At 59.2% G+C, this 56,988-nt stretch carries 51 protein-coding genes and 9 pseudogenes (1 of these 60 only partly in view); 27 read left to right on the plus strand and 33 right to left on the minus strand.

Annotated features, from left to right (window positions below; all coding sequences use genetic code 11):
• Positions 1 to 243 precede the first annotated feature (243 nt).
• Positions 244 to 516, minus strand: coding sequence for a hypothetical protein (locus tag LB556_RS29295; RefSeq protein WP_199489650.1), 273 nt, complete (start codon positions 514 to 516; stop codon positions 244 to 246).
• Between the two features lie 1,173 nt (positions 517 to 1,689).
• Between LB556_RS29295 and LB556_RS29300 the strand changes: the two genes are divergently transcribed.
• Entirely contained in the window at positions 1,690 to 2,223 is a 534-nt protein-coding gene (locus LB556_RS29300; RefSeq protein WP_063169380.1) for a peroxiredoxin, read from the plus strand.
• 68 nt (positions 2,224 to 2,291) lie between these two features.
• Positions 2,292 to 3,725, plus strand: a complete 1,434-nt coding sequence (gene rpoN / locus LB556_RS29305) for an RNA polymerase factor sigma-54 (RefSeq protein ID WP_063169381.1) — start codon at positions 2,292 to 2,294, stop codon at positions 3,723 to 3,725.
• On the opposite strand, the gene LB556_RS29310 is transcribed toward rpoN, so the two are convergent.
• From LB556_RS29310 to LB556_RS29335, 6 genes and pseudogenes are all read right to left on the minus strand, one after another.
• Positions 3,722 to 4,348: a nitrogen fixation protein NifQ gene (locus LB556_RS29310; RefSeq protein ID WP_063169382.1), complete on the minus strand. Its 627-nt coding sequence runs from the start codon at positions 4,346 to 4,348 to the stop codon at positions 3,722 to 3,724. The genes rpoN and LB556_RS29310 overlap by 4 nt on opposite strands.
• On the minus strand, positions 4,335 to 5,387 hold the full coding sequence (locus LB556_RS29315; protein ID WP_063169383.1) for an LLM class flavin-dependent oxidoreductase: 1,053 nt from the start codon (positions 5,385 to 5,387) through the stop codon (positions 4,335 to 4,337). The genes LB556_RS29310 and LB556_RS29315 overlap by 14 nt, the downstream gene beginning before the upstream one ends.
• A gap of 138 nt (positions 5,388 to 5,525) precedes the next feature.
• Entirely contained in the window at positions 5,526 to 7,127 is a 1,602-nt protein-coding gene (locus LB556_RS29320; protein ID WP_063169384.1) for an SDR family oxidoreductase, read from the minus strand.
• Positions 7,128 to 7,275: 148 nt separating this feature from the next.
• Positions 7,276 to 7,863, minus strand: coding sequence for a nuclear transport factor 2 family protein (locus LB556_RS29325; RefSeq protein WP_050580531.1), 588 nt, complete (start codon positions 7,861 to 7,863; stop codon positions 7,276 to 7,278).
• Between the two features lie 138 nt (positions 7,864 to 8,001).
• Positions 8,002 to 8,163 (minus strand): annotated as a pseudogene (locus LB556_RS29330) (ferredoxin); the annotation flags it as partial.
• Positions 8,154 to 9,332 (minus strand): cytochrome P450, encoded by a 1,179-nt coding sequence (locus tag LB556_RS29335; RefSeq protein ID WP_063169385.1) that lies wholly within the window; start codon positions 9,330 to 9,332, stop codon positions 8,154 to 8,156. The gene LB556_RS29335 and the pseudogene LB556_RS29330, both read right to left, overlap by 10 nt.
• Before the next feature lie 1,487 nt (positions 9,333 to 10,819).
• Here LB556_RS29335 and LB556_RS29340 point away from each other — a divergent pair.
• The gene (locus LB556_RS29340) at positions 10,820 to 12,052 is read left to right on the plus strand and encodes an MFS transporter (protein ID WP_063169386.1); all 1,233 of its coding nucleotides are present in this window, start codon (positions 10,820 to 10,822) and stop codon (positions 12,050 to 12,052) included.
• A gap of 261 nt (positions 12,053 to 12,313) precedes the next feature.
• Here LB556_RS29340 and LB556_RS29345 read toward each other — a convergent pair.
• Together LB556_RS29345 and LB556_RS29350 are read right to left on the minus strand one after the other, a co-directional pair.
• Positions 12,314 to 13,345, minus strand: a pseudogene (locus LB556_RS29345) (hemin-degrading factor); the annotation flags it as partial.
• A 51-nt stretch (positions 13,346 to 13,396) separates the two neighbouring features.
• Positions 13,397 to 13,720, minus strand: coding sequence for a hypothetical protein (locus LB556_RS29350; RefSeq protein WP_126066777.1), 324 nt, complete (start codon positions 13,718 to 13,720; stop codon positions 13,397 to 13,399).
• Between the two features lie 210 nt (positions 13,721 to 13,930).
• On the opposite strand from LB556_RS29350, the gene LB556_RS29355 reads away from it, so the two are divergent.
• The 14 genes from LB556_RS29355 to LB556_RS29420 all read left to right on the plus strand — a co-directional run bounded on the left by LB556_RS29355 (position 13,931) and on the right by LB556_RS29420 (position 25,432).
• A complete protein-coding gene (locus tag LB556_RS29355) occupies positions 13,931 to 14,251 on the plus strand; it encodes a HesB/IscA family protein (protein WP_029356570.1) in 321 nt (106 codons plus the stop codon).
• 347 nt (positions 14,252 to 14,598) lie between these two features.
• Entirely contained in the window at positions 14,599 to 15,810 is a 1,212-nt protein-coding gene (gene nifS, locus LB556_RS29360) for a cysteine desulfurase NifS (RefSeq protein ID WP_063169388.1), read from the plus strand.
• Between the two features lie 179 nt (positions 15,811 to 15,989).
• A complete protein-coding gene (gene nifW / locus LB556_RS29365) occupies positions 15,990 to 16,367 on the plus strand; it encodes a nitrogenase stabilizing/protective protein NifW (protein WP_063169389.1) in 378 nt (125 codons plus the stop codon).
• A gap of 188 nt (positions 16,368 to 16,555) precedes the next feature.
• Positions 16,556 to 17,407: an electron transfer flavoprotein subunit beta/FixA family protein gene (locus LB556_RS29370; protein ID WP_063169390.1), complete on the plus strand. Its 852-nt coding sequence runs from the start codon at positions 16,556 to 16,558 to the stop codon at positions 17,405 to 17,407.
• A 16-nt stretch (positions 17,408 to 17,423) separates the two neighbouring features.
• Positions 17,424 to 18,533, plus strand: coding sequence for an electron transfer flavoprotein subunit alpha/FixB family protein (locus LB556_RS29375; protein ID WP_024505237.1), 1,110 nt, complete (start codon positions 17,424 to 17,426; stop codon positions 18,531 to 18,533).
• Positions 18,534 to 18,543: 10 nt separating this feature from the next.
• A complete protein-coding gene (locus LB556_RS29380; protein WP_063169391.1) occupies positions 18,544 to 19,848 on the plus strand; it encodes an FAD-binding protein in 1,305 nt (434 codons plus the stop codon).
• 12 nt (positions 19,849 to 19,860) lie between these two features.
• Positions 19,861 to 20,160: a ferredoxin family protein gene (locus tag LB556_RS29385; protein ID WP_024505235.1), complete on the plus strand. Its 300-nt coding sequence runs from the start codon at positions 19,861 to 19,863 to the stop codon at positions 20,158 to 20,160.
• 255 nt (positions 20,161 to 20,415) lie between these two features.
• Complete coding sequence (locus LB556_RS29390; protein ID WP_063169392.1) at positions 20,416 to 21,132, plus strand: alpha/beta fold hydrolase; 717 nt, start codon at positions 20,416 to 20,418, stop codon at positions 21,130 to 21,132.
• Between the two features lie 706 nt (positions 21,133 to 21,838).
• Entirely contained in the window at positions 21,839 to 21,910 is a 72-nt protein-coding gene (locus tag LB556_RS29395) for a helix-turn-helix domain-containing protein (protein WP_245467364.1), read from the plus strand.
• Positions 21,911 to 22,183: 273 nt separating this feature from the next.
• Positions 22,184 to 23,665 (plus strand): nitrogenase cofactor biosynthesis protein NifB, encoded by a 1,482-nt coding sequence (gene nifB, locus LB556_RS29400; RefSeq protein WP_063169393.1) that lies wholly within the window; start codon positions 22,184 to 22,186, stop codon positions 23,663 to 23,665.
• A gap of 29 nt (positions 23,666 to 23,694) precedes the next feature.
• Positions 23,695 to 23,889 carry a 4Fe-4S binding protein gene (locus tag LB556_RS29405; RefSeq protein ID WP_024505232.1) on the plus strand — a complete coding sequence of 65 codons (195 nt, stop codon included), beginning with the start codon at positions 23,695 to 23,697 and terminating at the stop codon, positions 23,887 to 23,889.
• Positions 23,890 to 23,974: 85 nt separating this feature from the next.
• Positions 23,975 to 24,295 carry a nitrogen fixation protein NifZ gene (locus tag LB556_RS29410; protein ID WP_024505231.1) on the plus strand — a complete coding sequence of 107 codons (321 nt, stop codon included), beginning with the start codon at positions 23,975 to 23,977 and terminating at the stop codon, positions 24,293 to 24,295.
• Positions 24,292 to 24,504, plus strand: coding sequence for a putative nitrogen fixation protein NifT (nifT, locus tag LB556_RS29415; RefSeq protein WP_024505230.1), 213 nt, complete (start codon positions 24,292 to 24,294; stop codon positions 24,502 to 24,504). The genes LB556_RS29410 and nifT overlap by 4 nt, the downstream gene beginning before the upstream one ends.
• 34 nt (positions 24,505 to 24,538) lie before the next feature.
• On the plus strand, positions 24,539 to 25,432 hold the full coding sequence (locus LB556_RS29420) for an SIR2 family NAD-dependent protein deacylase (protein WP_024505229.1): 894 nt from the start codon (positions 24,539 to 24,541) through the stop codon (positions 25,430 to 25,432).
• A 307-nt stretch (positions 25,433 to 25,739) separates the two neighbouring features.
• Here the strand turns inward: LB556_RS29420 and LB556_RS29425 are convergent, their stop codons facing one another.
• The 4 genes and pseudogenes from LB556_RS29425 to LB556_RS29440 all read right to left on the minus strand — a co-directional run bounded on the left by LB556_RS29425 (position 25,740) and on the right by LB556_RS29440 (position 30,077).
• Positions 25,740 to 26,306: a sugar O-acetyltransferase gene (locus tag LB556_RS29425; protein ID WP_024505228.1), complete on the minus strand. Its 567-nt coding sequence runs from the start codon at positions 26,304 to 26,306 to the stop codon at positions 25,740 to 25,742.
• Between the two features lie 464 nt (positions 26,307 to 26,770).
• Positions 26,771 to 27,814: pseudogene (nifA, locus tag LB556_RS29430) on the minus strand (nif-specific transcriptional activator NifA); the annotation flags it as partial.
• A gap of 772 nt (positions 27,815 to 28,586) precedes the next feature.
• Positions 28,587 to 29,795 (minus strand): beta-ketoacyl-[acyl-carrier-protein] synthase family protein, encoded by a 1,209-nt coding sequence (locus LB556_RS29435; RefSeq protein WP_063169394.1) that lies wholly within the window; start codon positions 29,793 to 29,795, stop codon positions 28,587 to 28,589.
• Positions 29,796 to 30,077, minus strand: a complete 282-nt coding sequence (locus tag LB556_RS29440; RefSeq protein WP_029356603.1) for an acyl carrier protein — start codon at positions 30,075 to 30,077, stop codon at positions 29,796 to 29,798.
• Between the two features lie 839 nt (positions 30,078 to 30,916).
• Here LB556_RS29440 and LB556_RS29445 point away from each other — a divergent pair.
• Positions 30,917 to 31,192 carry a hypothetical protein gene (locus LB556_RS29445; RefSeq protein ID WP_127262750.1) on the plus strand — a complete coding sequence of 92 codons (276 nt, stop codon included), beginning with the start codon at positions 30,917 to 30,919 and terminating at the stop codon, positions 31,190 to 31,192.
• Positions 31,193 to 31,221: 29 nt separating this feature from the next.
• On the opposite strand, the gene LB556_RS32110 is transcribed toward LB556_RS29445, so the two are convergent.
• Positions 31,222 to 31,884: a hypothetical protein gene (locus tag LB556_RS32110; RefSeq protein WP_365970300.1), complete on the minus strand. Its 663-nt coding sequence runs from the start codon at positions 31,882 to 31,884 to the stop codon at positions 31,222 to 31,224.
• Positions 31,885 to 32,024: 140 nt separating this feature from the next.
• Positions 32,025 to 32,519, minus strand: coding sequence for an IS110 family transposase (locus LB556_RS32115; protein ID WP_095769983.1), 495 nt, complete (start codon positions 32,517 to 32,519; stop codon positions 32,025 to 32,027).
• Between the two features lie 701 nt (positions 32,520 to 33,220).
• Here LB556_RS32115 and LB556_RS29465 point away from each other — a divergent pair.
• Positions 33,221 to 34,138 (plus strand): LysR family transcriptional regulator, encoded by a 918-nt coding sequence (locus LB556_RS29465; protein ID WP_063170390.1) that lies wholly within the window; start codon positions 33,221 to 33,223, stop codon positions 34,136 to 34,138.
• A 48-nt stretch (positions 34,139 to 34,186) separates the two neighbouring features.
• Here the strand turns inward: LB556_RS29465 and LB556_RS29470 are convergent, their stop codons facing one another.
• The 12 genes from LB556_RS29470 to LB556_RS29530 form a co-directional block, all read right to left on the minus strand.
• On the minus strand, positions 34,187 to 34,990 hold the full coding sequence (locus LB556_RS29470) for a TIM barrel protein (protein WP_063169395.1): 804 nt from the start codon (positions 34,988 to 34,990) through the stop codon (positions 34,187 to 34,189).
• A 164-nt stretch (positions 34,991 to 35,154) separates the two neighbouring features.
• On the minus strand, positions 35,155 to 36,216 hold the full coding sequence (locus LB556_RS29475) for a LacI family DNA-binding transcriptional regulator (protein ID WP_051695606.1): 1,062 nt from the start codon (positions 36,214 to 36,216) through the stop codon (positions 35,155 to 35,157).
• 275 nt (positions 36,217 to 36,491) lie between these two features.
• Complete coding sequence (locus tag LB556_RS29480) at positions 36,492 to 37,778, minus strand: dicarboxylate/amino acid:cation symporter (RefSeq protein WP_063169396.1); 1,287 nt, start codon at positions 37,776 to 37,778, stop codon at positions 36,492 to 36,494.
• Between the two features lie 389 nt (positions 37,779 to 38,167).
• Positions 38,168 to 38,929, minus strand: a complete 762-nt coding sequence (locus tag LB556_RS29485; protein WP_063169397.1) for a sulfotransferase domain-containing protein — start codon at positions 38,927 to 38,929, stop codon at positions 38,168 to 38,170.
• Positions 38,930 to 39,212: 283 nt separating this feature from the next.
• Positions 39,213 to 40,001, minus strand: coding sequence for an ABC transporter permease (locus LB556_RS29490; protein WP_063169398.1), 789 nt, complete (start codon positions 39,999 to 40,001; stop codon positions 39,213 to 39,215).
• A 3-nt stretch (positions 40,002 to 40,004) separates the two neighbouring features.
• Positions 40,005 to 40,919: a nodulation factor ABC transporter ATP-binding protein NodI gene (gene nodI, locus LB556_RS29495; protein WP_024505873.1), complete on the minus strand. Its 915-nt coding sequence runs from the start codon at positions 40,917 to 40,919 to the stop codon at positions 40,005 to 40,007.
• A gap of 261 nt (positions 40,920 to 41,180) precedes the next feature.
• Entirely contained in the window at positions 41,181 to 42,506 is a 1,326-nt protein-coding gene (nodC, locus tag LB556_RS29500) for a chitooligosaccharide synthase NodC (RefSeq protein ID WP_063169399.1), read from the minus strand.
• 15 nt (positions 42,507 to 42,521) lie between these two features.
• A complete protein-coding gene (gene nodB / locus LB556_RS29505) occupies positions 42,522 to 43,181 on the minus strand; it encodes a chitooligosaccharide deacetylase NodB (protein WP_063169400.1) in 660 nt (219 codons plus the stop codon).
• Positions 43,178 to 43,768: a NodA family N-acyltransferase gene (locus LB556_RS29510; protein WP_063169401.1), complete on the minus strand. Its 591-nt coding sequence runs from the start codon at positions 43,766 to 43,768 to the stop codon at positions 43,178 to 43,180. Before LB556_RS29510 ends, nodB begins: the two co-directional genes overlap by 4 nt.
• Positions 43,769 to 44,621: 853 nt before the next feature.
• Entirely contained in the window at positions 44,622 to 45,830 is a 1,209-nt protein-coding gene (locus LB556_RS29515; RefSeq protein WP_063169402.1) for a beta-ketoacyl-[acyl-carrier-protein] synthase family protein, read from the minus strand.
• On the minus strand, positions 45,831 to 46,112 hold the full coding sequence (locus tag LB556_RS29520; RefSeq protein WP_029356603.1) for an acyl carrier protein: 282 nt from the start codon (positions 46,110 to 46,112) through the stop codon (positions 45,831 to 45,833).
• A 785-nt stretch (positions 46,113 to 46,897) separates the two neighbouring features.
• A complete protein-coding gene (locus tag LB556_RS29530; protein WP_063169403.1) occupies positions 46,898 to 47,173 on the minus strand; it encodes a hypothetical protein in 276 nt (91 codons plus the stop codon).
• A 697-nt stretch (positions 47,174 to 47,870) separates the two neighbouring features.
• On the opposite strand from LB556_RS29530, the gene LB556_RS29535 reads away from it, so the two are divergent.
• Positions 47,871 to 48,287, plus strand: a complete 417-nt coding sequence (locus tag LB556_RS29535; protein ID WP_063169404.1) for a hypothetical protein — start codon at positions 47,871 to 47,873, stop codon at positions 48,285 to 48,287.
• A 238-nt stretch (positions 48,288 to 48,525) separates the two neighbouring features.
• Here the strand turns inward: LB556_RS29535 and LB556_RS31945 are convergent, their stop codons facing one another.
• From LB556_RS31945 to LB556_RS29555, 3 genes are read right to left on the minus strand one after another with little or no spacing between them, the layout of a single operon-like run.
• On the minus strand, positions 48,526 to 49,017 hold the full coding sequence (locus LB556_RS31945) for a c-type cytochrome (protein WP_244514239.1): 492 nt from the start codon (positions 49,015 to 49,017) through the stop codon (positions 48,526 to 48,528).
• Between the two features lie 41 nt (positions 49,018 to 49,058).
• A complete protein-coding gene (locus tag LB556_RS29550) occupies positions 49,059 to 49,292 on the minus strand; it encodes a hypothetical protein (protein WP_127312611.1) in 234 nt (77 codons plus the stop codon).
• A gap of 40 nt (positions 49,293 to 49,332) precedes the next feature.
• Positions 49,333 to 49,557 carry a DUF411 domain-containing protein gene (locus tag LB556_RS29555; RefSeq protein WP_372958899.1) on the minus strand — a complete coding sequence of 75 codons (225 nt, stop codon included), beginning with the start codon at positions 49,555 to 49,557 and terminating at the stop codon, positions 49,333 to 49,335.
• Between the two features lie 825 nt (positions 49,558 to 50,382).
• Here LB556_RS29555 and LB556_RS29560 point away from each other — a divergent pair.
• The 4 genes and pseudogenes from LB556_RS29560 to LB556_RS29575 form a co-directional block, all read left to right on the plus strand.
• Positions 50,383 to 50,587: pseudogene (locus LB556_RS29560) on the plus strand (isopenicillin N synthase family oxygenase); the annotation flags it as partial.
• Between the two features lie 8 nt (positions 50,588 to 50,595).
• Positions 50,596 to 50,865, plus strand: a pseudogene (locus LB556_RS29565) (pyridoxal-phosphate dependent enzyme); the annotation flags it as partial.
• A gap of 290 nt (positions 50,866 to 51,155) precedes the next feature.
• Positions 51,156 to 51,307: pseudogene (locus LB556_RS29570) on the plus strand (TlpA family protein disulfide reductase); the annotation flags it as partial.
• A gap of 41 nt (positions 51,308 to 51,348) precedes the next feature.
• Complete coding sequence (locus LB556_RS29575) at positions 51,349 to 52,803, plus strand: glutamate synthase subunit beta (protein WP_063169408.1); 1,455 nt, start codon at positions 51,349 to 51,351, stop codon at positions 52,801 to 52,803.
• Positions 52,804 to 52,872: 69 nt separating this feature from the next.
• On the opposite strand, the pseudogene LB556_RS29580 reads toward LB556_RS29575, so the two are convergent.
• The 3 genes and pseudogenes from LB556_RS29580 to LB556_RS29590 all read right to left on the minus strand — a co-directional run.
• Positions 52,873 to 53,067 (minus strand): annotated as a pseudogene (locus tag LB556_RS29580) (DUF459 domain-containing protein); the annotation flags it as partial.
• A gap of 1,143 nt (positions 53,068 to 54,210) precedes the next feature.
• A pseudogene (locus tag LB556_RS32120) lies at positions 54,211 to 54,431 on the minus strand (helix-turn-helix domain-containing protein); the annotation flags it as partial.
• Between the two features lie 188 nt (positions 54,432 to 54,619).
• Entirely contained in the window at positions 54,620 to 54,919 is a 300-nt protein-coding gene (locus LB556_RS29590) for a hypothetical protein (protein WP_224571022.1), read from the minus strand.
• A 3-nt stretch (positions 54,920 to 54,922) separates the two neighbouring features.
• On the opposite strand from LB556_RS29590, the gene LB556_RS29595 reads away from it, so the two are divergent.
• The 3 genes and pseudogenes from LB556_RS29595 to LB556_RS29605 all read left to right on the plus strand — a co-directional run.
• Positions 54,923 to 55,165, plus strand: coding sequence for a hypothetical protein (locus LB556_RS29595; RefSeq protein WP_224571023.1), 243 nt, complete (start codon positions 54,923 to 54,925; stop codon positions 55,163 to 55,165).
• 1,053 nt (positions 55,166 to 56,218) lie between these two features.
• Positions 56,219 to 56,440, plus strand: a pseudogene (locus LB556_RS29600) (insulinase family protein); the annotation flags it as partial.
• A gap of 57 nt (positions 56,441 to 56,497) precedes the next feature.
• Positions 56,498 to 56,988: the start of a class I SAM-dependent methyltransferase gene (locus tag LB556_RS29605; protein ID WP_024504268.1), read on the plus strand. It continues 568 nt past the right edge of the window; 491 of the gene's 1,059 nt are visible here — the first part of the coding sequence; its start codon is at positions 56,498 to 56,500; the stop codon falls past the right edge of the window.

Below are 56,988 nucleotides of genomic sequence, written 5' to 3' on the forward strand. Positions count from 1 at the left end.
TCCACATGGCAGCCTAAAGTCAAAAACGCCTATCAGTCGCCTCGCCCTGATCGAGGACAACCTGTTGAAGCTCCACAACTAGGTCGTCCAGCATCACAGTGAACCGCGTACGTAGTATTTTGTCGTAGGCGGCATTCTGGATAGCCGGATACGGGCTCTTCACCCGCTGCACCACCGATTGCGGGATGATGTCGCGAGAAACATTCACGGATTTCGTGAAAAAAGTGTACCCGCCGAAGAGCCCTACTCGCGGGGGCGGTGCAGCACCACCTCGGTGTCACTGCTCGTGTTCATGCGATGGACTAGGCCGGCCAGCTGTTGACGCAGCTCGCGGTAGTTGTAAGTCTCACCCGTGTAGACGAGCACCAAGTCAGGTCGGCCATCCCCCTGGAGCATCCTCGGCTGGCGGCCGCCCTGGATATCGATGATTGCCAGGCGGTGGTGTCCCAGCGCCGCAGGCCCGCCGATCCAAGTCCCCTCGTCGTCCGGACCGTGGTTCGCTATGGTGGCCGTCATATCGGCAAGCTCCCTTCGCGCATCGGGACCTCCGAGGTCTCGATTGAAGTCGATCCATTCACAGATGCCGCACAGGTTATGTCGCCGCATTTGGGCGAAGCAGATATAAGGCCAGTGGGAAACCATCGAGGCAAAGTGACGGATCTAGCCCAGCTACGATCCGCATCCGACATTGTCGGACATCGGACAGCACCGCGATTCGCTGCATAGGAAGCCTGGAGTCGCGATTTCCCCTGGGGGAATCAGCGCATGAAAGGAGAGCTGGGTCGTGTCTGCCGAAATGAGAAATTGCTCCCCCTTATTGCATCACCGAGGAATGTTACCCAGCGCGATAGACGGACATGCCCTATCTCCCCCCGTTGCAGCTGAGGGAGATAGGGGCCAGCTCTTCATTCAACCCTCATGGAGGATGATCAGCCCAGCCATTTCCATGCGCCGGCCTTCACAAGCCGTGCACCATTCAGGTTCTTTTCCTTGAAGCGCGACGATCCTTGTCAGACGTCGCAACACTTGCTGCCGAGAGCACGAGCTCTTCCTCGAGCATGCCTTGATCTGCGCCTCGAACGGCTCGCACATGCTGGGTTTCAACGACTTCGCAGAGGTTGATATTCTGCAGTGACTTCGTCTCGCTGCTGCACGGCATTGACGCTGGGAGCCATGCTCGCGTGGCGCAATTGTGCTGAAGCCGGTGCCCACGGCAACGTTTCTTAACCCGCCCCAGATCCTGGCGTTTGGCTATTTCCGACATTCGTGTCCGGCTTCGGACAAAGGCCGGGTTTGCCGAACGGAGTCGCACCCAATTTCCAGTGCTGCTTGAGCAATAATATCGACCGGCATTACTGCACAACACGAAAGTTGCTGCAAAAACCGAAGTGAACCCAAGGCATCGGGTCAATTGGCATGGCGCTTGCGACTCGGTCGATAGAACGCAGTCAAAATCACGGTTGCAGACCATGCCTACCTCTCAAAGCTCGATAAAGCACGCGAGCAAAATTCCCCGTCTCCGCGGAAGCTCGTCGCCGTTAAACGTGCCTGCTCGGGGGCGGTCTTGCACAAGACCGGTCCGAGGCAACCACGCCAAGGCGCGAGGCTGCCGGAACTGTCGACCGAAGTCGATGCCGCTTCAGTTTAACCGAAAAATGCACCGTACCACTTTGGCCTGGAAGCAAATCAATGACCTATAGAAAGAACGTTCCTCTCGTGACCTTTCGCACGCGTGTTCGCGATGAGTCGATCGGGGGGCCAAATCCTTATCAGTGGGAGAACAAGACCTCCGACGATTATTTCGGGGGCAAGCGCATCATCCTGTTCTCGCTGCCTGGCGCCTTCACCCCGACCTGCTCGACCTTCCAACTGCCCGATTTCGAAAAACTCTATGATCAATTTCTGGAACTGCGAATTGACGCGATCTACTGCGTCTCGGTCAACGATGCTTTCGTCATGAATGCGTGGGGAAAGTCCTTGGGGCTGCAGAAGATCGAGCTGATCCCAGACGGGTCGGGCGAGTTCACGCGCAAAATGGGCATGCTGGTCGCGAAGGACAATCTGGGCTTTGGCATGCGCTCCTGGCGATACGCCGCTCTGATCGACGATGGCGTGGTGGAGCAGTGGTTCGAGGAGGAAGGCTTCTGTGACAACTGCGAGACGGACCCCTATGGCGTTTCATCCCCGCAAAACGTTCTCGACAAATTGAAGGCGGCGGCATGACCCAGAAGTGGAAAGTCTCACACAACCCAAGCACACACTAGAGCCTCCTCGGCAGATCACGGTTCAACATGCATCTCTCAGCAAGCCTGCTTCAACGCCAGAAGCAACGTATGGTCTTATCGCCTCAAGCCATTGAAGCTATTCGCTTGCTGCGATTGACGCATACTGAACTCCATCAGCTCGTGCAGCAGGCACTCGAGAAGAACCCCGTTTTGAAGCCTGACCCGTTTGACGACGATTCGCCGCTGCCAGGGGTGGATCAGCGGAGCAGTCAAAGCAGAAGCGAAATCGGCGAATCGCCCATTGGCGGGCCGTCTGGCGGGCGCGGGCAATGGAAGTCGCAACGCAGTAGCGGCAACGATCGACCTGCCGTCGAGGAGTTTACCGCCCACACCGAAACATTGCACGACCATGTCGCCCGCCAGGTCGCCCTCAACCCGTTCACCCCCCAGGAGCGGCTGATTGCCGGACAGCTCGCCGCTCATCTGGAGGACACTGGCTATCTTCAGGTAAACCTTTTCGATCTGGCCAGGACGTTAAACGTTCGGCAAGCTGATGTGGAACGGGTCATCGGAATCTTGCAGCAATTTGATCCGCCGGGCATTTTTGCGCGAACTCTCAGCGAATGCCTGGAGATTCAGCTGCGCCAGCAAGACCGGTTCGACCCGGCTATGGCAGCTTTGGTCGCCAATCTCGAGATGCTTGCACGGGGGGATTTTCAGGGATTGAAGCAGCGTTGCGGAGTCGACGAGGAGGATCTCCTCGACATGAGGAACGAAATCCGCGCGCTCGATCCCAAGCCTGGAGACCGGTTCCAGTCCGGGACGCCGGAAACCATCGTACCGGACGTCTGGGTAATGCCCAAGTCCGAAGGTGGATGGCGGGTGGAGCTTGATCCGGCCACGCTGCCCAAAGTGTTGATCAACCACACCTATGTCGCCGAAATCTCGCAGCTGACCAAGCAAAATCCGGAAGGCAAAGCGTTTCTCGACAATTGCCAGGAAAAAGGGAACTGGCTGATCAGCAGTCTCAAGCAGCGCGCTAAGACGATCCTTAAGGTTGCGACCGAAATCGTGCGCCAGCAGGATGCCTTTTTTACACACGGCGCCGCCCATCTGCGGCCTCTCTGTCTCAAAAATGTCGCTGACGAGATCGGCATGCACGAGTCGACGGTAAGCCGGGTGACTTCGAACAGGTACATGTTGACTCCGCGCGGGGTGTTCGAGCTGAAGTATTTTTTCGCTGCGCCAATCGCATCCTGCGAGGGCGGCGATGCGCACTCCGCCAAAGCTGTCTGCCATCGGATCAAGGCAATCATAGCCGAAGAATCGCTCGACAAGGTACATTCCGACGAAGACATCGTTGCTCAACTCAAGGAGACCGGCATCGATGTCGCTCGCCGTACCGTCACCAAATATCGCGAGGCGATGAACATCCCTTCCTCCATACGACGGCGCCGCGATAAGCGTTTGTCCGCAGCTGCGATCAAGCGAAGTGACTAACCGACATTCGTGGTCGGCGAGAGGCGACTCTCAACTTCCTCCGGGCCGAAGCAGCTTTCGAAGTCATGGCATTCCCCGCAACTGGGTGCTGTGCATGACGAAAAGCCTTCGGCCTCACACAGCTTGCGGTAAAAGTACTTTTTCCATTTCATGTTTTCTGTGTTGCCTGCCGCCAGCGCGGGAAAATGTCTGGCAAGCAGGCGGCTGAGCTCAGCGCGATTTGAGAGGCCAAGATCCCGCCAAAGATGGTCCATGCGCATCGCACGCCGGGCGATGATCTTGGCCAAGCGGGCGCTCGCCGGGTCGGCCGGCGCAGCATGCGCTAGCAGCAGCCGGCGTAGCAGTTCCTCTTCCAGTTCCGGCTCGGGCTCGCTCAACTCCTCCAAAGCGAATACGCTGCTGGAGGTAGACGGGAAAGTTGCGGCCAAGACATCACGCAATTCGACAGACGAAAGGCCTGTCCCCTCCGTCGCCAACACCTCGCCCGCCTGGACCTCCTCAAGCGAACGTGAATGTACGCAGGGCAGCACATGCTGATCGAAGCTCCTCCCTAGCTCGGACCCACGCCATTGCGCGCTGGATAGGCAGCCATCATCGTAACGGCCGGCTTCAGCTTCCGGCATGACAAAGCGCCTTGTTGACCGCAGGGATGATCTTGTCGCCCCAGAGCTCGATCTGGCGCAGCATCGTCTTTTGGTCGAAGTCGCCCAATTGAGTCTGAACTGCGATCTGGTCCGGTTTCAAGATATCGATCTCTTCCAGCAGGCGATCAATCACGCGATTTACGCTGCCAATCGGCAAATTTTTGCGCATGGTCTCGAAGGACAGATCCTGCTGGGTCGGTGTCTCCTGCAGCAGGTAGCCATCGTGGCTCTGTTGGCGACGCTGATGCAGGGCTTCAGAAAGCCGGCGCTGGAAGCGGGCATTGTCGAGATAGCTGTTGATCTCCAACTCGTCGTGGCTGGCATAGCAGCAGCGCAGCAGCGATATCTTGACGTCGGTGACGTTCTTTTCCTCGGATGCCGCCGCCCTCTCGACTGATTCACGCAGTGTGGTCAAAGTCTCTAAGCCGTCGTGGAAGGCTGTGACAAAAAAATTGTGCCCCTCGCGGTAGGCCCGAGCCATCCGTGCGGCTCCGCCAGCGATCCAGATAGGCGGCGTCGGCTGCTGGACTGTGCGGACCGAAATCGCTGTTGGGGGGATCTTCTCATACTGGCCGTCGTGTTCGAAGACGTTTTGGTTGAGGCCCTTGAGAATGATGTCCAGGTATTCCGAAAAGACGGCCGGCGCCTCATCGATGTCCACGCCGAACCGTTCGAACTCGAACTGCTGGTATCCCAAGCCTACGCCGAGCTCGAGACGGCCGTTCGCAACGATGTCGGCGAAGCCGATCTCGGACAGCAGGCGCTGCGGTTGGTAAAGCGGCAGCACGCAGACGGCAGTGCCCAGGCGAATCGTGCTTGTCAAGCCGCCGCAGTGCGCCACCATCATCAGCGGGGATGGTATGAGGCTGTAATTGTTGAAGTGGTGCTCAGCAAACCACGCGGTGTTGAACCCAGCCTGCTCCGAAGCGACGGCCTGTTCGATGGAGTTGCGGATGACGCTTTCTGAGGATTGGTGATAGCCACGCTGGGCGGCCAGAATGAAAGTGGCAAATTCCATGATTTCTCCTCGTTATAGACACGTCAGCCGACCGGGAATGTGCTCGGCATGCGCATGCTTGGATCTCAAGCACCTCAGGTGCGTCGTGGAGCCGAGGCTTCATAATGCTCGGCCGGTCGCCCTGCGAAGGCCTGGCAATTAACCTGCGGCCTCCGCAAAACATTCGTCATAGAGCTCGCTGGCGTTTCCCGCATCACCGAACGAGGTCCAGCCGCCGTCCACGTAGAGGATCGAGCCGTTGATGTATGAGGCGTCAGACGAAGCAAGGAAGAACGATGCATCTGCGACGTCTTCTGGCCGTCCCATCCTGCCCATGGGGATGCGTCGTCCGATTGCTGTCAGGTCGATGCGGCCGGCTTTGGCCAACTGAGCAAGTGCGGGCGTGCGGATGTGGCCAGGAGCGACGGTGGCTGTCCGAATTCCGACCGGCCCGAGTTCGGCCGCCATGCAACGGGTCAGCATATCCATCCCCGCCTTGGAGGCGCCGTAGGCATGGCGCGGCGCGAACGGCAGAAAGCTGTCGATCGACCCGAGATTGAGGATCACGCCGCCCGGGCGCATAGCCTTGATCGCTTCGCGCGCGCAGGTGAAGGCGCCGGTAAGGTTGACATCCAGGACGTGTTCGAGCTGTTTCGACAGTTGCTCGATCGCAGGCACAATCCTGTCGGCGGTATCAGCACTATTGACCAGAACATCGATATACCCGAAGCGTCCCCTCAGTTCTTCGAACATCGACACCACATCGCTCTCGACGGCCACGTCCAGCGATTTCGCCAGATGCTTGCCGGGGAGCGATGTAGCCAGCTCTGCCGCTGCAGTGCCATCTTTATCAGCAATCACGACGGTGTCGCCGTTCGCGGCAAAGCGGCGAGCGACGGCCGCGCCAATGCTTTTTGCGCCACCGGTGACGAGCACGATTCGCGCATCTGTGCATTCGGCCGGACAGGAGAGCTCGGCTTGGAGCGCACCATCCACCGGCGGGTGAGCATCCCCCGGCTGGTTGAATGACATCCAGCCTCCGTCGACTGCCAGCACCGAGCCGGTGATGTAGCGCGCCTGCGTGCTGCTCAGAAAACGCACGACCCTGGCGATCTCGTCGGGGCGAGCCAAGCGCCCCATCGGCACGCGGCGGCGTATCGCCGCGAGGTCCATTTTGCCAGCGCGTGCCAGTTCTGTGACCATTGGGGTGCGGACGGAGCCCGGCGCCACCGCCGTGACGCGGATTCCTCGCATAGCCCACTCGCATGCAAGGGACTTTGTCAACGAGATCACGCCAGCTTTCGAGGCTGCGTAGGCGTTGCGCCTGGGATTGCCGACCACGCCCGCCATCGAAGCCACATTGACGATCGCACCGCCCGGCTTCATGCGCCGCGCCGCTTCCCGGGCCATAACGAATGGCCCAATAAGGTTCACTGTCACGCCGCGTCGGAAGGTATCGACAGCGGTGTCGATGATCCTATCCATCGTGGGTCCAACCGCCGCATTGTTGATGAGGACATCGATTTGCGCGAACCGTGCTTCGACCTGGCCGAAAAGTGAGAGCATGTCCTTCTCTCGCGACACATCGCACTCCAGACCGACGTGCGGCGACCCGAGATCCCGAGCCAGTTCAACCACACCACTGCCCGGAAGGTCCACCGCAACTACAGTGTCTCCGTCCGCGGCAAGGATATCGACCAGGGCACGGCCGATCCCGCCCGCAGCGCCTGTGATGATTACGGTGCGTGCTGCCAGTTTCACGAGAGCTTCTCCACGATGACCGCTTGTGATCTCAGCCCATCAACCTTGGGCGGAATGAAGGGCCGAGCCAAATCGTTGCAGTGACCGCCAGTCGCGGCCCCACACAGATGTCGTTCCCGTAGGGCGCTCATCCTCCATTCCTACCCACTTATGCAGCTCCCAGTTGGGGACCCTCGACGCCATCTTGGTCGGTGGGGATGTGACCCTTGAGCAACTGGTAGATGGGATCGTCTGGATGTGGTGCTCCAATCGGCTGTCGCCGGCCGAACCTATCTGCCTCAAGAATCGCTGGCGGGATTTGCTCCTCAACCCAATCGTAGACGACTGTCCGTTCCGCAATTCGCCACTCGTCCTGCCTCTTCTGAAACAGATCGCAGTAACGGCCGCAAAGCAGCGTCTGACGTATTTCTTGGTCTGTATCCGGTCCGCGTTGCAGCGCGGTGAAATAGCTCTCGACCGCGGCCTCTGCTGAACTGATGAAGTCGATCAGGCTGTTCGTGATTTGATGGATGTTACGGTGCCCCGGCAGACCGAGAGCAAATTGGATGAAGTCCTCTGCCGGTCCGCAATAGGGACCGTGCCTGTCATACGCTTCGGGCCAGTATGCGCTACGCAGCGCCGCCTCATCGGCGCGGTCTATCCCGCGGCAGTACCGATACAGGCAGTTGCGGATCGCCTCTCGGTCACGCAGTTCGGTAATTTTCGCGTGGTCGACAGGGTCTGTCGCGAATTGTATGATTGTTTTGTCCTTCCCGATGCCAGTCTGCACTTTGCGTGTGTCTCTCTCTACAACTGAGTTAGCGGGGGGCTCGTCAACTTCCAGAGCTTGTTCGGGGCAGGCTCGTACCCCTTTTGAGGCAAGCAGTTGCTCCCCATCGGCAACATCAATATCACCGGGCAAGATGTAGCCGGCGTCATCAAGCTTGAAGACTCTCGGCGCCCGCGCCCAGCAGCGCGCATGACCCTGGCATCTGGCTTTATGTACGACGACACGCATAGCGAACTCCAATGTCGTTGGCTGAAACTTCAGGACCATTCCAGGATCAGATTCTCGATCCCGAACACATGGCCGCCGAAGGTGATAGGTTCAGTCCCTGTCTTGATCCGAAAGGCTGGGATGCGCGCCAGCCACTCCTCCAGGCCAATGACAATCTCCCGCCGGGCAAGGTGTGAGCCAAGACAACGATGGGGACCATAGCCAAAGGCAGCGTGCCGGTTGTCCTCGCGCGCCAGATCGATCTCATTCGGGCATTCGAATTCCGCCGGGTCACGATTGGCAATCATCGTGGCACAGGAAACATAATCTCCCTTGCGGATCGGCGCGCCTTTGAAGTCGACATCCTTCGTTGCCACTCGGATCATCTGAATGGTCGAATAGGCGCGCAGCAATTCTTCCGCAGCGACGGCAATCCGGTCAGGTTCGCTTCGTAGCAATTCCTGATCTTTGGGGTTGCGCGCGAGATGGGCCAAGTCGAAGCATATGGCTGCTGAGACCGTGTCGAGTCCCGCGACGAACACAAGCACGCCGATGCCACGGACTTCTTCGTCACTGAGCAGACGACCCTCGACCTTTGCCTTCACGATGAAGGTCATGAAATCATCGACCGGCTCCTTGCGGCGCTCGGTGGCAAGTTCGTCGATGAAGGCCACGATCGTCCGGGCTGCGGGTGGTCGTTGCTCCTTATCGCCGTGGAGCAGATCTCTAGCCCAGCCGACAAATGTTTCTAGTCCGTTGTCCGAAAGCCCAATAAAGCGAAGGAAGATATTGACCGCGAACGGAACTGCAAAATCCTTCATGATGTCGCAGCTCGTGCCTGATGCGGCGATCCTGTCGATCAGCTTGATCGCTCGTTCCCGGACAGCCGGCTCCAATGCCATTACCCGCTTTGGCGAAAGCAGCGGATTGAGCAGTGAGCGAAAAACACCGTGGAATGGCGGATCGAGCTCAAGCGGGATCATCGGCCAGCTCTCGCCGAGCACAGAGGCGAAGATGCTGCGATGGCTGGAAAACGTTTCGGTGTCCTGCAGCACCCGGCGCTGGTCGCTCGCGCGAGTGATGACCCAGGTACCCCGACCGTCGCGCGTGTTGCTGGTTGAATAAAAGATCGGAGGCCCGGCATGAACGCAAGCAACCGCTGCATGCGGATCCCCGTTAGCCGTCGGCAACATGCCGGGCGACGTAAACAGGTTGAAGTCCCTCACCATTTCGGGCGGGACATGATCTGGAACCGGCCGCGATTTAACCGCGCCAGAATCGAGAGACCGTTCATGAGATGCTGTCGGCATTTGCATGCAATCGTCGGTGCAAGCTCCGTGCCGAATTCGTCTTTCGATAATCCTTGCCGTTTGCTGGGCAACAGGTGGCGCCTGCGCTGACTTGCTGGTCGGGATTGCAACATTCTTGTCCAGCGTCGGACACAGAATGTAGAATGCTAGACAGCGACTTGGAGCAACTCAACTGGTGGGATCGCTAGCCGATCATGTGCCCGGGGAGCATCCAGTTCGAAAGCTTGCGCTAAGCGGCTTGGTGACTTGGCCGAGGTCACCAGGTGGAAACGACCAACACTTGGGGTGAGCCTAGTGGCGCTCCCCTCGATGATGTCTGGCGGGGTGGTTAGCCGCCTCCGTAGGACAAGATCAGTCTACACGAATGGACTATAGCCTCTCCTCGCATGCCTCATTGGCCGTCCTTCAGAGCCGGCCACACGAGCTTTTGTCTTTCAGCAGGGCGTTTTTCTCGCCAGCTACAGAGCCACACCGACGCCATTAATGAGCGTCCAGTCGACGGGTTGGATGGCCCTGTCCATCTTGCCCAGCACCTTGGCTTAGCATTTGCCGGTGCGGCGGAAGCCTTCAAGACGCAGTTCTTGACCTTCTCCAGATCAGCCTCGGATGGATATCGGCAAGGGTTCAGCTCGTCCTTTTGAACTTGCGCATCTTCGTGTTGGCCAACCCCAGGCCGCCCGACATATTTGCGGTCTATCCGGCACCTCAACTTCGAACAACCTTGCGGCAAGCTCTTGGGATAGCCCACGCTCGTGCCTCCACCACCCGCTCAGCAGAGCCAGATTTGTCGTTGATGGCACGGAACTTGCGGAGTCATTCGCAGATGCGTCACGGACCGAGAGTGTCGTCCCATGAATTCGATCACCAAAAAGGCCGCCCGACGTTGCTGGGACCGCCTGCAATTACCTTATCCCAGAATTGGGAGCAACGGCTTCAAAAGGGATAACTCATCACCTCAATTTTGTCGATCGCGCGGCCATCGAACCGCAGCCATCGATCAGACTTCCGCCTCGTTGCACTCATTGCGACCGCCTTGGTGCTTGCGACAACCGCTCAATTCTGGCTGCCAGGATAACCACATATGGCGACGGAACTTCCTGCTTCAAAGCAATATAGAGATCGTCGATCATCCCCCCATCAAGGCCTCGATCGAGGACACCGCGTTCGGCTTGCTTGGTTCGCAGTGAACAGACCGCACTTCGACGAATGCGATCGATGCGACCGCGCCGAGAACTCTCCCGCATTGTCGACGGTTGGGTCCGTCGGCCCTCCGATGAGGCCTCGGATGCGTCGGGCTCCGAGGCCTCGACTGATGCCGACTGGCCGCCGCCGGAAGGTCTCGCGGCTTTGATCCCCGGCGATGTAGCCACCCCTGCTGCAACAGCTCCTAGCCGGAGAACTCATTCATGACCGAATCGGCGACAGATTTAGTGGACGCGGCTTTGTTCGACCGAGATCGGCTTGACCCAGAAAGTCCCTATCAACGTTCTGGCCCTGCATGGGGTGCCATCATTTCGCTTTCCTTCGGCACCTTCGGGCTTGTGACGGCAGAGTTTCTGCCCGCCAGCGTTCTGACACCGCTCGCGCATGATCTCCGTATCACCACGGGCACGGCTGGACAGGCGCTAACAGCGGCCGCAATCGTCGCGGCGATCTCGGCACCGATAATCGCCATCGTGACAAAGCGTCTGGACCGCAGGGTCGTCATCTGGGCGATGACGCTCCTGCTGATCCTGTCGAACGTTCTGGCGGAGGTTGCGGGGTCGCTGCCGGTTTTGCTGGCGGCACGCGTCGTCCTTGGCATATCGCTTGGTGGTTTTTGGTCAATTTCGGCAGCGTTGGCGATGCGGCTGGTTCCAAGTCACCTCATGCCGCGCGCCATGTCGGTCATCCTCACCGGCGTTTCTGTCGCCTCCGTCTGCGCGGCTCCAATCGGCGCTTATGTCGGTGACATTTGGGGATGGCGAGCCTCGTTCAAGGTCGCCGCAATCGTGAGTGCCGTTGCGCTGCTCGTGCAACTCGTAACCATTCCGCCACTGCCTCCGATCGAAGTGCGCAGATTCCGCAGTCCGCTGGATGTCGCGAAGAATCCGGCGATGAAGGTTGCGGTGCTAGTCGTGCTATTGGTCGCTTCCGGCCATTTTGCCAGCTTCGCCTACATCCGCGCCTTTCTCGAGAGCGTTCCTGCGCTCGACAAGAAGTCAATCCCGCTCGTGTTCCTTGCTTTTGGCACGGCCGGCGTCTTCGGCAATTTAGCCGGCGCATTCCTCACCAAACACAGTCTCAAGGCGGTCGCGGCCCTGCCGCCCCTGCTCATTGCCGTAGCCGCTGTCTCGCTCCTGACCATGAGAGCATCGGCCTTGACCTCGGCAATTGCAGTTGCCGTATGGGGCTTTGCTTTTGGCGCGGTCCCGGTCGGATTGCAGACATGGATGGTGCTACGCGCCGCTCCGAAACAGGCCGAGAGCGCTGGTGTACTGATGGTCATAACCTTCCAAGTGGCCATCGCAGCCGGCACAACTTGCGGTGGCCTATTGGTGGATCACACGGGTATTGCCAGTGTCTTTGTCTACAGCGCGGTTGCCACGTTCCTCGCTGTCTTGACAGTATTTTTGCTCGGCCCGAACCGCAAAACCTGACCGCCTGGTGGGGAGTGACGGTCGGCGGCGTTCACGCTATTGTCACCTCTGAGCTCGGCCCAAAGGCCGCGGCTTCGTCGTAACCATGCGGTCGATGGGGCAGCGCCAAATTGCTTCCTGCTCATCGCGTTGCGATAATACAGCGCGCTTATTGCGTCATCGTGTCCCCGGTCTCGGCTTCAATGCCCGGCTACTGGCTGCGGAGGCAGATGGGCGCCGGCGTCCCACCGACGACGATCGGTCTTTTCTCATGTAGCTGTCGGGGAAACGAGGCAGGTTTTCCGCCAGAACCCGCCAGTCGTCGCGCTCGCGTTCGCCTTCCTTGCGCGCACCGAACAACTGGATGATGATCTTGCCGTCGGACCCATATGCTTCGAGCGAGGTGACGTGACTGTCATTGGTCGGCTTGCGCACGGCCCAAACCTCACGGATTTGGTGGGTCCTGAGATGCAGCCGGAACGTTTCGTCCAGCACATGGATGCACGGCCCGATCTGCTTGACCGACTTGATTAAGCCGGAATGGGTCTGGATAGAACCTCGGTTGCCGACGAAGCACATGATCGGCAATTCGTCTTCGGCCGCACGCTGGAGCACGGCGCCAACTGCGGCATTGTCGAGCAGCCAAGCGTAATCCTGGCCGACCATGCGCAAAGCCTGGCAGCGGCTGAGCTTGAGCGTCTTTAGAAGGTTGACGTCAGTCAGCCGGCTCCAGTACTCGCGTAGGTCGTCCACCGTGCCGGCCCAGTCCGCAGTCCTCGCGCCCAGGTCGGCTACTCTCGCCTTAAGCGACATGGTCGGCTCCTGGTTGGCGGATACGAGCTCGGCCACCAGCTTTCGATAGGCATGAAGGTTGGAGACCGGCCTGAGATGCACCTTATGCACTGCTGCGCCGGCGGCGTCGAAGAATTGCAAACTGCGCTGGATTCCGCCGCGATGGCGCCTTTCAACAGCGAAACCATACCTCCAAGCCTGCGGGAAGACGCGAAGGTCGAATTCGTCACCAAGGACCATGGCGTGATTGTTGCCGGTTATCACTCTGTTGAAGACGCCAATCTTTTCGTGCACGGCACCTTGATTGCGGGTCAGCGCCGTCACTTCGCCCACGAATTCGAGGCCCGTCAGAAGGTGATTGACGCGCGGGTCGATGCGTGCCGCGCCGAAACCGCAATGGGCCGCGACCAGTTCCGCTTCCGAAATGGCCAATTGGGCGGCGAAATCACGCGCGGGAATGTTCGGACAGACTTCCCACGCACGCCGGATTTCGTTGGGCGACCGCTTCTTGCGCTGATCCATGTTTTTACCCCTGCCCCGTTCTTCTTTTGACGATCGATCGAAAAACGGGCCTCAGGGATGTGCACGGCGGACGCGATCGATCGTCAGGCACATGCCAGTCGAATCCTGTCTCCGGGCGGTCAGCGGCCAATCGCCGGTAGCGAGCGATTGTTGGGTGGTCGGCGCCAATCGGCCGATCGAGCATTCGGGTACCACCGGCGGTGCTGCTTTCCCACCAAGGCGGGTCTGATGGATCATATTGCTTTCCTTCGTTCTTCGATTGCGAGGGCAACCCAAAGGTGAATCGGCCGGCAATTTTGCCGCCGCAACGAAGGCTTCACAAAAATCGTGCCAGTTGCTCCGCGGCAAGCTCTGAACATCTTTGGCTCTGTTCATTGCTTTACGCGTGAGTGCATCGCGAACTCAGGCGCCCTTCCTGTGACGCGGACGCGACAAACCCGACAGTAAGTGTCGGTTGTCGGACGTCTCCCCAGCAATCGAGCATAAGAGACGTCGGGATGTCCTACGGTTTTTGACACGTCTTCCCTTTGGCACGGTCCATGCGAGATGATCCACGAAAACGCCGGACCGAGGAGAAATCGAGCCATGATTACGCTCACCGACAACGCTGTTGCCGCCATCAAGGCCGCTCTTTACCGCGCCAGCGAGCCGGCGGAAGGATTTCGCATCATGGTCCATGCCGGCGGCTGCGCCGGCTTCCAATACTCAATGGGCCTGGAGAGCGTCTCACGTGAGGGCGATGCGATCATCGAGCGAGATGGGCTCAAGGTGTTCATGGATAGAGGCTCCCAACCCCATGCCGCCGGCATGACCGTGGACTTCGTCACTGGGCTCGAAACATCCGGCTTTGTTTTCGATAACCCCAATGCGCGTGAGACGTGCGGCTGCGGCAAGTCCTGCAAATGATTGCGAGGGAACAGGCTATGTTCGACTATAGCGACGCCAAGGAATACTGCGTCGAACCGGTAACCGCCGGCGCTCTGGAACCGGCCGACACGCACTGTCGGCCCGGAACAATTGCGTTCGGTGATGCACCAAATCGCGATCATCGATCGTTGCCGTGGGCAAGCAAACAAAATTGCCCGAAACAGCTGAATTCCCGGCGGATGCCGCCACCAAAGGGCAATGTCGACAGCGACCGGTCAGCCAAGCCATCGCTCCCCCGGCCGCCCACCTTACCAGATACGATATGCGCCAGAGGTTCAATGGCCCGACTACCCTTGAATCATTTCAGCAGTTGAAGGATCACTCCCATGAACCCTGTCTATCTCGACAACAACGCAACGACGCGGGTTGATCCTGCAGTCGTTGGAGCGATGTTGCCTTTCTTTACGGAGCAATTTGGCAATCATTCGTCCATGCACGCCTATGGCGCATCGGTTGCTGAAGCCGTGAGAAAGGCGAGGCAACAGTTGCAAGCCCTCATCGGCGCGGGATTCGAGGACGAGATCATCTTCACCTCGGGCGGGACTGAAAGCGACAGTACAGCCATCCTTTCGGCGCTGGAGGTGATGCCCGACCGAACGGAAATAGTGACTTCCGCGGTTGAACATCCGGCCGTTCTGAAGTTGTGCGCGCACCTTGAGAAGACGCGCGGCGTCAAGGTGCACATTATCCCAGTCGATCACTACGGCCGGCTCGACCTGGACGCCTACAGAACCGCCCTCACCCCACAAGTGGCAATCGTCTCGATAATGTGGGCGAACAATGAGACCGGTACGATCTTTCCCGTGGTTAAGCTTGCCGATCTAGCCAGGGAAGTCGGCGCGCTTTTCCACACTGATGCAGTGCAGGCGGTCGGAAGGCTTCCGATTGAGCTGAAATCGACCGCGATCGACATGCTGTCGCTCTCCGCCCACAAGCTGCATGGTCCAAAGGGGATAGGCGCGCTTTATGTAAGACGTGGCGTGCGCTTCTCCTCCATGATCAAGGGTGGGCACCAAGAGCGCGACCGGCGTGCAGGCACTGAAAACACACCCGGCATAGTCGGACTGGGCATGGCGGCCGAACTCGCCTTGAAATTCATGGACGAGACAAAACGAATAAAATGGTTGCGCGACCGCCTTGAGAACGGGATCATCCAGCGCATCCCAAACACATCCATCAACGGCGATCCGCAAGAGCGATTGCCAAACACTGCAAACATTGGATTCGAAGGTATCGAAGGCGATGCAATTCCAATTGTCCTGAGCCGGCTGGGAATCGCCTGTTCCGCCGGGTCCGCCTGTGCCTCTGGCTCACTGGAACCGAGCCATGTTCTGATCGCTATGAACGCGGCATGTGGGGCAGTCCGCTTCTCCTTGTCGCGTGACAACGGCGAAGATGACGTAGACCGCGTGCTTGAGGTCCTGCCTGCGATCACCGAGAAGCTACGGGCCGTTCCCAGTGCTGGACTGTGCGGGCGAGGTGCAGAACAGCTTCATTCCGGCCCGGGTCCGAGCGGCACAATAGCCGACGAGCCGTGAGGTCTTCCTCAACGTGACGACCCTGCGCAAGGAGAGCAGTTAAACTCGGGGTCGCCTTCACCACTTCAGAAAAGCTTGAGATCGCCAAGTCTCTTGCCCAGCCGCCGTGCCAGAGGTCGGCACGCCGTCAGCAATGTCACCAATGCATCGACACCACAATTTCGCGCCGGGAGAATACAATGAACTGCTCCGCTGATAGCCGCCCGATCGATCGCACCGATATCCTAGCGCGACTGAAGGGCCTGTCGGCCGCGGAGGACTTCTTCGCCTGCCTTGACGTCTCCTACGACCCGAAAGTGATGAATGTCTCGCGGCTCCATATCATGAAGCGCGTGGGCCAATACCTTGCCGAAGAAGATTTCTCCGGTCTGCCTAACCAGGTAATCGCCGCGCGGGTGCGCGCCAAGCTGGAACGCGCCTACGAAGATTTCGCGACTTCCTCGCCGCTCACGCAACGTGTGTTCAAGGTGCTAAGGGACCACGATCCAAACATATGTCCCGCACCTGGCCGCGCCTTCGTCCCGCTCGACTCTGCACTGAAGCGGTTCGGAAAGTAATGAGCCCGACACGGCTGCGACGCGACAATGTCGAGAAGTCGACAAATCCAGTCCTCATGACGCCTCCTCGGAAGCAAACGAAGCCACCTTCTGGAATAGAGGCAGGAAGACGACTTGGCATGAACGATGCAGGCAATGAGGTGAACCGCCAAGCACGAATCCGGACTGGGAGCTTAGAGAAACCGCCAATGCATATCGTAGTCTGCATCAAGCAGGTGCCGGATTCGGCACAGATCCGCGTGCACCCGGTGACGAACACGATCATGCGTCAGGGTGTTCCGACCATCATCAATCCTTACGACCTGTTCGCCCTCGAAGAAGCGCTCAAACTGCGCGACGTTCATGGTGGCGAGGTTACTGTGCTCACAATGGGTCCGCCCATGGCGGAGGACTCGCTGCGAAAGGCGCTCGGTTACGGTGCTGACCGAGCAGTTCTCTTGACGGACCGCTATTTTGCCGGATCCGATACGCTGGCGACTTCCTTTGCTCTTTCGCAAGCAATCGCAAAAATTGGGGAGACTTTCGGCAGGCCGGACATCGTCTTCACCGGCAAGCAGACGATTGACGGCGATACCGCCCAGGTCGGACCGGGCATAGCCAAGCGCCTAGATTTATCGCAACTTACCTATGTCGCGAAGATTGCCTCCATCGATCTCGATACGCGAGAGATCGAAGTCGCTCGTCGCGCCGAAGGCGGCACCCAGTTGCTGAAGAGCAGACTCCCTTGCCTCATTACCATGCTGGAAGACACCAACGAAATCCGCCGGGGCTCGCTCCAGCAGGCTCTGTGCGCGGCGCGCAGCCAAGTCGTGAAGTGGACTGCAGCCGACGCCGGCATTGACGATCTCACCCGGTGCGGTCTGCGTGGCTCGCCTACAGTCGTCAAGCGTGTTTTCGCCCCCACCGCACGGGCAGAAAGGGCGGCGCAGATCGACACCGCGGAAAGGGGCTTGCAGGACATAGCCGATGAACTCATCGCCGATATCTTAACCCGCCGGCCGGCGCTGGAACATGAGCTGGCCTTCAACAGCGGCACGTGACGGCCAGGAGCAGAAAATGTCGACCGCAAGCCAAACTACCCCTCGCATTGCCCCCGGCCGTGCCGGTGTAAAGAAAGAACTTCCCGACCGTTTCAAAGACTACCGGCACGTGTGGGTCTTCCTCGAGCTCGAACGCGGCAATGTGCATCCTGTATCATTCGAACTGCTGGGCGAAGGCCGCAAATTAGCCGACAAGCTTGAAGTCCAGCTCGCGGGCGTCGTGCTGGGACCGCCGGGCGAGATGGTCGAGGACGCTGTTGCCGAGGCCTTCGCTTACGGGGCGGATCTTGTCTACATCGTCGATGCGCCGCCGCTCGCCGACTACCGGAACGAGCCGTTCGCCAAGGCGCTCACGGATCTGGTCAATACCCATAAACCCGAAATCCTCCTTCTCGGCGCGACCACACTGGGCAGGGATCTTGCAGGCTCGGTAGCGACGACCCTGCAGACGGGGCTCACGGCCGACTGCACCGAACTTGATGTAGATTCCGACGGTTCACTCGCCGCGACCCGTCCGACTTTTGGTGGCTCATTGTTGTGTACGATCTATACACTAAATTACCGGCCGCAAATGGCGACGGTGCGACCAAGGGTCATGCCTATGCCGCAACGGGTGGATAAGCCGGTCGGGCGTGTCATGCGGCACAAGCTGTCGCTCGTTGAGGACGATATCGTCACCAAAGTCCTCGGCTTCCTACCGGATAACCAGTCGGCAATGGCAAATCTTGCCTATGCGGATGTCGTGGTTGCGGGAGGCCTCGGTCTCGGAGCGGCGGAGAACCTTCAGCTTGTGAAGAATCTTGCCCGAGCGATCGGCGCCGAGCATGGCTGTTCGCGCCCCTTGGTCCAGAAGGGCTGGATGCCGGCTGATCGACAGATTGGACAAACTGGCAAGACCATTCGACCGAAGCTTTACATCGCGGCCGGAATTTCCGGCGCCATCCAGCACCGAGTTGGGGTCGAGGGGGCCGATCTCATCGTCGCGATCAACACCGATCCGAACGCGCCGATTTTCGAGTTCGCCCACCTCGGGATCGTCACGGATGCAATCCGCTTCCTGCCCGCACTGACGGAAGCCTTCACCCGGCGGCTGTCGCCGCACAGTCGAGACAAGCTTGCGAGTTGAGGGAGAGGACATGATTGAACAATTCGATGCCATTGTGGTCGGAGCCGGCATGTCTGGAAACGCAGCTGCTTACACTTTGGCAAGCCAGGGGCTGAAGGTCCTGCAGTTGGAGCGCGGGGAATATCCGGGCTCTAAGAACGTCCAGGGTGCCATAATGTACGCGAACATGCTGGAGAAGATCATCCCGGACTTCCGGGATGATGCGCCCCTCGAGCGGCACCTGGTCGAACAGCGACTTTGGGTGATGGACGACACGTCTCACACCGGAATTCATTACCGGTCGGACGACTTCAATGAGGCGAAACCCAACCGCTACACGATCATCCGCGCCCAGTTCGACAAATGGTTTTCCCGCAAGGTGCGCGAGGCTGGCGCGACGGTCCTGTGTGAGACGACCGCGACGGAACTCGTCCGTGATGGCAATGGCAAGGTGATCGGCGTCCGCACAGACCGGGCTGGCGGAGTGGTCTTCGCGAATGTGGTCGTTCTCGCAGAAGGGGTGTCGGGATTGCTTGGCACTCGCGCAGGCCTGCGCGAGATGCCGAAGCCGGAGACCGTGGCGATTGCCGTCAAGGAAATGCATTTCTTGCCCGAAGAGGTCATTGGCCAGCGGTTCGGGGTGAAGGGCGATGAAGGCTGCGTAATCGAGGCCGTGGGCACGATCTCTCGCAGCATGGCCGGGCTCGGCTTCCTTTACACCAATAAGGAGTCGATTTCACTCGGCATCGGCTGCCTGGTCTCGGATTTCGCCGCGACGATGGAGAGCCCGTCCGCCCTCCTGGATGCGATGAAAAACCATCCTTCGATCCGGCCGCTGATCGCTGGCTCGGAGGTGAAAGAATATGCCGCCCATCTTATCCCCGAAGGTGGTTACAGGGCCATTCCGCAGCTATTCGGCGACGGTTGGGTCATCGTCGGCGACGCAGCGCAACTGAACAATGCCATTCACCGTGAGGGTTCGAACCTTGCCATGACCTCGGGTCGTGTCGCGGCTGAGGCGATCATCAAAGTCAAAAGCCGCAACGGTCCTATGACCAAAGCGAACCTTGCGCTCTACAAGACGATGCTGGATGACTCCTTTGTGATCAAGGATCTTAAGAAATACAAGGACATGCCAGCCTTACTCCACACCAATTCCAGCAACTTTTTTGACAGCTATCCGCGGTTGATGTCGCATGCCGCTCAGACCTTCATGCGTGTCGACGGCACGCCGAAGATCGAGAAGGAAAAGAACACCACGGCCGCCTTCATCAACGCGCGCTCGCGCTGGGGGTTGGTCAGCGACGCGGTCCGCCTGGCATTGGCATGGCGCTGAAGAGGGTACAAGATGACGATCGCAGTGACGAAGGTTCGTGTCGAGGACAAACTTTACCAGAACCGCTATCTGGTCGATTCCGGCCGCCCCCATATCATAGTGCGACCGCACGACAAGCCAAGCGCGAACTTGCTTGCGTTGACCTACGTCTGTCCGGCGAAATGCTATGAGTTGAATGACAAGGGTCAAGTCGAGATCACCGCCGACGGCTGCATGGAATGCGGCACCTGCCGGATATTGTGCGAGAAAGGCGGCGACATCGAGTGGAACTATCCGCGCGGCGGCTTTGGTGTCCTGTTCAAGTTCGGATGATCAGCCGGTGCCAAGAGCATGCCGGCAGCGAGCAACTGCGGCACACCATGAGCCTCTCCATCCACTTGCAAAGAGCTAGTGAATATTGGGTTTCGCAATTCAAGTTTCCTCGACTTGGTAGGGGTATCCTCAGGCCACGGGGCGCCTGTGCCGGACTTACCACCGGTAACGTGGTCGAGCCCCTTTGGACAATGTCCGGCCATCGTGCCGGATGGCAGCCACAACGGCCGGTGAGCAAATGGAACGGCACAATCCATGATAAAGACGTATGTGCTAGTGCATGGTGCCTGGCATGGCGGATGGTGTTGGCGGGACGTCGCCGCCAATCTTCGCAAGATGGGATGCCACGTGACCACGCCTACCCAGACAGGTGTCGGCGAACGCGCACGTTTGCTGTGCAAGGACATCACGCCCGACACATTCGTGACCGACATCGTCAACCACATTGTAACGGAAGAGCTGAGCGATGTGATCCTTGTCGGTCACAGTCTAGGCGGCATCAGCATCACCGGCGCCGCCGACCGGATACCCGACCATATCAGCCATCTCGTTTATCTCGACGGCGCCATCGTCGAGAGCGGTCAAAGTGTATTCAGCACCATGCCCCCCGACATCGTCGCCGCCCGTCGAAAATTGGTTGCGGAGGAAGGACGGGGTATCTTCATGCCGACTCCGCCGCCAACAGCATTCGGCACTCCCGAGGGACACTCGCTCACGGACTGGGTGCGGCGCCGGATAACACCGCATCCGGCAGGCACCTACGAAAGCGGACTTAAGCTCGAGCACCCGCTCGGCAACGGCAGACCCCGAACCTATGTCGTCTGCACTAATCCACTCCACCCGCCGATGGCGGGAGCGCGAGAATGGGTCGCGAAGCAGGATGGCTGGGCGTGGCAGGAACTCGCCACTGGCCACGACGCAATGATCCTCGCGCCGACGGAAGTTGCTCTCCTTCTTAGCGCTGTCGGCTGAGGAACCAAGTAGGGGGAGCGGCGGCCGATTCTCAGGCCGTGGCCTTGAGCTCTGGTGCAAGGATGTAGGCCCAACGGGTCGTTCCGGTGGCGCCACCGAAACCACTAGGCGGGAGTGGCCTGTCCTGCCGACGTCGCAAGCTTGCGAGCGTTCCGCCGCGGCCGCAGCCCGTAGCGCCGGGCAACCTCCGAGATCACCGCGTCGGCTCCAGGGTCTCGGAGATGACTCCGTGCCTTGTCGTCCATCGACCAATGCCGCCGACCAACAGCGCCGTTGATCACCCTCGAAAACGCCGAGGCTGCCGCTCAGGGTCAATCGTAAGTTCAAGTTCAGACACAAGCCGATCTCCGATCCACCTCAGAATCGGCAGGCCCACAGATCGCGGGTCCTCCTGGAAGGACACAGCGCTTACCCTTGAAATATGGAGAACCATGGCTTTGCGCCGTCGGCAGTTGAGCTGATCTCGCAATGCTATTTCCCCGGCAACGTCCGCGAGCCGGAGAACTGCGTGCTTGGCGTTCTCCTCTGGAAGGAACCAATCTTTCGGAACGTGGCAATGTCATCGACGAGCTCTCACGGGCCAGCACGATGCCGGTTCGGCGCATCGGCGCCCGCCTGAACACGAGATGGCCACTTGCGATTCTAACGATACGGCCGGACGGGGGCTGGGACCGCGGCGGACGAAGCGTGACGGCTGATCGACACAATGGAGAAGGCCGGCTGGGTTCAGGCTAATGCGGCTCGAATTCTCGGCCTCAAGCTGCGACAAGTCGGCTAGGCGATACGCCGGCATAGTATCGAGGTGAAGGAACTTCTAAGAGCCTGATGAGCCAATCGTCAGGCCAGTGGTCTTGCGCGCCCTGTGCGCGACAAGGAGTGCTTCGTGCTTCTGAACGGATTTGGACTTGCACTGTCGCAAGCAGGACAAAATTGTGTCGCGCCGGCCTGACACAATGCGATATCGACCCGAATAGTGAACTGAAGCCGCTTTTTTCAGTTGGTATGGCTCTTGCACCTTGAACCGCGACGTTACCAGCAACGGAGCCGTTTGATGTCCTCACCGACAGTTTCGATTGAGGGGCCGACTAGCACGACATCCGAGGGTCTTCTGGCAGCCGCGAAATCCGGTGGCTGCGCATCGTCTTCCTACGGCTCGTCGCCGACCAGCCCGGGCGAAGAGGATCCGGCTATTTGGGAAAGGATCAAGGATCACCCCTGCTTTTCGGAGGAAGCGCATCATTATTTCGCGCGTATGCATGTGGCGGTCGCGCCGGCTTGCAATGTCCAGTGCAACTATTGCAATCGCAAATACGATTGCGCCAACGAGAGCCGGCCTGGTGTTGTGTCTGAGAAGTTGACGCCCGACCAAGCGCTACGCAAGGTCATCGCCGTTGCCAACAAAGTTCCGCAGCTTTCGGTTCTTGGCATCGCTGGGCCGGGGGATGCCTGTTACGATTGGGAGAAAACGAAGGCAACGTTCGACCGCGTCATCAGGGAAATCCCCGACATAAAGCTGTGCGTCTCCACTAATGGGCTCGTGCTGCCGGACCATGTCGCCGAGCTTGCCGAAATGAATGTTGATCACGTGACGATCACCATCAACATGGTCGACCCGGAAGTCGGCGCGAAGATCTATCCATGGATCTTTTATGAAAATCGCCGCTACTTCGGCATCGAAGCCGCTCGAATCTTGCACGCGCGGCAGATGCTGGGCCTGGAGATGCTGAGCGCGCGCGGCATCCTCACCAAAATCAACTCGGTGATGATTCCTGGAGTGAACGACCAGCACCTGTTTGAGGTGAACAAAATGGTCAGGGAGCGGGGCGCGTTTCTGCACAACGTGATGCCTCTGATTTCGGACCCGGCGCACGGTACCCACTACGGACTCATCGGGCAGCGCGGCCCAACGGCAACGGAGATGATGGCTCTTCAGGATCGACTTGAAGGTGGCGCCAAGTTGATGCGCCACTGCCGGCAGTGCCGGGCAGATGCTGTCGGCCTGCTCGGTGAAGATCGTGGCCAGGAATTCACGCTGGACGGTATTCCCGACGATGTCGCCTACGATGCTGGCAAGCGTCAGGCCTATCGGCAGGTGGTCGCACACGAGCGCCGTGATCATGAGGCGGCGAGGAGCGAGGCCATCGGTATGGTCAAGGCAACAGACTCCGAAAAGTCGCTTCTGGTTGCGGTGGCCACTAAGGGAGGTGGACGGGTCAACGAACACTTCGGCCACGCGAAGGAATTCCAGGTTTATGAAGTCTCGCCTAGAGGGATCAGCTTGGTCGGGCATCGGAAGGTCGAGCGGTATTGCCTCGGAGGCGGGGGCGAAGACGCCATCCTCGAGGGCGTCATCGCAGCGCTCGAAGGCATACACATAGTGCTATGCGCCAAGATCGGAAATCGCCCGAAGGAACAACTCTCGCGAGTTGGACTGCGCGTAACCGACGCCTATGGCCATGACTACATCGAGACCGCAGTCAGCGCACTTTACGCGGCAGAGTTTGGGATCAGACCACTAGCGGCGACGGCCTGAGCCGTCTCGTCCGATAACCAGGAGTTAGAATGGCTTTAAAGATCATCGCATCCCAATGTACCCAATGCGGGGCCTGCGAGTTCGAATGTCCTTCGGAAGCGATCAAGTTCAAGGGCGACGCCTATGTGATCGATCCAAACAAGTGCACCGAATGCAAGGAGGCCTTCGATACGCAGCAATGCGTGTCGGTCTGTCCGGTACCGAAAACCTGCGTTCCCGCTTGATTCCTACCGAAACGGTCGGGTTCGCCGCACGACGACGCCTGCAACCCGCGACCACAACAAAAGCCTCGAGAAAGGAATGGACAGCATGTGGTCCAGACGCGAACAGGAGGTCGAAATCGGCAGACCGCCACGGTTCATGCAGGGTGAGCGGGTCCGTGCGATACGCCACATAAAAAACGACGGCACCTATCCCGGCAAGGAGATCGGCGAAAACCTCGTGCGGAAGGGCGACGAAGGCTACGTGCGCGACATTGGAACCTTTCTCCAGCAATTCTTCATCTATGCGGTCGAATGGATCGATCGTGGCACGGTCGTCGGCATGCGAGCGCGCGAACTCATTAGCCTCGACAAAGTCGAGGTTCCCTGCGGAGCTGAAGGCATTTCCAACGGGGGAACAGCCGGATGAAAGTAATGATTCGCAGGACCGCTACTGGCTTGTCGGCTTATGTCCCCAAGAAGGATCTCGAAGAGCCGATCACCGAGATTGAGAACGCTGACTTATGGGGCGGGACCGTGACGCTCAGGAACGGTTGGCGGCTCATGCTGCCCGACCTTCCGCGCGACACGCGTTTGCCGATCACCGTCGAGGCGATGAAGATTTCCGACGGGGCCTGATGCCGGTGGGTTCAGTGGCGGAGAGGAAACGCGTATGAACACGATGCTGAGCTGGGACCATCTCGTCGTCGTCCGGGGCAGTTTTGCCAAAAAACTGATTGACCTGCTGAACGGCGCTCTCAAGGCCGATCGAGTGATCCCCTATCTCGGTCCTGGTCTTCTGCAGCTTAACCCACCGGAATCCCCTGTACCTTGCACCCCTGAAGATGTCGCCGCGGCCCTCAACAAGCGGGCGCCTGCCCCTTCCAGGATTCGCACCAATATGTGGTCGGTCGCGCAGTTTATCGAGCAGCGCCGACATCGTCGGACTCTCCAAGCGTGGATGGCGGAGATATTCGCAGCCCCCGCCGAGCCGACCGTTCTTCACGCCTGGCTCGCAACCCTTCAACTGTCTGTCATCATCGACAGCTGGTACGATGGCGCCATGCGAGCAGCCCTTGCAGAGGCCGGCCAAACAGACGTTGTCGAGATACAAGGAACGACGCGCGCGACCGGAATCGGTAACATCTGGACGAGAACTTACGATTTGTCAGGAACAGAACTCGAGGCCGAACAAGTGGCTAGGACGGTGCTCTATGCGCCGCACGGCAGCGTCAGGCCGGCGGCAAACTTCCTCGTGGCTGATTCCGATTACGTCGAAGTCCTAACCGAAATTGATATCCAGACGCCGATCCCGGACGCGGTGAAGCAACGGCGCGTCAACCGGGGTTTTTTCTTCGTGGGCTGCCGCTTCAACGATCAGATGCTGCGCACATATGCCAGACAGCTGATGAAGCGCTCCACTGGCCCACATTTTGCGGTGATCGATTCGGCTACGCTGACCAGAAACGAACGTCGTTTCCTTGCCGAAGGCGCAATCACGGTCATCGACATGCCGATCCGCAACGCCGCGGCTCGCCTCGTCGGGGTCGATGCTAGCCAGGATTAATGGCCGGCGATTGCTGGTGAGTCGCTGCTTGCCTCCAAGGGCGAAAACTCAGTTGGGAATACATTCGTGAGCAGTAATGCTAGTGGCAGCACAACGTAGGCTCTGAATTCGTTGGGCCATGTGAAAGGGTCCGCTGCTGCGGGACGTGAGCACGTTGCGGCGGCATTACGCACATGATCTTGTGACCCCCGTGGCAAAAGAACTGAAGCGCCCGAGTCGCGACAACATATGCAGCGCTCAATGGCTTCGACAAAAATTCGGCACAGTTTCGACAGTTCGCATGCACCTCCAGGGTCAACGAGGTTGATTATGCCTGTTTATGTGGGTCGGCCACGCGAGCAGGAATTCCCACTACCTTTGCCCCGGCGGGAACATCTCGTGTGACCACGCAGCCAGCGCCTACCACTGCATTATCACCAATCGTGACGCCAGGCAGAATGATTGCTCCACCGCCGATCCAGACACGGCTGCCAATGTGAACAGGACGCCCGACCTGCAGGCCGGCCTGCCGCTGCTCGGCATCATGTGGATGATCGGCGGTATAAATCTGCACAGCAGGCCCAATTGCCGTTCCTTGCCCGATTTTGACCTCTACCACGTCAAGAATAACGCAGTTGAAGTTGATGTAGGCATTGGCTCCAATGCGGATATTGAATCCGTAGTCGCAAAAAAAGGGCGGACGGATGACCGTTCCGCGCCCAACCTCTCCCAGCCGCTCGGACAAAAGCTCATGCCAATGCCCCGTGGTCTGCCCCAGCGTATCATTGTACCGCTTGAGCCAAGCCCCGGTTGCCAACAGGTCAGCTTGGATCTCCGGATCCGCCGCATTGTAAAACTCGCCTGCGAGCATCTTTTCTTTTTGGCTACGCATCATAGTCTCCCGTCAGGTCGTGTCCCGTACAGTGATGCAGGAACGCACATCAAACTGCCTCGGCAACTTTGTAACTCGATCTTGCCGGGCGCGCGGTCGGTCACGAGCCGGGGCGACAGTTTCGTCTCGACCAACTTCCAAGAATTTGGATATCGGAGATCAACCGGTCGCAGGGGCCAATACCTGACGAAGTCGGCAACTGTCCAGCGGTCGAACTCACTTTCATGCCCATCTCAGATTGCGTGATATCGAGCGGTAAGCCATCAGCTAATGTATCGACCAGGTCCCGCCAGAGGATTACTCCTTTTTAGTTTGTCAGTCGCAGAGCCCCAGTACGACTGGTGGTAGAAAGCACACGGCCGGAATCTTGGCAGCGCTGTTCACACCCACTTCGTAAGCCTGGCCGATGGGCTCGGCGCCAGAGCACCAATGCTTGACCTGCTCCAGCTCTTGCTCGGCGGGTTGTTTCAGAGACGCTTGATCTCGATACCGCGTTTTCTCAGCACGTAGCCGATCTGGCGCGGGGTCAAACCGAGCAGGCGCGCCGCCTTTGCCTGCACCCAGCCACACTTTTCCATGGCAGCAATGACCGTATCGGCATCGGGCACCCTACCACGAGTCGTGGCAGGGCCTATCGGCGCTTGCCCGTCGCCGACGGGCGGGGCGGCACAGGCGGCGGAAGGCTCGATCGTAGTCGACTTCTCTGACGTCGGCTGTCCGTTCTTCCACAGCGCCGCGGCCAAGCACTGATCCGCGTAACAGGCAAAGTCAGTTCTGAGGATTGATGGACCCGTCGCCAGAACTGCCGTCCGTTGAACGCAGTTTTCGAGCTCTCGGATGTTACCTGGAAATTCGCAGTTCATTAGCACCTCAATCGCTTCGGGAGCGAAGGTCAGCGTGTGATCATTCTCAGTATTGAAATTCTTGAGAAACTGAGCGGCCAAGAGCGGAATATCACCTCGCCTTTCGCGCAATGCCGGCACGCGTAAAGTGACGACGTTGATGCGATAATAGAGGTCTTGCCGGAACTCCTTGCGTTGAACTGCCGTTTCCAAGTCCCTGTTCGTTGCGGCAATCACGCGAACATCAACTTTAATGGTGTGGTTGCTGCCGACGCGCTCAAACTCCTGCTCCTGCAGGACACGCAGCAGCTTAGCCTGGAACGAACCTGATATTTCGCCAATCTCGTCCAGAAACAATGTGCCTTTGTCGGCAGCCTCAAAGCGCCCCTTGCGCAAACTGCTCGCGTCGGTGAAGGCACCCTTCTCATGACCGAACAAGTCAGATTCCAGAAGCGTCTCGGTGAGCGCCGCGCAATTGACCTTGATGAAGGGCTGCTTGGCGCGAGGCGAGAGCTCGTGAATGGCTTTGGCAACCAGCTCCTTGCCGGTTCCGGATTCACCTCGCAACAGGACCGTAGTCTTCGCCTTGGCCACCTTGACAAGGTGCTCACGCAGCTTGCGCAGCGCCTGACTATCGCCAAGCATCTCCTTGCTGATCTTTTTACGTTCCATTTGGCAGCCCATCCCACTCCGCCACCCGCCGGTAGAACTGCACTGGACGGTGAGCTGTGTTGTATTTCGCCATCATCATTCTCGATCTCACCTTTGTTGCTTCGAAATTTCCGGCGCGCGGACCCCCTCGGCAAATGGCAATGGCGCCTGAGCATCGTTGTCTTTCACCAGGACGAGCGTCTTCTCCTCCGTGCGGGCGCCCGCAATATGCGCGCTTGTTTGCGCAGGCCTTTACTCGACCGGTCGCCGTTCTGTCCGGCTTCTGCCGCACCGCAGCCTGCAAACCCATCCTTGACAAGAAAGGAGGGGAGTCAATCGAGCTCTCCTTGCATTCGTGCAAGGAAAATTGTCAGTTTGATAGAATTCTATCAAAACGGCAGAAACGCCCCGCCCCCAATTTGGCTGTACCTGCGGCGTTCAGCTTACGTGACGACATGTGCGGACTTGTCCCAATTGCCGTCCGAGTTGTGCGGGAAACAGTAGCCGCTGCGCTGTTCGCTTCAACCGCGTGATGCCGCTGACAGTAGAGGCGGCGGCTCGTCGAGCGAGGCTTCATTGTTCGGCTACTAAAGCGGCTGTGCTTTGGTGGGAGTTGGTTTCGCCCAAGTTCTGGGCCTGGGGGCGTCTAGCCCGTTTCGCCGCACAGGCTCCTCCCACATCGTCGAGGCCGAGAAGGAGGGACCCCACAGCCCTCCCTGTATCACAATGCCCCGCCCCTCAAGCAGCTAGATACGACAGGTGACCTCGAATGAGGCGTCTTGCATGGCTTCTACACCTGCCTGAATGCCAGAACTGCGTTCGTACCGCCCATGGCGAAGGCGTTGCTCATGGCGACGCGCACCTTGCGCTCGCGCGGCACATTGGGTGTGATGTCGAGGTCGCAAGCGGGATCTGGCTCGCGATAGTTGGCGGTCGGCGGCACGACGTCCTCTTGGATTGCCATCACGCAGGCGATCATTTCAAGCGCGCTCGCTGCGCCGAGGCAATGCGCGTGCGTGGACTTGGTGGAAGAGATGGACATCGAATAAGCGTGGTTTCCAAACACACGCTTGATCGCCGCCGTTTCAGTCTGATCATTGCTCTTGGTACCGGTGCCGTGCGCGTTGAGATAGTCGACGTCCTCGGCATTCAGCCCGGCATCGGCAAGGCAGGCGCGCATCGCCGACGCTGGCCCCTCGACAGATGGCGCGGCAATGTGGAAGGCATCGGCGGAAAGGCCGACGCCGGCGATCTCGGCAAGAATTGTGGCACCACGCCTCGTGGCATGCTCGTAGCTTTCCAGCACGGCCATGCCCGCACCCTCGCCCAGCACCAGGCCCTTCCTATCGGCGGAGAAGGGCCGGCAGGTATCGGGTGAAAGCACGCGCATTGCTTCCCATGCTTTCAGCACGCCCCATGCGAAGGGTGCGTCGCTGCCTCCGGAAACCATTACGTCGGCCCGGCCCAGCTTGATCTGGTCCACCGCCGAGGCGATCGCATGGTTGGCCGAGGCACATGCGGAGGTCACCCCGAAGACCGGCCCGCGCAAGCCGAGGCTCAAGCTCACCTGGCCGGCGGCGGCGCTTGGCATCGTTTTGGGTACAGCGAGGATGCCAACTCGCCTCGCGCCGTCCAAAAGGAGGGCCCGGTAAGTTTCCTCCATCACATCCCAGCCCAAGCCGCCGACGCCCACTGTCGCGCCGAAGCGATGGGCATTCCCCTCGTCGCAGGAAAGTCCGGCCTGCCGCATGGCTTCGCGCGCTGCAAGCACGGCGAGCAAGCTGAAGCGGGCCATGGAGACGAGCTGCTTGCGATCGATGTCGTGCTGGGGCAGCGCCTTGATCTCAGCGCCGGTCATGCCCTCCAGGTCATGAAGCTCGGAATTGGCGATCGGGCCGATGGCGGAGCGGCCTTCGCGCATCTCTTTCCACATAGAGGCGGCGTCGGTGCCCAGTCCGCACAGGCCGCCCACTCCGGTGATAACGACGCGCCTGTCCATTCAAGCCTCCTTCGCAAGCAAGCCGCGGACGGCTTCCACGACGTCGCCGACATTCTTGAGATTGGACCAGGCATCGGCCGTGTTCATGTCGATCTTGATGCCGTAGGCCTGCTCCACATCCCAGAGGACGTCCGCCAAACCCAGCGAATCGAACCCGAGCGCGTCCAGTTCCGTGGCGATTGTTATCTCGCCGACGAATGACGCAGGCATTCCCTCACCGCTCTCCGACTCGGCGCGTTTCTTGATCAGGGCAATGACGTCCGTTGCGAATTGATCGGCCATTCTGTTTCCTGTCTTTCTTTCCCGCGTTTCGACCTGGACGCGGCTCAGTTCCTGAGGCGCGCCGCGTCGCGAAAGCCATCACGCTTGGGCAACTGACAAAGCCCAATGCTCATAAAGCCGGATCAGGTCCGGCCGGTGTGTGGCGTAGGTGCAGTATGACGATGTGAGCCGCTACACGTGCGCGTCTCCCGGTCTGTCCATAGGCTCGGAAGAAGTCGGACAGTTTGACATGGCCGGTCAGTTGCAACTCCCTTTCCCAGCACTCCACTGCCCGGTAGAGCGCATGAAAAATCTCCTTTCGGGCGGTTTCTTAAGACGCTCGCCACGCCATGAGGCAGTGGGGGCATCGGTGTCCATCAGGTGCTTCTGCCCATGCAGGATTCCAGAACATTGATGAAATCGTTTGTTTCGATGAAAGGCATCCACACTTTGGATGGTTGACCACGCTTTTCAAAGATCGTGAACTACATCTCCTCGTTGTGCTCGACGCACTCCGGACAAGTAACCTCATGGGCGCGGCATGCAGGATTAACCGAGCCCAGCCGGTCATGAGTGCGGCCGGCGCTCGGCTGCTCGATTTATTTGCGCGATAAGCTCGCGACCATGTCCGCGGAGGTATTCAAACTTAACGCTGCGTCCGGGAGCTCTTGCCCTCCAGTTTGCGACGCTCCCCCGCCCATCCAGTGATCGTTTATTTCGTCGGATAGTTTGACCCGGCTCTACCGAATCGCCGCTTCAGGATCATTCTTTCCGATTTCGTCACGCTCGTATTTCTGCCGCGTCCTACACCGATTGGGCGCGAACAAAACTGAGCGCCTTGGAACCCGAACCCGTGCGTCGTGACCGGGAGCATCCGGGGCGAACTCATCCGCTCGGGGGCATCGCATCACCGGACGGCGACAGGCACGGTCGACCGGCATCTCGGCATCGGCTGGGAATTCGTCCATGGTCTGCATTGGCGACGACGCTTCCTGAGGCCACGTAGCCCTTATGCCAAGCTGGGCGCCCGGGTCGAGCGCGTAATGACGACAATTGCTTCGCTGCAGGTCAAACGCTTTCCGGGCCACCTGCAAAGTCTTCACCCGGCCGTACAGCGCCCAAGACCACTGATGTGATCGACAAGAGCCTTTTTGATAAATCTGCGCTATTCTCCTGTCGCGCACGGACGACCGCGTGGCGAAGAGCAGGGTCCGAGATGAGAGCCCTGCCGCGCAGCTTCTATCGTCGCGCCTCGTTTGCGGCATCCGTGCCTACCCTCTTCGGACCTCGTGGGTTCCAACCGGCGACGAGGCGTGCATAGGCGCCCTCGGCCTGCTCCACCCAGCGGCGCTCTTCTTCCCGGTGGCTCTTTATGTTGTAGGCGTGCGCTCCCTTTTGGCCGCGCACAGCCTTGCTCCCGGCCTTGAGTTCCACATCGCGCAAGCTTCTTGGCATGCAGGGAGGGTCGAGCCCACGCGTAACTCTCGCCCTTCTCAACAGATGACAGATCACGACAGAGAGTTTGCGTGCGGTTGCCACGGCCGCGACATGCTGTCCGCGCCGGGCTCGCACGCCGCAGGGAGAAGGCTCGCAACGGTCCGGGAGCACGAGCGGCCGCCCAGGCCGCCTCGACGAGCATGCCGCGCGCATGACCACGGCCCTGCTTGGTGATCCGCCCATGGTAGGCCGGACCTGGCCGGACTGCTGGACGCTTGGGTTCAACCCGAGATAGGTCACGAGCTTCTGCGGATCGTCGAAGCGCGACACGTCGCCGATCGCCGCCCTTCATCGCCAGCGCGACGGTGATGTCGACGCCGGGAATGGTCATCAGCCGCTTCACGCCTTCATCCTCGAGAGCCGAGCGGACAAGATCGCGTTCGATGACCTGGAGGTCTTCGCCCAATCGGTCGAACTCGCGCAGATGCCCATCGATCGCGAGGCGCTCGTCCTGCGGTACGACCTGCTCGATTAACCAGGTCCGACCCTTGGCGCCGCACAGGTCAGCATGCGGGCAGGACGGATCAGGTGGCTATGAAGGATCGACTGGATGACGCTCTTCAATCGAGATCTCTGTCGGACAATCTGATTGCGCCGTGTCACCTGTCGACGCAGAGCCTGCGTCGGCTCGTCCGCAATCCAGACTTCTGGCAAGAAGCCGCTGGCATAGAGCTGCGCAAGAACGTCGGCGTCGATCGTCGTTTTGATCTTGGCATAGGCAACGATAAACACCTGTTTCGGCTTGGCGATCCCCACCTTCTTCACATGCGGCGCAACCACAGCTGCAGCGGACGTCGCGTTGCCGGTGGCCTCGATCACCCCGACATCGTTCGGCGACAGCTTCGCGGCGAACGCCGCCAGCAGATCGCGCCGCATGTCGACGCGGCCGAGTCGCCTGAGCCTGCCCTCCTCCCATGCCACTGCTTCGGCGAAGGCGCGGTGAATATCCAGTCCGATGATAAGCATGCCCGTTCCTCCTTCTTGGCTCGGTCAAAGACGGGAGCTGGCGGGCAACACGACATCTACTGATCCGCGCTCGCAGCGCATCCGGGAAAGTCGCGAGGGGCGGCCATGTAACGAGCTCGGGCTCTCAGCCCACGGTCTATTGACGGCCTGCCTGCACCTTTGTGCTCCCGGTGCCCCACGTCCCGGATGGGCTCACCATAAGGGCGTTCCAAAACAAGAACAGCAGGACGAGAAGGCACCACAGATCACATACCGGATAGCGGCAAGGCCAAGCGCTTCGTTCAGATAGGCTTGCGCCAATGGGCTTAGGCCGAGCCTACAACAGCTCTCAAAAACGCTGCCGGACTGCTGCATTGGCTCGCCGATACAATTGGCACAGGCCTCACGGCAGCTTAGGATCAAACCGCCCATCAGTCGCCTCGGACTGGAAAGGTGCACCCTATTAGGTTCCACGCCTAGCTAGGTCGGGGCCGCCGAAGACGCTGGTTGATAGACCGGCGCCATCGGCCCGGCGTTTCAAACTGCCAATCTCTGACCTGCACAGTACGAACGATTGCTCGCTTCGGCAGATCACGCGGCTCATATGTCGGACCTTAACGTCATCCATCATAAACTTTTTGCGACAAAAGATTGCAAGAATGCTAAATTGTTAAAGTCGTTTGTTTCGGTTAAAGGCATCCATCCCATGGATGGCTGATGACATGCGTTTCAAAGGACTTGATCTAAATCTCCTCGTTGTGCTCGACGCACTCCTGACGGAGCGTAATCTCTCGGCGGCGGCACGCAGGATTAACCTGAGTCAGCCCGCCATGAGTGCGGCCGTCGCCCGACTGCGCGATTATTTCCGCGATGAACTGTTTACGATAAGAGGTCGCGAAAGATTTCTAACCCCGCGTGCGGCAGCATTTGCCCCCGCAGTTCGCGACGCTCTCCAGCACATCCAGTGCTCGATTATTTCTTCGGATCCGTTTGACCCAGCTCGAGCCGATCGCCTCTTCAGGATCATTCTTTCCGATTTCGTCACGCTCGTGTTTTTCGAAAAGCTTGTGGAGCGTATTTCACGGGAAGCCCCCGCCGTCAGCTTCGAACTGCTGCCTGTCGACGATAGCCCCGATGAGCTTCTCCGGCGCGGTGACGTCGATTTTCTAATTCTACCGGATATGTTCACGTCGAGTGTGCATTCAAGCGTTGCGCTGTTTGACGAGAAGCTCGTGTGCGTAGGCTGTCCCACAAACAAGCAGCTGCCACAGCAGCTTACATTCGAGAGATACATGTCGATGAGGCACGTCGCGGTCAGGTTCGGGCGTACGATGAAGCCGTCTATCGAGGAATGGTTTTTGCTTGAGCATGGCCTTAAGAGACGTGTCGAGGTCGCCGTGCAGGGCTTCAGCATGATTCCACCTATGGTGTCCGGCACAGCTCGTATAGCGACCATGCCCTTACGGCTGGTCAGGCATTTCGAAAAAACGTTCCCCCTGCGGGTTATCGAACTTCCGCTGCCATTTCCCACATTCACCGAGACCCTCCAATGGCCGGCCCTCCACAATAGCGATCCGGCAAGCATCTGGATGCGGGAGATAATGATACAGGAGGCATCTCGGATGGCTGCCCCGCTGTGAACCCACGGAAAATTCAGGCGCACCTATAGTCACTACTCCTGTCACCATCTACTTTGACGACAATAGCCCTCGCCGGATAAAGTCGATGCTGGCGGCAAGTGCGCCTGCGAGATCGTCCAGAGAATGGACTTCCTCGACCAGCTCGAATGAGAAAGGTCCCGCGTAGCCGCCATCCAGCAGCGCCTGAATCTGGCTGCCATTGTCGGAACCTGCAAGAAAGCGATCGGGGTAAATCCAGAAGGTCGGGTCGTTTACGCTTGAAATGTGCACCAGGCCGGTAAGCTCGCAGAACAGGCATGTCTCCCCGGCCAGGGTGTGGTGGAACGTGTCGTGCACGAGGCGAAAGACGGACTGGCCATCAACCGCGGCAACGGCCTCGGCCGCTTCCTTCTTTGATCGAAGCGAGCAGGTTCGGAAACCCAGCGGCTCGATGAGACCGATCAGACCCCGCGACTGGAGGATTGGCTTGATCTCGTTTAGAGCGAAACGAAGATTGTCCTGGCGCTCGCTATTGGTGGGCCACGAGCTGCGGTTGGCCGGCACCAACACGAGCGTCTCCGCCCCGCACGCCGTCGCATAATCGGCGAGGTTGCTTGCCTCGGCCTGACGCGTTGGAGTCCAGTCGTTGAACCGCTGCAAGGCGTTGACAGAGATGATCGTGACGCCCGCTTCGGTAGCGGCCAACCGAACGTCCGCAGCCGGAATGCCGCGTGCGACAGGATTGCTGAAATGAGGGTAACGGATTTGGACGTCGGTCAGGCCTTGGTCACGGGCAAGCGCGAAAAGCGCACTGACGTCAAGGCGGGGCGCCGCCATGTGATCGAGTGCAAAGCGGGGCGATACCTGGCGCATTGCTTGACTTTCCTTCCATGAAGCGCGGCTGCCATTTCGGCATCCGGCTTCTTTCAAGACGGAACCACGCCGGTTCACAGATCGGACAGAGACGGCCGAGTCAATCGAGCTTTCCTTTCATCGGTGAAAGGAAAATGGGCGCTCATGATAGAAATCCATCAAGGTCAAATATTTTCCGGAAGATAAATGTCGAACGGCAGAAATGTCTGCCCCGGGCTCTCCGCGACGCCGGCTTTGATGGCCCGCTCCATTGCCATTATCAGCTCCTGGCAAAGTCGGCGCATTGGCGTGCCGACCGCCATCGTCAAGATGTCATCCGCAAGCGCCCCACGTGACTGCGGCGTCATTTCACTCACGATCGCGACGAGATCCTGACCGCTCCCCTCTTCTCGGAGCGCGGAAATTGCCCCCTCTATCCCCCCGCCGGCCATATAGAAGCCGACGAGCTCTGGTTCCCGCTGCATAAGATCCAGCAATTTTTCGTAAGTGAGCTGCCGTTCATCAAGGTTCACGAGCGCATCAAGCACCTCGAATTTTGGCGCGTTCTCACGAAAATACGCACGAAAGGCCGTTTCCCGCGTCGCATGCGCCTGGAAGCGATGGCTTCCGACAAACACCGCCACCTTGCCGGGCCGTTTTGCGGCCTTGGAAAACACCCAAGCGGCAGTCCGTCCGACCTTGCTGTTGTTGAGGCCGATGTAGCCCTCGCGCACGCCATCGGCGAAGTCGGATAGCAGCGAAAATACCGGGATACCTTTCGCCTTGAGCTCCTCGACTGATGCTGTGATTTTCGGGTGATCGGCCGCCACCATGGCGATCGCCTGGCAGCGGCTCCCAAGGTCCTTAAGAAGCGGGAGCAGGTCACGCGGCAAATGTGACTGCGCGAACTCGATGATCGGAAGGCCGTGGAAGGATTTAGCCATACTGACCGACTCTTCGATCTTGCGAGCGAAATCTTGGTAGAAATCGTGGGTAGGTTTTCTCAAGATGAAGCCCAGCTTGTAGTGCGGCAGGTGCTGCTGCAAGCGCTGTTTGATGAGACCGGCAGCATGATAGCCGATCGCGTGCGCGGCCGCATGGACCCGCTGGGCGGTCTCCTCTCGCACCGGAAGGCGGACGTTCAGAACCCGATCGACTGTTGCTACGCTGACTCCGGCTTCGCGGGCGAGATCGGCTATTGTGACGCGCTTTCCCCTAGCGATTCTGATCGGCCGGTCCTCCATCATCCGGTGCGCTCCCGCGACGGCTTGGGGCGGCAAGCTGAAATAGTTCCCCCACCCCGCGGATAGCGCATTCGACGAACAGCGCTCCATGCGCACCCAGATGAGTCTCCGTGAACCGTTCGTTTGCTTAGGGGCTTCATGGTGTTGTATTACTCACTGCGTTAGTACTCTATTTCCAGCGCTCTTTGGAGGCTGGCAATTCGACTGTTGTGTCAAGGCCGCTACTTACACGTCGCGCTGTTGCGATCTTGCTTGCGGGGAGCCAGTTTGATGTAACCCTAACCGCGGAAAGCGGTTTCCATCCGTGACTGGTCCAATTCGCCTTCCCAGCGAGCGACAACGAGCGATGCCACCGCATTACCGACTAAATTCGTCAGCGCGCGGCATTCCGACATGAAGCGGTCCACGCCAAGAATTAGAGCCATTCCGGCAACGGGAACACTCGGCACGACAGAGAGAGTAGCGGCCAATGTGATGAAGCCGGCGCCGGTGACGCCTGCCGCACCCTTCGAGGAAAGCATCGCAATTAGCAGCAGGAGGATCTGATCGGCAATTGACAAATCTGTGTTCGTCGCCTGGGCGATGAAGAGGGCGGCGATCGTCATGTAGATATTGGTACCGTCCAGATTGAATGAGTATCCAGTAGGGATGACGAGACTTACGACCGAACGGGCGGCGCCGGCCTTCTCCATCTTCTCCATTAGCGAGGGCAGCGCGGCCTCCGAGGAGGACGTTGCCAGGACAAGCAGCAGCTCGTCCTTGATGTAGCGGACGAGAGAAAAGATCGAGAAGCCGTTGTAGCGGCAGACCGCGCCGAGAACCCCGAACACGAAGAGGAAGGCGGTAAGATAGAACGTCGCGACCAGTATCGCGAGGTTGGCCACCGAACCGATTCCGTATTTGCCGATCGTAAAGGCCATTGCGCCGAAGGCGCCGATGGGTGCAGCCTTCATCAGAATGCCGACGAGCTTAAAAATGGGGGCGGTAAGCGCCTGGAGAAAGGTAACGACCGGCCTGCTCGTCTCTCCGGTCATCGCCAAAGCAATGCCGAACAGGACCGAGAAGAACAGGACTTGCAGGATGTCGCCTTCCGCGAAGGCACTGGCAATCGTTGACGGGATGATGTTCATCAGGAAGCTGGTCACGGACTGCTCGTGAGCCGTGGCCACATAGCCCTTAACGGCTTGGACATCGAGCGAGGCCGGATCGATGTTGAGGCCGGCGCCAGGTTGAACGATATTCGCGACAATCAGTCCGACAACGAGTGCAAGTGTCGAGAAGGTGAGGAAATAAACCATCGCCTTGGCGGCAACTCGGCCGACCTTCTGCAGATCGCTCATGCCGGCAATGCCGGTCGCAATTGTCAGGAAGATGACAGGTGCGATAATCATCTTGACGACTTTGATGAAGGCATCGCCGAGCGGCTTCAGGCTCTGGCCGGTTTCCGGATAGAGGTAGCCAATTGCGGCTCCCAGGACTATGGCGGCAAGCACCTGCACGTAGGTCCGGGCAAAATGGGGCTTGCGGGGCGCTGCGATCGCGCGGGGGACTCTTGGAACCAACACCGTTTCTCTCTCCCTGACCGGATCGGGGTGGGGGCTCCTCCTTCTCCCATGCTGCGCTCCGGTCGAGCGCTGCTGTCATCTCGGAGCAAGCGCCGTGCCAACTGGAGGCCTGTCCCGTCCAGCGAGATTGGTGCGGGTTGCGCACTGGAACCCTCCACCTTTGCCGGAATTTGCACTCAAGGCTCGCCAAAGATCGCGTCTGAAGAAGTGCTTCGCCAGAGAGGGAATTGACCAGGTCGCCTTGCGGCCGTGTCTTTGATGTCTGCCGCAGATCGACTGCCGGCCGATATCTCTGTCGTCTTGGTGACTTTGGTTTGTCAGTTTTGCGACGGAATGCGCGCAAACTGCAGGATATCCTACACGCCCATCAGAGCACGCGGTACAAGCGATTAAGCGTAGGAGCGCATTGAATCTCCGAGGTCAAAAAATCTTGAATAAGGTCCCCGTGCGAAGTGAATCCGCAACTCGTCAAAGTTCTCCACCGTTTGATCCAGCGGTCGCGTTTCCTGGCGCTGCAGGATGGCGTTATCTGATGGCTCAAGCGCTGGAACGCCCAGGAAATCCCAAACCGCTCCCAGGCATTGGGCAGGTTCGTGAAGTAGGCTCTCGTATTCCATTACAAGCAGGTTGGTCGACGTGAAGGAGTCCATAACGCGAGCGTGAAAATCGTCGGCGGCTTTGAAATAAGCCTCACAGTCGGCGATTGACAACCTGACGCTCGGTGGCCGAGCGGTATCGTTGTCCCAGCTGAACTTCAGCCAGTGACCGCTTTCCCTGGCCTGCACAAAGGATCGGAGCGATTCCAATACGTTTCGGCGAACAACAAGGATGACCTTGAGTGCTGGCCAACGAGCCAGTTCCGCAAAGAATGCGGGACGCTCGCGAAACTGAGGTTCATTGATCTTGCATCCAAGATGCGTCACATTCTTGTAGTCGCGCATAGGGCAGCGCACATAGGCAAGCTCAAGAAGCTCGCGATCCGTGCCTAGCAGGCGATCAGTGCTGGGCCAATTGGGATCATATTCGTTTAGCAACTCACCGTTACTCAAAACGGTCGGATGCTCGTTTAGCAATTCTTCTAAATAGTGTGTTCCGGTCCTTGGCATAGCAAGGATCACAAAAGGCTCAAGAGTTGCTTCGTTGTGGGTCATTGCATGTGTATCCAACTAAATAATGGCCGCGACGGTCTGTGGACGCGCACAAGAAGCTTGGCTGCTATCGATTGAACGCTCCGGGTGGGTCCGCGCCTCACCATCCAGCCTGTTCTTCGAGGTGTGGTCGCGAAGCTGGGCGGGTGCCTGCAGCGGCTGGGTGGCGCCCGGCTTCGGCGTTGTACCACTCGCGATTCCTAGCATACGCATGCCTCCGGGCCGCTGTGGGCAGTTTGCATCCGGCATTGCGGACCTCCTTCTGGTTAATGGGTGTAAGCAAGCGTCAACGCATTAGTCGTCGATGAAACAGTCCAGCCGACAGAAAAAAAGGCAATACAGCGAACATGCAAAGTGCGCCTATATGCAGCCCTACATTGTCGCCCAGGCGGCCGAGCATCACCGGACGGATTAGCTCGATAGAATTCGCCAGGGGCGAGAAGGCCGCAATCTGCTGAAACACTCCTGGCAATTGGCCGACTGGAAAAACCGCGCCCGAAAGGAACAGCATGGGTGTGATGACAAGCGTCTGATAGAAAATAAAATAGTGATAACTGGGCGCGAGCGCGATGACGAGCATGGCCAGGCTCGCAAAGGCGAATCCGGTGAGAGCGACGACCGGTAGCACGTAGAGAACCGACGTCCACGCGGCATAACCTAGCGCGGCCGCAACAATCGCAATTGTCGTACCGGCCAGAAAAGCCTTTGTGGCTGCCCAGGTCAATTCACCGAGAACGATGTCGCCGAGGGTAAGTTGTGTGTGCAGGATTGCTTCCCAAGTGCCCTGATCGCGCATTCGACCGAAAACCGCGTAAATTGTTTCGAAGGTTGATGCTGTCATCGCGCTCGTCGCAACCATGCCGGCTGCCAGAAAGGCGATGTAGGATGCACCTTCGATGCGGCCTACCAACAGTCCAAGGCCAGTGCCGAGCCCGAAAAGGTAAATCATCGGATCAGCAAGGGTGCCGAGCATTGAAGCAAATGCCACCTTCTTCCATGCCAGATGATTGCGGCGCCACACCGCCATCCAGTTCCAGGCGTTGGCGGGTAGAGCGGCCGCAAAACGTTCACCCATTGCTCACTTCTCCATCTCACGTCCGGTTAACCGCAAGAAAACGTCCTCCAGACTGGGTGGACGCTCTAGAATACGCAGACCCGCTCGACCGCGAAGCTGGATGCGCACATCCTCCGGCTCAGGCGCATAGCAAAAGAGCGTCTCGCCGCTTACCTCGACACGCTGAACGTACGGTCTGATCAGCGAAATCAGCTCCTGTGGATTACCGCCGAAGATCTCGATCACGTTGCACCCAATGTACTCGTCGATCAGCGCATGAGGACTGCCCTCGGCGATCTTGCGTCCCCGCTCGAGAACACACAGCCGATCACAAAGCCGCTCAGCCTCTTCCATGAAATGGGTGGTCAAAATGATCGTTTTTCCGCTCGCCAGCAGGAAACGAAGTCGCTCCCAGATCAGATGGCGGGCATGCGGGTCGAGGCCGGTCGTGGGCTCATCCATCACAAGCAACTGGGGGTCGTTGATCAGAGCACGTGCCAGCGTCAGGCGCCGCTTCATCCCGCCGGATAGCAGGCCGACACGTGAATCCGCCTTGCTCTCAAGGCGAGCGAACTCGAGCAGCCGTGGGATGACGGCGTTGATCTCTCTTGTACTCATGCCGAAGTAGCGCCCGAACACCAACAGGTTCTCACGTACCGTAAATTCCAGGTCGAGATTGTCGAACTGCGGGACCACGCCTATGCCCTTGCGGGCCAAGCGGCTGCGTGCCGGCACTGGTAGACCGAGGACTGTTATATCACCCGCGTCAGGCCGGGTCATACCGAGGAGCATACGCGCAATCGTGCTCTTGCCTGCGCCGTTAGGCCCCAGCAGACCGAAGCACTCTCCCGATGCAACGGTGAAGGACAGCCCGTCCACAACGAGCTTGTTTCCGAATAATTTGGTTACGCCGGTAAGGTCGATTGCTACATTGGACATGCGTCTATCTCAAGCGGAATGAGTCCGATTGGCCACCGGCAGCTTACTTGCGAATTCTGGTTCAGAGCAGGCCACCGCCTTGAGATGACACCTTTGGAAAGTCGCGGCCGGAGCGACGTGTGTATCGCTTCCGCCAAAGAATAACGTCAAGATGCCACGTGTCGCTTCCACATAGTCCCCGTTCTGACCATAGGTAACTCGACAAGCTTCACCCCGTGTCGACTGACACAACTTACTCGGTCACTCGGCGCTGCAAGGCCGTCAGACTTCACTAGCTGTGAGCGAAAGATCTGCAGTATGAAGTGACTCCGCAATTCCAGAATTGCCCGCAGCATTTGCTCCGCCAAGCGGCATCGCGCTTGTGATTTCCTTTGTGCTGCTGTTGGGCAGGGGAACACTTTTACGCGACAGCCAATCGCTATTGCTCAATGTACACAGGGCGTAAGCCTTCAAGGGGATCAACAGGAATATCCTGATTAACGCGTGCATTGAATAGCCGATGAATCGAAGCTGCCGAGTGCGGAAAGATAACACCGTAGATCTGATTATGGTCATCGTGACAATAGCCAGCACCGTCCACCAATTTACTGTATGTGAAAATAGTAACTCACCGAGCGCCGTTACTACCGCGATGCCGAGCAACAATGGGCCGAGATTCTCTCCCATCACATCCAAAGTTAGATAGCGATCCAGGCCACGCAGTAGACCTCGCGCAAGCATCGTGTCCCGGAAAGTGCTTCGTGCCCAGCGGAGTTGTTGGCGCAAATAAGGTCCCATCTTGTCCGGAACGACTGTCGCCGCGACGGCACCTGGAACGTACTCGGTTCGAAAGCCTGCTTTCAGCATGAGGATCGTAAGATGACGGTCTTCACCGAAGTCGCTTGGTTTCCCCCTGAACAGCTGCGTCTCGTATTGATCCAGCAGAGAAAGGAGACAAGACCGGCGGTACATTGCACATGGGCCGCAGCAGCACATGACCGCACCAAAGCGACCTTGCGCCGCGCGCTCCTCATTGCAAGCCAGCCAGTATTCCATATCGATCAATCGGGTCAACCAAGTGTCGCTGCGGTTGTATGCCGTCAGCTGGCCCATGGCCGCTCCGACCATGGAATCCCGCATTTTTACTGCAAGCTTCGTGATGACGTCGGACGCAAGTGTCGTGTCAGAGTCGACGCTGAGCACGAAATCTCCAGATGAGCGGCGGATGGCGGCGATCTGCGCCTTGCGTTTGCCAACATTTTCGCGGAGCAGAATGAAATTGAATCTCGGGTCGCCCTCGTAGGCGTGATGTACCGGGATGACGGCATTACGATTTCCAGAACCGTCGTCAACCAGATAGACCTGAAATGTTCCGGAGTAATCTTGATTTGCAATGGAAGCTAAACACGCCGCGAGTGTGCGCGGGTCCTCATTGTAGCAGGGGATAATGACATCCACGCTCGGCCAACGGTCGGATCCGAACAAGCTTTCCGACGGCGGCGTAACATTTTCCGGTTGGGAGTAGACCGCTTGCATGCCTCTGTAAACAGTCGAGAGCACCGCATAAGACGAAACGGCAACAGTACTGGCTGTGGTGAGAAGGTCCATAGGATCTCTGTTTGTTCAGGGATGTTGAGGAAGTGATCGGATTACAAATCCGCGGCCGTGCAATTCTGGAATTAGGCGTGACAACGCTGTCACCGTCTGGTCGCGCAGACTGGCTTGATTGCCTGGTTGCAATTCGTCGGGAGCGCACCCGTCGTGCAACAGCACGATTGCGCCCGGCCGGATATCGGCGAGCACTCTGTCGACGATGGCGTCAACGCCGGGGCGAGACCAGTCGCGTGGATCAATGGACCAATGGACGGGCGCCAATGCCTCACCCGCTAATGCAGCGATTACTTCTTCGGTCCAGATGCCATAGGGTGCACGAAAGTACCGAACCATGGCCTGCGGGCAAGCCATCCCTATGACTCTGTTTGCCTCAACTATCTGGCAGTCGACTTCGACGGACCCGCATTTAGCTAGGTCCGGATGAGTCATCGTGTGGTTGGCTATACCGTGGCCGTCTGTAATAATTCGGCGAACGAGTTCCGGCTCGTCGGCCGCGTAGGCCCCAACAACGAAGAAGGTCGCCGGCACCTGATGTTGCGCCAGCACATTGAGTATCTGCGGTGTGAAAAATGAATTGGGACCGTCGTCAAACGTCAGATAGACGCTGCGCTCTGCAATGCGATCGGCATTGTCACTCTGCCCTTCGCATATGTAGTCCAGAGGCTTCATAGTTCCGGACCGTTCCGGTCGATCAGGGTACCAGACGGCCACTCGTCCATCGAGCGTCCGATCGGCGAAACCAACACGAGTACGTCTTCCAGGCGCGTGGGCGGCAGGTCGGGATGCACATCTGGACGGGTCGACCGTACGCGAACGCCCGACACAATGTTCGCGAGGCCGGCTCTGCAGAATCTTTCGACATGGTTTCGCAGCGCGTGCCGAACCGTGCCGAAAGCGAATGGAACACCCAACTGATGGAGCACTGGGTACGCCACGCGCATCGAAAAACCGATTCCGAGCCCTTCAAGATCCGGACGAACCGCGTACAGGCCCAATTCAGCGACGATCAAGTCGACCTCGCCAACTTTGATGAAGCGCCGCAGCATGCCGATGTGAGCCGCTACCCCATGCGCGTCGTAGCCGATTGCGCGGAATTCCGGCCTCGCGCCGGCCCAACTGCGGCCGCCTTCGAATGGCTCCGCGTTGAAGGCGCCAGTCCGTCCATAGGTCTTTCGAAAAAAGTCGGAGAGTTCGACATGGTCGGCCAGTTGCAGCTCATTTTCCCAGCACAACTTCCACTCGACATTCGGACGCATGGAAGACCTCACCTTGTAGCTGTCTGGTTGAGATAAATGTCCAAGCATTGATTAAATAATTGGCGTCGCGCCAACGGGGCGTAACTTGTGGGGACCGCCGAAAGACCAAGCCGCAATGCAGATGCGACTGACTTTGTACGCCCCGCACACCAGATGATGCTCCTCAGATCCAACGCAACCATCGGAACTACCTATCTTTCCAACTTGAAGCGCTTCTATGGGACCTGCAGCAAAAACGGTAAAATCCTTTGTTTAGATGAAAGGTATCCACGCTTTGGATAACTGGGCGAATGCGTTCCATATGGCTGGTCAATTATCGTCGTCACGCTCGAGGCACTTCTGACGAAGCGCAAAGCTCACGCCCGCGGCACGCGCGGCCGTTGCCGGGCCGCGCGATTATCTCCGTAAGAGCCGAGTGGAGCTCAGACACGACGATTGATCAGAATCTGATTCGCGGGTTCAGTATCTCTTTCGTGTATCCAGCTCTGGGCTGTCCTTTGGCGGGAGTTAGGTTCGCCCAGGTTCTGAGCCTGGGGCGTTGGCCCGTTCGCCGCGCAGGCTCCTTCGCACATCGTCGAGGCCGAGAAAGAGGGGCCACACAGCTCCCCCTGTACTTTCCACCACCCGACACCAGCGCTCACCCAGGGCGCCGGCCTTGCTCACCTCAACGGATAGCGCACTCGCGCCGCTTCACGATTAAAAGAATTCTACAAGCAAGATGCCTGTTTGATCGAGAGACGTCCGCTGCCAATTCCCGCATCGCAGAGGCAGCCAATAGCGCTCGCTTTACATAGTGGTCCGGCAAGCAGCTAGATACGACAGGTGACCTCAAATGAGGCGTCTTGCATGGCTTCTACACCTGCCTGAATGCCAGAACTGCGTTCGTACCGCCCATGGCGAAGGCGTTGCTCATGGCGACGCGCACCTTGCGCTCCCGCGGCACATTGGGTGTGATGTCGAGGTCGCAAGCGGGATCTGGCTCGCGATAGTTGGCGGTCGGCGGCACGACGTCCTCTTGGATTGCCATCACGCAGGCGATCATTTCAAGCGCGCTCGCTGCGCCGAGGCAATGCGCGTGCGTGGACTTGGTGGAAGAGATGGACATCGAATAAGCGTGGTTTCCAAACACACGCTTGATCGCCGCCGTTTCAGTCTGATCATTGCTCTTGGTACCGGTGCCGTGCGCGTTGAGGTAGTCGACGTCCTCGGCATTCAGCCCGGCATCGGCAAGGCAGGCGCGCATCGCCGACGCTGGCCCCTCGACAGATGGCGCGGCAATGTGGAAGGCATCGGCGGAAAGGCCGACGCCGGCGATCTCGGCAAGAATTGTGGCACCACGCCTCGTGGCATGCTCGTAGCTTTCCAGCACGGCCATGCCCGCACCCTCGCCCAGCACCAGGCCCTTCCTATCGGCGGAGAAGGGCCGGCAGGTATCGGGTGAAAGCACGCGCATTGCTTCCCATGCTTTCAGCACGCCCCATGCGAAGGGTGCGTCGCTGCCCCCGGAAACCATTACGTCGGCCCGGCCCAGCTTGATCTGGTCCACCGCCGAGGCGATCGCATGGTTGGCCGAGGCACATGCGGAGGTCACCCCGAAGACCGGCCCGCGCAAGCCGAGGCTCAAGCTAAGATGGACGGAAGCGGCGCTGGGCATCACCTTTACTCCAGTGAAGAGTTCAGCACGGATTGCGCTACCCAAAAGCAGTGAGCGGTAAGTTTGTTCTGTTGCGTACGAACCGGTAAATCCGACGCCCACTGTCGCGCCGAAGCGATGGGCATTCCCCTCGTCGCAGGAAAGTCCGGCCTGCCGCATGGCTTCGCGCGCTGCAAGCACGGCGAGCAAGCTGAAGCGGTCCATGGAGATGAGATGCCCCCGGTTGATGTCGTGCTGGGGCAGCGCCTTGATCTCAGCGCCGGTCATGCCCTCCAGGTCATGAAGCTCGGAATTGGCGATCGGGCCGATGGCGGAGCGGCCTTCGCGCATCTCTTTCCACATAGAGGCGGCCTCGGTGCCCAGTCCGCACAGGCCGCCCACTCCGGTGATAACGACGCGCCTGTCCATTCAAGCCTCCTTCGCAAGCAAGCCGCGGACGGCTTCCACGACGTCGCCGACATTCTTGAGATTGGACCAGGCATCGGCCGTGTTCATGTCGATCTTGATGCCGTAGGCCTGCTCCACATCCCAGAGGACGTCCGCCAAACCCAGCGAATCGAACCCGAGCGCGTCCAGTTCCGTGGCGATTGTTATCTCGCCGACGAATGACGCAGGCATTCCCTCACCGCTCTCCGACTCGGCGCGTTTCTTGATCAGGGCAATGACGTCCGTTGCGAATTGATCGGCCATTCTGTTTCCTGTCTTTCTTTCCCGCGTTTCGACCTGGACGCGGCTCAGTTCCTGAGGCGCGCCGCGTCGCGAAAGCCATCACGCTTGGGCAACTGACAAAACCCAATGCTCATAAAGCCGGATCAGGTCCGGCCGGTGTGTGGCGTAGGTGCAGTATGACGATGTGAGCCGCTACACGTGCGCGTCTCCCGGTCTGTCCATAGGCTCGGAAGAAGTCGGACAGTTTGACATGGCCGGTCAGTTGCAACTCCCTTTCCCAGCACTCCACTGCCCGGTAGAGCGCATGAAAAATCTCCTTTCGGGCGGTTTCTTAAGACGCTCGCCACGCCATGAGGCAGTGGGGGCATCGGTGTCCATCAGGTGCTTCTGCCCATGCAGGATTCCAGAACATTGATGAAATCGTTTGTTTCGATGAAAGGCATCCACACTTTGGATGGTTGACCACGCTTTTCAAAGATCGTGAACTACATCTCCTCGTTGTGCTCGACGCACTCCGGACAAGTAACCTCATGGGCGCGGCATGCAGGATTAACCGAGCCCAGCCGGTCATGAGTGCGGCCTTGCCGGGTCGGGCGATAGGCAGTCATGCCCTGCCCTTCCTGCGGGTCAAGCACTCCGAAAAAACATTTCCCCCATAAATGCTAGATCTTCCGTTGCCTTTTCGCGTCACAGGCCGTCAAACGCCCGGCCGTTCACAACAGTGATCCGGCAAGTGTTTGGCTGCGCGAGACGATGCTGCAGGGAGTCGTCCTGCATGGCACTTCGCTATGATGCTGCGGTGCCGTCTAACGGCGCCTCGTGCTTGAACGCACTGAACGGCCACCGCGATCAAAATCGATGGTTCGAGGACCGTTGATCATCACCCCGCCAGCCTCGATCTTGTTTGCCGCCACGAGAGCGACACAGAGACTGCTGGTGAAGATGCCCGCCTGCCCGCTATGTTCCGGATGGTTGACCATCCCGGATGGACCCATCGAGGGTGTCAAGGCGAGCATGAGCACAGGCGCGAACAGTTCACGGGCAGGCGCGACGGTGGCCGCAAAGCAACGTCGCGCCAGCATGCGATCTCAGCAGGATCGGCACCATCCTGTCAGGGAGCAATGCGAGTGGCTGGCTTAGCCGCTGCGACGCTGCCCGGCATCGCGTTCAATTGATCTGGCGCCTTAAATGCAGGAAGGCTTCGCGGCCGGTACGAGGCGCATCCCTCCTCCGAAGCAGCACGCCCAAGTATCATCACAAGCCCCGAGCGCCCGCGTTCGGCGATGTCCAATTTCCGACAATGTCGGAATACAGTCAGATCTGCTGGATTGACTTTAAATGGTTTTCTCATTTGGCACAGCGCATGCTGGTTATCCGGAAACACGTGACCGACCAACAAGAAGTCGCATGACACAACCGAAGCCATCCATGTCTGACGGGCTGCCCAGGATACCTACTGCGACCGCGCTTGCCCGGTGACGACCGCTCCGGCTCCGCCCGTTACCGACGAGGCAAAGTGACGGATTTCCTGCGTTTCAACGACATGGAGGTGGTTGTCATTCCCGCTGGGGGACAGACTCGGCCTGTTCAAGGCATTGCGCGAAGGCGGCAAGATGACGGCCACCCGTGCGCGAACTCAAGGAGCGCAGCCTGTATCGTGTATCAGGCAAATAGGCCGTCGGTCAGTGACCTTGACACAGGGGACATGCGCAAGGTCCTGAAGTTTGATGCAGCGATAGAAGGGTGCCAATGACAACAATAGCTTACAGGAACGGAACCATGGCTGGCGACGGCCGAGCCTTGGGTTTTGACTCAGTATCCGTCGGTGAGAAAACGAAGGTGTTTCGCTTATGCGACGGCACACTCATCGGCGTTTCCTCTTCGTCCTTGGGTATTCCAAAGGCCGTTCGAGACTGGGTTGAGAAGGGCATGGATGTTTCTGATATTCCTGTGCCGCGCAACGACGACAATTTTGAATTTGAGGCGCTGATAGTGCGCAAAAATGGGGAAGCCGTATTGTTGGACGGCAATTGGCTGCCAAGTGATCCCGTGAAAGGTGAATATTATGCCATCGGGAGCGGCAAGCAGTATGCTTTGGCCGCGCTGGTTTTGGGCAAGTCAGCTAAGGAAAGCGTCGAAGTTGCCGCGAAACTCGACGTTTGGACTGGTGGCACAGTCACTGCCATAACTCACTAAACCCGCCTTTCGGCGGGAGTGTGACAGTGCGAGCGTGGAAGTAGGGCGCCACCCCGGGGCACGTCGAGCCCTGTCATGTGAGCTGGTCCATAAGCGCGCGAAAGCGTCCAGTTGTGGCCAAAAGCACGATTTGCGACAGAACCGGCCCGCTTCTATGAGTATGGGCCGCTTTTTGCGGCCAGCGTGCTTGCCATCCTGCCGCCAGTGGCCGTCGCCTTCTTCTTCCAAGGTTACCTCGTCATGAAGTAGAGCACCACGATCTTGTCGGAGAGATCGGAAGGCGGACGGCCCTTCCGTCCGCGTCGGCCAGTTCGAAAGGCGGCGCGGCCTGCTCGTCGATCGCCTGGAAGAACCTCTCCGCGCTGTCCCTCATCTTGTCGAGATCGGCGCCCGGATGGTGGGCCAGCGCGGAGGTCCCGAGGATCAGCGCCAGAAATTGAATCGCAAGCGACGGTTTCGCTTTCATGGACAATGCATTCCGGTTGGGGGCGTTCGAGGGCTCCGCGGCTAGGATTGGTCTCACTGTGTCTGCTCCCGCTCCCGGCGGCTCATCTGCCTGATAGGCGCGTTCCCGCTCGGGCCATGTGCTTTTGATGAAGGCCAGAACGGCCCGGATCTCCTCGTCGGTGAGGACATTCCCGAAGCCCGGCATGTCGCTCTGGTAGCCGCCGCCGACGACCGCGGCCGGTCCCGGCGCCGGCATGCGTCCCGAAGGCAGCGGGCTTTCCAATCGCGCTGACCTTCGCCTGGCTAAAACCGTCTTGCCTAGCGCTATCGCCGCGGCCGGGGCGCGGCCATCCGGTTGGCGAGCCAAGGCAATGTCCAGACCAATCCGAGGCCTGCCGCGGCCACGCATCGATAAGAGGACCGACGCCCTTCTCCTTTGCCGCCGCTGGAGAACAGGTATTTGATCAGCGCGGCCGTCCCGAGGACGAGCACGACGACGACAAGCAGCCACACCAGGCCCGTGCCGAACATCATCATGCCGCTCATGCATTCCATCATCGAAGCCTCCTATTCCGTGGCGTAGATGCCGCCGGTCGCGTCAGACTTTCGGATTTCGAGAATCTCGAAGGGCGCTTCCTTCGTGCCACTCATGCCGGGGGAGCCCATCGGCATGCCGGGCAGCGTCATGCCCTTTGATGTCGGGCCGCTCGGTCAAGAGCTTGTTGACCGTGCCGACCGGCACATGGCCGCTCACCACATAGCCGTCGATGAACGAGAGAAGGCAGCCATCGGCTTCCGGCGGAATGCCCTCTTCGCGGCTCATGGCGAAAAGGTCGTGAGTCGGCCTTGACGGTGATTCCTGGAAGGCCGATTCCAAGGCGAGCTGGCTTGAAGGCCGCGGTCCGGATGGTCGACTAGGCAGCTTGGTTCCACGATCGCAATGCTTGATCGCTTCATTGCAGGCCATGGGCTCTCGCCCCCTCCTTTTGCCACACGAGGCGCCAGCTCACGTGTTGTTGTTGGCGTGCGCCCCGGCAACCGCTTTCACCAGCCGCTCCAGCGATCCCGCGCGCTCCAGCTCCGCAAAGAATGATGCGGCGTGACGCTACCCAGCCGGTGCTTCTCGGCCTTCCAATTAAACTGTCTCGACGAAAGAGCCGTCTCCGTTGCTCCGGTCTCGGTGTTGAGTTCTCTAAGGCTGCGCCACACCTTGGTCCCCACGCCGGCAAATGATCTCACTATGCAGCCCGTGCTCGCACGCTCTCAAACTAATTACCGCTGCTGCAACACGCCGCCTGGCGGCCTGCACCGAAAAGCCGACAGGGGTGCATCTGAATAGCCGTGAACCCAGGTCTCAAAGACCATCCGGCGCGACGAGCGGACGCACCGCACGTGTGACACCCGCCTTGTGGGGCAGGGTTGCCTTTCTCAATCCCGGCGTTGGTCGGCGTCCCAATGAGCAGCAAGCTATTATCGGCCGCCGAATCTTAGTGGCTTCGTCGAGAGCCTCAATCAACCAAGCGGCGAAAGCCCCGCTAGAGTCTCCGCCCGCCTGTCGCTATGAAGCAGTTGCAGCCAGCGCTGCTTCAGGCGCATGAACTCGCCCGATGCAATGATTTCCGTCGCCCTGGGTCTTTCGAAGGGCACTGTTTCTATTCCCTTCTTCTTCGGCGCGCGGCTTGATGCCGACATACGGTTTCTTGACCTGCCGCCTGAACTGGCTGCCGAAGCGGGTGCCCCGCCAGCGACCCCGACAATCCCCTGTTCCGCAACTGCTGAAGAGCCGACTGCGCTCGCATCCCGATATTGCGCAACGGCACTATGCCGACATTCTGGAGACCGCAGCCGCATGAGCCTCGAGATGTTCCGCCGACCGTCGACAAAGGCGTCCTCTCGCCTGCGTCCGCCATTTGTCAGTGCTCGATCTGATTGGGGAGACGCCGGTCGTCGAACTGAAGAGATTCGATACCGGCAGGTGTCGTCGCTTCGTCAAGATCGAAAGCCAGAATCCCGGCGGATCGATCAAGGATCGCATTGCGTTGTCGATGATCGTTAATGCCGAACAGCGTGGCACGCGCGGGGCGGTACAATCATCGAAGCGACCGCTGGCAACACAGGGCTCGGCCTGGCCATCTGGCGGCACGAAGCGCGTGATCGCGTGTCCAAAAGCTGACAGCGTCAGACAAATGTCAGGTTCATTACAACCAACATCTGGGCACTGACGAGGTTTTTCGAAGCAATGGGCGCTAACTGCGCGCTGAGCGCGTTGGCATGGCTTTTGAGACTGAGTGACTGTGACTGCACTCAATGGGGCAAGACGAGCGATGCGCTCCTCCCTGAACCCGTGTGCCGTCTCTGAGAGGAAACCAGCTCGTGCAGAAACCTTTGGAAATAGCTTTGGACCGCAACGTGGTATTGCAGATGGAGTCCCCGGCTCCTTCGATTAGAGTCGAGAACTGGCTGCATGGCGAGCCCCTCACGAGCTTTGAGCCCGGCAAGTGTACATAGTCGAATTTTGGGCAACTTGGTGCGGCCCATGTGTGGACGGGATGCCCCATCTGATCCAGCTGCAGGGCGTCGCCAGGCGCACCATCTGGACAGCAGGAACTGGACTATGGGCAAGGTAACAGGCTTTCTCGAAATCGACCGGCAGGTGCACAAGTACCAGCCGGCCTCCGACCGCATCCGGCATTTCCGCGAATTCACGCTGCCGATGTCCGACAAAGAGGTCGAGAAACAGGCCGCGCGCTGCATGGATTGCGGCATTCCGTTCTGCCATGGGCCGACGGGCTGCCCGATCCACAACCAGATCCCGGACTGGAACGACCTCGTCTACAATGGCGACTGGGACAATGCGATCCGCAACCTGCATTCGACCAACAATTTCCCGGAGTTCACCGGCCGCATCTGCCCCGCACCTTGCGAGGAAGCCTGCACGCTGAACCTCGAGGACATCCCCGTCGCCATCAAGACGGTCGAGCAGGCGATCGCCGACAAGGCTTACGAGACCGGCCATATCAGGCCCTATCCGCCGGAGAAGAAGACCGGCAAGCGCGTCGCCGTCATCGGCTCCGGCCCGGCCGGCATGTCGGCTGCCCAGCAGCTCGGCCGCGCCGGCCACGACGTCCATGTCTATGAGCGCGAGAGCCGGCCCGGCGGGTTGATGCGTTACGGCATTCCCGACTTCAAGATCGAGAAGCACTATATCGACCGGCGCATCGAGCAGATGCAGGGCGAGGGCGTCACCTTCCATTGCGGCGTCAATGTCGGCGTCGACAAGCCGGTTGCCGAGCTGCTCGCCGAACATGACGCCGTGCTTTATTGCGGCGGTTCCGAAACGCCGCGCGCGGCCGGCATTCCCGGCGACGATCTCGGCGGCGTGCATGACGCGATGCCCTATCTGGTGCAGCAGAACAGGCGTGTCGGCGGCGAACCGATCCAGTCGGTGGCGTGGCCGTCGCATCCGATCCTCGCCGGCGGCCAGCATGTCGTCGTCGTCGGCGGCGGCGACACTGCCTCCGACTGCGTCGGCACCGCCTTCCGCCAGGGCGCGGTGCGCGTCACCCAGCTCGACATCCGGCCGCAGCCGCCGGAAAAGGAAGACAAGCTGTCGGTCTGGCCATACTGGGCGACCAAGATGCGCACGTCATCCTCGCAGGCCGAAGGCGCCGAGCGCGAATTCCAGGTGGCGACGCTTGAATTCATCGGCGAAAACGGCCAGCTGACCGGGGTCAAATGCTGCGAAGTCGACGAAAAGCGCAAGCCGATCGCCGGCACCGAATTCGTCATCCGCGCCGATCTCGCGTTCATCGCCATCGGCTTTGCCGGGCCAGCCGCTCGCGGGCCGGTGTCGGAACTGGCCGGCCAGATGAAGATCGCCATTGACAGCCGCCGCTCGAAGAATGTCGAGGCCAATGACCGGGACTACAGGACCAGCGTCGAAAAGCTCTATGCGGCGGGCGACGTGCGGCGCGGCCAGTCGCTGGTCGTCTGGGCGATCCGCGAGGGCCGCCAGGCGGCGCGCGCCATCGATGAGGCGCTGATGGGATCGAGCGTGCTGCCGCGCTGAGTCCGTCTCGAGACCCTACTTGTGCGGCCACCTGAAGGCGCTTTCCGCCCTTCCGCTGCCCCGGGCAGCTTACGGACTGATCGCCGTGGTCGTTTCGGTTGTGGCCCCGGCCGCAGGCTGCCGCCTTGGCGGCCAAGAAAAATCGTCGGCGCGGCCGGGCGCAGCAGCGGGCGCCTTGCCCTCGACGACGAATTTTTCACCGGGCCCGTCCGGCTTGGCCGGCGCTGCGGCACCGAGAAGTTCCGAACCGCCGTCGAGTGCCGGTGATTGCGAGTCGGCGTCGGTAGCCGGGTCGGCGGCCTCAGTCTTTTCCTTCGAGGGTGGACTACGTTACTGGCCAGTACCGGCAACGCATCGAAGGAACTTTACAATCATAAAGGTACGTCACTGGTCTCGCGGCTCACCTATGACGATCTAGACGCGCATTCGAGTCCACAATCCGACTGGCATTTTCGTAAAGGCCTCCTCGGTGCGGGCGGCATCAGGGAGGATTTTCTCATGACGAGGACTTCTTACGGAAATGGGGGGCTACTCAAACACATTCAGTGATCAGCGCGGGGGCGGCGTCAGCTATTTCACCGCCGATCTTGGATATAATTTCTTGAACTCACCGCGCTACCGCATCGGTGCTTTTGTTGGCAACAATTTCTGGCACGAGAGCTACGATGCTTTCGGTTGCACGCAGCAGGCGACCAACTGGGGAACCTGTGTGCCAACCGTCCCACCTACGTCAACCTCTCAGCCAGGACAACGATTGGCATTCGCTGCGACTCGGCTTGGCCGGGCAGACGCAACTCACCGAGCGACTCAGCCTTTCTGGTGACGTGGCGTTCCTCTTCACGCGGCTCGACGGCAAAGAGCAGCACCACATGCGCCCAAGATCAAGCTAATTCCCGAAGACGGCGATGGGCATGGCGTCCAGCTCGAGGCGGTGTTGCGGCCGTGGCGAATAACGGCACCGCTCATTTCGAAGAGGCAATGGGCGGTCGTGGTTCCCCGCAGGCCGACGATTGGAAGGCAAAGCGCTACGGCGTTTTCGTGCAGGCTAGCATCAAGTTCAACTGAGAGAGCAAGAACCGAGGAGAGCGGCGATGCCACTCCAGCTCATTACGATCATTGGATCAACAGAAGGAAGTTTTCCGAAGAGTTTTGCAAGCGTGCGCAAAGTCGCCAGACAAAGTTCTCTCGGTCCATAGTGTACGTGCCGTCACGCCCGTTCTCGACATGGTTGAATGATACGTCCCGCGCGATCGATCAAAGTCGTTTTTCATTGGTTTTCCGGAAATCGCGGGGAGCACAGCGTGCTGTGACCCTCGCCTGCTGGTTTTCTGTCAACGCGCAGATGAGGGAGAATGAGCGTACAGCAAAAATCATCAGTGCTGTCGCTTTCGCCAAAGCCCGCCGCAGCTAAACGGGGTCCCACGCCCGGTAGCGCCCCCTGCCGGTCACCTCACGGATGCCGAGTTCGGCACCAGCCCGAGCGCAGCGCGCTGGCTAATTTTCAGCTCGGCCGCGACCAGACCTGCCGACACCAGCGGCCGCGCCAGCACCAGCTCGATCAGCGCCGGCAGGCTCGAGTTTTTGCGCCGGTTCCTGAGCCGGCGCTCCATCTGGCTTTTGGCCAGCGCCTGGATGATTGCAAGGCTGAAACAGTCGATGGAACGCCCCTCCAGCGAAGCCGAACCGGACGAGGCGCGCGCGCCAGGTCCTTCGGCTGCCATCGGCACGCTGGGTTTAAGTGCTTGGGGTGACACGGCGTGATCTCCGCCGTTGGCGGGAACAGGGCAGTGCAATAGTACTGCCCTGTTCCTTTTGATCAGAGGCCAGTGCGGATTTCTTCGGCAAGCGCCCTCAACGTCGTCTCGACGTCATCGCCGTTTACCATCTTCTGCATCGCCACGGCCCATGCGTTCATGGCTTCGCCGAAGCCGACACGCGGTGTGAAAGCCAGCGCGGCTTGGTCCTGTATCTTTTTGAAGCTGTCAACGAAGTTGTTGAACTCGGGCTGCGAAGCGTACTTAGTCCAGGTGTCGTCTGCCAGGTCGACGTGCGCGGCGGATTGACGAGCTGGCCAGCAAGGGCACCCTTGAGCGCCACCTGCTTGGAGGTGGCCCACGGGATGAACAGCCAGGCCGTGCCCTTCTTTTCGGAAGCCGCGTTCATGGCGAGAGCCCAGATCCAGATGTCAGACTCCAAGCTCGTGGCGCTCGGTGCGTGCAGCGGCGGAGCGAAGGCGATCTTGCCGGATGCCGGCTTCCCCGCAACATCGTTCCAGAAGCCGAACATATTTGAGTCGATCGTCATCGCGCTGCGGCCGGACGCGAAGGAAGGAGCCGCGCACTTCTTGATCATGTCCACGTAATGTAGTCGTATCCAGCATCGGTAAGCTTCCAATCGCTCAGGTATTTGTCCAGCGGCTCCAGGGCGCCACTCGGAGCGAGGTCCTACGCGGGCTGAATGCCAGTGCCGAACACATCCCATGCTGGCGACTTCGTCGTCAGTTGGATCGTCATCTTGTTCCAGTAAGAATCGTCTGGGTAGAGTTCCGGCGTGACCTTGATGCCGGGTCAGCTTCTCGAACTCCGGAAATTGCGCAGCGAGAGCATCCGCATAGGGGTGGATGTCGTAGGCCCAAGTTATGCTGGTCCCTTCGAATTGACGCCAGTTCACGGTGTCGGCAGCGGCCGAATTAGTGAGCGATGCCGAGACGGCAAAAAACGCCAAGTCAAAAGCAAGCTGTTTGCGAAGCGACGCGCACCTGTAACGAGTACGGGGAATGAGCGACCCATGTAATCCTCCCTGGGGCATTTTGCCAATTTTTGGGTCCACTCCTCCATCCCGAGTTCGCTCATAGCCACAATAAGCGGTTTCCAACGAGCTCGCTCTGAATGCACCAGGCCAACTGGGTAAAAACGGGTAACCGGCACTAAAAGGCGTTGTAGTATCGCCACCAGAAATACTGCTCCGTGGTGCTGGCCTTTGCCTGGGGGCGCAACACGGCAACTACCCGCTCAAAACGGTTGGTCCTCTACCTCTTATTCACCGTCGCTTTCCTCGCGGCCTAACCCGGCCGGAATATCCGTTGCCAGAAAAAGGCCTCGCGGCCGGTTCGAGGCTCATCCCTCCTCCGAAGCAGCACGCTCAAGTATCGTCACAAGCCCCGAGCGCTTCGCGTTCGGCGATGTCCAAATTCCGACAATGTCGGATACAGTCAGATCTACTGGATTGCGTTTGAATGGTTTTCTCATTTGGCACAGTACATGCGGGTCATCCGCAAAACACGTGACCGACCAACAAGAGTTCGCATGATCACCTTACCACAACATACAGCCGCCGCGGAACAATCACTTGGCCCCTGATCGCCCACCCCGGCACCACAACCGGAGTCATCGATGTTCTGACAGGCTGCCCAAGGATACCTGCTGCAACAGGGCTTGCCCTGGTGACGACCACTCCGGCTCCGCCGGTTACCGACGAGGGCAAAGTGACGGATTTCCTGCTTTTCAACGGCATGGAGGTGGCTGTCATTCCCGACCACCGCGCCGGTCGTCACCCATATGGTCTGGTGCAGGATCGGCAGCGCGGAATGAGCCGCCGGGGATATCTGCATGTCTTCGAGCATCTGATGCTCAAGGCGCCTCATGACGAGCACGGCTCCGTCGCCTGGAGAGATTGAACCCAAAGGGAGATTCAGATGTCTGAAGCGAATCAGGAAAAGTTGGACGCATTCTTGGGGAAAATGGTCGGCGATCTCGGTGCGATCGCAACGGGCGCGGGAGTCCTGCTGGGGGACAGACTCGGCCTGTTCAAGGCATTGCGCGAAGGCGGCAAGATGACGGCCGCCGAACTTTCGACACGCACCGGCACCCAGGAACGCCTCGTAAGGGAATGGCTTTCCGGGCAGGCGGCGGCGGGTTACGTCGACTACGATGAAGCGAGCGACAAATTCTATCTCAACGCCGAGCAAGAGCTGGTGTTCGCTGATGAAGACAGCCCGGCCTTCATGGCAGGCGCATTCGAGTTCCTGTCCGCGCTGTGGCTCGATGAAGAAAAGGTGAGGCAGGCATTCCAGTCCGGCAAGGGCGTCGGGTGGCACGATCATAGCGCGTGTCTGTTTCGCGGTACGGAACGGTTCTTCCGTCCAGGCTACAATGCCAATCTGATCGACTCCTGGCTGCCGGCCTT

It is taken from the genome of Mesorhizobium sp. ES1-4, assembly GCF_020164745.1.
Lineage (GTDB): Bacteria > Pseudomonadota > Alphaproteobacteria > Rhizobiales > Rhizobiaceae > Mesorhizobium.

Coding starts and splice junctions, on each gene's coding strand:
- nodC (WP_063169399.1), bottom strand. CDS start 42,506: ATGGACCTTCTCACCACAGCCAGTACTGTTGCCGTTTCGTCTTATGCG.
- rpoN (WP_063169381.1), top strand. CDS start 2,292: ATGCATCTCTCAGCAAGCCTGCTTCAACGCCAGAAGCAACGTATGGTC.
- LB556_RS29530 (WP_063169403.1), bottom strand. CDS start 47,173: ATGCTGGCGCGACGTTGCTTTGCGGCCACCGTCGCGCCTGCCCGTGAA.
- LB556_RS29490 (WP_063169398.1), bottom strand. CDS start 40,001: ATGGGTGAACGTTTTGCGGCCGCTCTACCCGCCAACGCCTGGAACTGG.
- LB556_RS29410 (WP_024505231.1), top strand. CDS start 23,975: ATGTGGTCCAGACGCGAACAGGAGGTCGAAATCGGCAGACCGCCACGG.
- LB556_RS29335 (WP_063169385.1), bottom strand. CDS start 9,332: ATGGTGAGGGACTTCAACCTGTTTACGTCGCCCGGCATGTTGCCGACG.
- nodI (WP_024505873.1), bottom strand. CDS start 40,919: ATGTCCAATGTAGCAATCGACCTTACCGGCGTAACCAAATTATTCGGA.
- LB556_RS29385 (WP_024505235.1), top strand. CDS start 19,861: ATGACGATCGCAGTGACGAAGGTTCGTGTCGAGGACAAACTTTACCAG.
- nifT (WP_024505230.1), top strand. CDS start 24,292: ATGAAAGTAATGATTCGCAGGACCGCTACTGGCTTGTCGGCTTATGTC.
- LB556_RS29420 (WP_024505229.1), top strand. CDS start 24,539: ATGAACACGATGCTGAGCTGGGACCATCTCGTCGTCGTCCGGGGCAGT.
- LB556_RS29435 (WP_063169394.1), bottom strand. CDS start 29,795: ATGGACAGGCGCGTCGTTATCACCGGAGTGGGCGGCCTGTGCGGACTG.
- nifS (WP_063169388.1), top strand. CDS start 14,599: ATGAACCCTGTCTATCTCGACAACAACGCAACGACGCGGGTTGATCCT.
- LB556_RS29555 (WP_372958899.1), bottom strand. CDS start 49,557: ATGAGCCGCGAAGAGGGCATTCCGCCGGAAGCCGATGGCTGCCTTCTC.
- LB556_RS29370 (WP_063169390.1), top strand. CDS start 16,556: ATGCATATCGTAGTCTGCATCAAGCAGGTGCCGGATTCGGCACAGATC.
- LB556_RS29355 (WP_029356570.1), top strand. CDS start 13,931: ATGATTACGCTCACCGACAACGCTGTTGCCGCCATCAAGGCCGCTCTT.
- LB556_RS29375 (WP_024505237.1), top strand. CDS start 17,424: ATGTCGACCGCAAGCCAAACTACCCCTCGCATTGCCCCCGGCCGTGCC.
- LB556_RS29510 (WP_063169401.1), bottom strand. CDS start 43,768: ATGCGTCCGAATGTCGAGTGGAAGTTGTGCTGGGAAAATGAGCTGCAA.
- LB556_RS29350 (WP_126066777.1), bottom strand. CDS start 13,720: ATGAACAGAGCCAAAGATGTTCAGAGCTTGCCGCGGAGCAACTGGCAC.
- LB556_RS29465 (WP_063170390.1), top strand. CDS start 33,221: ATGCGTTTCAAAGGACTTGATCTAAATCTCCTCGTTGTGCTCGACGCA.
- LB556_RS29575 (WP_063169408.1), top strand. CDS start 51,349: ATGGGCAAGGTAACAGGCTTTCTCGAAATCGACCGGCAGGTGCACAAG.
- LB556_RS29485 (WP_063169397.1), bottom strand. CDS start 38,929: ATGACCCACAACGAAGCAACTCTTGAGCCTTTTGTGATCCTTGCTATG.
- LB556_RS29550 (WP_127312611.1), bottom strand. CDS start 49,292: ATGATGGAATGCATGAGCGGCATGATGATGTTCGGCACGGGCCTGGTG.
- nodB (WP_063169400.1), bottom strand. CDS start 43,181: ATGAAGCCTCTGGACTACATATGCGAAGGGCAGAGTGACAATGCCGAT.
- LB556_RS29425 (WP_024505228.1), bottom strand. CDS start 26,306: ATGATGCGTAGCCAAAAAGAAAAGATGCTCGCAGGCGAGTTTTACAAT.
- LB556_RS29475 (WP_051695606.1), bottom strand. CDS start 36,216: ATGATGGAGGACCGGCCGATCAGAATCGCTAGGGGAAAGCGCGTCACA.
- LB556_RS29440 (WP_029356603.1), bottom strand. CDS start 30,077: ATGGCCGATCAATTCGCAACGGACGTCATTGCCCTGATCAAGAAACGC.
- LB556_RS29515 (WP_063169402.1), bottom strand. CDS start 45,830: ATGGACAGGCGCGTCGTTATCACCGGAGTGGGCGGCCTGTGCGGACTG.
- LB556_RS29295 (WP_199489650.1), bottom strand. CDS start 516: ATGACGGCCACCATAGCGAACCACGGTCCGGACGACGAGGGGACTTGG.
- LB556_RS29380 (WP_063169391.1), top strand. CDS start 18,544: ATGATTGAACAATTCGATGCCATTGTGGTCGGAGCCGGCATGTCTGGA.
- LB556_RS29340 (WP_063169386.1), top strand. CDS start 10,820: ATGACCGAATCGGCGACAGATTTAGTGGACGCGGCTTTGTTCGACCGA.
- LB556_RS29595 (WP_224571023.1), top strand. CDS start 54,923: ATGAACAGCCAGGCCGTGCCCTTCTTTTCGGAAGCCGCGTTCATGGCG.
- LB556_RS29520 (WP_029356603.1), bottom strand. CDS start 46,112: ATGGCCGATCAATTCGCAACGGACGTCATTGCCCTGATCAAGAAACGC.
- LB556_RS29300 (WP_063169380.1), top strand. CDS start 1,690: ATGACCTATAGAAAGAACGTTCCTCTCGTGACCTTTCGCACGCGTGTT.
- LB556_RS32115 (WP_095769983.1), bottom strand. CDS start 32,519: ATGCTTATCATCGGACTGGATATTCACCGCGCCTTCGCCGAAGCAGTG.
- LB556_RS29470 (WP_063169395.1), bottom strand. CDS start 34,990: ATGCGCCAGGTATCGCCCCGCTTTGCACTCGATCACATGGCGGCGCCC.
- LB556_RS32110 (WP_365970300.1), bottom strand. CDS start 31,884: ATGACCATTCCCGGCGTCGACATCACCGTCGCGCTGGCGATGAAGGGC.
- nifW (WP_063169389.1), top strand. CDS start 15,990: ATGAACTGCTCCGCTGATAGCCGCCCGATCGATCGCACCGATATCCTA.
- LB556_RS29315 (WP_063169383.1), bottom strand. CDS start 5,387: ATGGAATTTGCCACTTTCATTCTGGCCGCCCAGCGTGGCTATCACCAA.
- nifB (WP_063169393.1), top strand. CDS start 22,184: ATGTCCTCACCGACAGTTTCGATTGAGGGGCCGACTAGCACGACATCC.
- LB556_RS29390 (WP_063169392.1), top strand. CDS start 20,416: ATGATAAAGACGTATGTGCTAGTGCATGGTGCCTGGCATGGCGGATGG.
- LB556_RS29310 (WP_063169382.1), bottom strand. CDS start 4,348: ATGCCGGAAGCTGAAGCCGGCCGTTACGATGATGGCTGCCTATCCAGC.
- LB556_RS29405 (WP_024505232.1), top strand. CDS start 23,695: ATGGCTTTAAAGATCATCGCATCCCAATGTACCCAATGCGGGGCCTGC.
- LB556_RS29535 (WP_063169404.1), top strand. CDS start 47,871: ATGGCTGGCGACGGCCGAGCCTTGGGTTTTGACTCAGTATCCGTCGGT.